This window comes from Rhodococcus sp. H29-C3, from assembly GCF_030063405.1.
Classification (GTDB): domain Bacteria; phylum Actinomycetota; class Actinomycetes; order Mycobacteriales; family Mycobacteriaceae; genus Rhodococcoides.
The window spans coordinates 322926-380596 of the sequence record NZ_JASITC010000005.1 but is presented as its reverse complement, the minus strand read 5'-3'; the positions used below and the strand labels follow the sequence as shown (position 1 = coordinate 380596).

The 57671-nt window shown below is 61.7% G+C and carries 56 protein-coding genes (1 of these 56 only partly in view); 28 read left to right on the top strand and 28 right to left on the bottom strand.

What is annotated here, in order from left to right:
- Window positions 1–174, top strand: partial view of a glutaminase A gene (gene glsA / locus QMK32_RS14815; protein WP_283475769.1) — the 3' end only. 1653 nt of this gene lie to the left of the window's left edge; only the last 174 of its 1827 coding nucleotides appear in the window; the start codon falls outside the window, past its left edge; its stop codon occupies window positions 172–174.
- Between the two features lie 107 nt (window positions 175–281).
- Here glsA and QMK32_RS14810 read toward each other — a convergent pair whose 3' ends face one another.
- Window positions 282–1040, bottom strand: coding sequence for an anti-sigma factor (locus QMK32_RS14810; protein WP_283475768.1), 759 nt, complete (start codon window positions 1038–1040; stop codon window positions 282–284).
- A complete protein-coding gene (locus tag QMK32_RS14805) occupies window positions 1037–1786 on the bottom strand; it encodes a sigma-70 family RNA polymerase sigma factor (RefSeq protein ID WP_269305491.1) in 750 nt (249 codons plus the stop codon). Before QMK32_RS14805 ends, QMK32_RS14810 begins: the two co-directional genes overlap by 4 nt.
- Before the next feature lie 126 nt (window positions 1787–1912).
- Between QMK32_RS14805 and QMK32_RS14800 the strand changes: the two genes are divergently transcribed.
- Both QMK32_RS14800 and QMK32_RS14795 read left to right on the top strand, forming a co-directional pair.
- Window positions 1913–2872, top strand: a complete 960-nt coding sequence (locus QMK32_RS14800; protein ID WP_283475767.1) for an ATP-binding cassette domain-containing protein — start codon at window positions 1913–1915, stop codon at window positions 2870–2872.
- Window positions 2869–3702, top strand: a complete 834-nt coding sequence (locus tag QMK32_RS14795; RefSeq protein WP_283475766.1) for an ABC transporter permease — start codon at window positions 2869–2871, stop codon at window positions 3700–3702. The genes QMK32_RS14800 and QMK32_RS14795 overlap by 4 nt, the downstream gene beginning before the upstream one ends.
- Before the next feature lie 13 nt (window positions 3703–3715).
- On the opposite strand, the gene QMK32_RS14790 is transcribed toward QMK32_RS14795, so the two are convergent.
- The 3 genes from QMK32_RS14790 to QMK32_RS14780 form a co-directional block, all read right to left on the bottom strand.
- Window positions 3716–4246: a CGNR zinc finger domain-containing protein gene (locus QMK32_RS14790; protein WP_283475765.1), complete on the bottom strand. Its 531-nt coding sequence runs from the start codon at window positions 4244–4246 to the stop codon at window positions 3716–3718.
- 303 nt (window positions 4247–4549) lie between these two features.
- The gene (locus QMK32_RS14785; RefSeq protein WP_283475764.1) at window positions 4550–5815 is read right to left on the bottom strand and encodes a class I SAM-dependent RNA methyltransferase; all 1266 of its coding nucleotides are present in this window, start codon (window positions 5813–5815) and stop codon (window positions 4550–4552) included.
- A 5-nt stretch (window positions 5816–5820) separates the two neighbouring features.
- Entirely contained in the window at window positions 5821–7818 is a 1998-nt protein-coding gene (locus QMK32_RS14780) for an APC family permease (protein WP_283475763.1), read from the bottom strand.
- A 230-nt stretch (window positions 7819–8048) separates the two neighbouring features.
- On the opposite strand from QMK32_RS14780, the gene QMK32_RS14775 reads away from it, so the two are divergent.
- Together QMK32_RS14775 and QMK32_RS14770 are read left to right on the top strand one after the other, a co-directional pair.
- Complete coding sequence (locus QMK32_RS14775; protein WP_269305479.1) at window positions 8049–8714, top strand: potassium channel family protein; 666 nt, start codon at window positions 8049–8051, stop codon at window positions 8712–8714.
- A 30-nt stretch (window positions 8715–8744) separates the two neighbouring features.
- Window positions 8745–9416, top strand: coding sequence for a potassium channel family protein (locus QMK32_RS14770; protein ID WP_269305477.1), 672 nt, complete (start codon window positions 8745–8747; stop codon window positions 9414–9416).
- Window positions 9417–9470: 54 nt separating this feature from the next.
- Here the strand turns inward: QMK32_RS14770 and QMK32_RS14765 are convergent, their stop codons facing one another.
- Window positions 9471–10112, bottom strand: a complete 642-nt coding sequence (locus QMK32_RS14765; protein WP_283475883.1) for a DUF3159 domain-containing protein — start codon at window positions 10110–10112, stop codon at window positions 9471–9473.
- Between the two features lie 204 nt (window positions 10113–10316).
- Entirely contained in the window at window positions 10317–10694 is a 378-nt protein-coding gene (locus QMK32_RS14760) for an OB-fold nucleic acid binding domain-containing protein (protein WP_136169148.1), read from the bottom strand.
- A gap of 167 nt (window positions 10695–10861) precedes the next feature.
- Between QMK32_RS14760 and QMK32_RS14755 the strand changes: the two genes are divergently transcribed.
- Complete coding sequence (locus tag QMK32_RS14755) at window positions 10862–11569, top strand: alpha/beta fold hydrolase (protein WP_283475762.1); 708 nt, start codon at window positions 10862–10864, stop codon at window positions 11567–11569.
- Between the two features lie 59 nt (window positions 11570–11628).
- On the opposite strand, the gene QMK32_RS14750 is transcribed toward QMK32_RS14755, so the two are convergent.
- Both QMK32_RS14750 and dut read right to left on the bottom strand, forming a co-directional pair.
- Window positions 11629–12507, bottom strand: coding sequence for a DUF3710 domain-containing protein (locus tag QMK32_RS14750; protein ID WP_283475761.1), 879 nt, complete (start codon window positions 12505–12507; stop codon window positions 11629–11631).
- Between the two features lie 51 nt (window positions 12508–12558).
- Window positions 12559–13044: a dUTP diphosphatase gene (gene dut, locus QMK32_RS14745; RefSeq protein ID WP_283475882.1), complete on the bottom strand. Its 486-nt coding sequence runs from the start codon at window positions 13042–13044 to the stop codon at window positions 12559–12561.
- Window positions 13045–13252: 208 nt separating this feature from the next.
- On the opposite strand from dut, the gene QMK32_RS14740 reads away from it, so the two are divergent.
- Window positions 13253–13705: a DUF3093 domain-containing protein gene (locus tag QMK32_RS14740; RefSeq protein WP_283475881.1), complete on the top strand. Its 453-nt coding sequence runs from the start codon at window positions 13253–13255 to the stop codon at window positions 13703–13705.
- Window positions 13706–13824: 119 nt separating this feature from the next.
- Here QMK32_RS14740 and QMK32_RS14735 read toward each other — a convergent pair whose 3' ends face one another.
- Window positions 13825–14127, bottom strand: coding sequence for a DUF4193 domain-containing protein (locus QMK32_RS14735; protein ID WP_206488309.1), 303 nt, complete (start codon window positions 14125–14127; stop codon window positions 13825–13827).
- Between the two features lie 640 nt (window positions 14128–14767).
- Between QMK32_RS14735 and cei the strand changes: the two genes are divergently transcribed.
- Window positions 14768–15448: an envelope integrity protein Cei gene (gene cei, locus QMK32_RS14730; RefSeq protein WP_283475760.1), complete on the top strand. Its 681-nt coding sequence runs from the start codon at window positions 14768–14770 to the stop codon at window positions 15446–15448.
- 24 nt (window positions 15449–15472) lie between these two features.
- Here cei and QMK32_RS14725 read toward each other — a convergent pair whose 3' ends face one another.
- A complete protein-coding gene (locus tag QMK32_RS14725) occupies window positions 15473–16321 on the bottom strand; it encodes an inositol monophosphatase family protein (RefSeq protein ID WP_283475759.1) in 849 nt (282 codons plus the stop codon).
- A 270-nt stretch (window positions 16322–16591) separates the two neighbouring features.
- On the opposite strand from QMK32_RS14725, the gene ppgK reads away from it, so the two are divergent.
- Together ppgK and QMK32_RS14715 are read left to right on the top strand one after the other, a co-directional pair.
- Window positions 16592–17395, top strand: coding sequence for a polyphosphate--glucose phosphotransferase (gene ppgK / locus QMK32_RS14720; RefSeq protein WP_283475758.1), 804 nt, complete (start codon window positions 16592–16594; stop codon window positions 17393–17395).
- A gap of 123 nt (window positions 17396–17518) precedes the next feature.
- Entirely contained in the window at window positions 17519–18895 is a 1377-nt protein-coding gene (locus QMK32_RS14715) for an RNA polymerase sigma factor (protein ID WP_283475757.1), read from the top strand.
- 108 nt (window positions 18896–19003) lie between these two features.
- Here the strand turns inward: QMK32_RS14715 and QMK32_RS14710 are convergent, their stop codons facing one another.
- Complete coding sequence (locus tag QMK32_RS14710) at window positions 19004–19363, bottom strand: DUF952 domain-containing protein (RefSeq protein WP_283475756.1); 360 nt, start codon at window positions 19361–19363, stop codon at window positions 19004–19006.
- Window positions 19364–19673: 310 nt separating this feature from the next.
- On the opposite strand from QMK32_RS14710, the gene QMK32_RS14705 reads away from it, so the two are divergent.
- Window positions 19674–19868 (top strand): DUF7455 domain-containing protein, encoded by a 195-nt coding sequence (locus QMK32_RS14705; protein ID WP_084348730.1) that lies wholly within the window; start codon window positions 19674–19676, stop codon window positions 19866–19868.
- Between the two features lie 131 nt (window positions 19869–19999).
- On the opposite strand, the gene QMK32_RS14700 is transcribed toward QMK32_RS14705, so the two are convergent.
- Window positions 20000–21742, bottom strand: a complete 1743-nt coding sequence (locus QMK32_RS14700; protein ID WP_283475755.1) for a DEAD/DEAH box helicase — start codon at window positions 21740–21742, stop codon at window positions 20000–20002.
- Window positions 21743–21955: 213 nt separating this feature from the next.
- On the opposite strand from QMK32_RS14700, the gene QMK32_RS14695 reads away from it, so the two are divergent.
- Entirely contained in the window at window positions 21956–23149 is a 1194-nt protein-coding gene (locus tag QMK32_RS14695; RefSeq protein ID WP_283475754.1) for a YihY/virulence factor BrkB family protein, read from the top strand.
- Here QMK32_RS14695 and QMK32_RS14690 read toward each other — a convergent pair.
- Window positions 23122–23358 (bottom strand): DUF3039 domain-containing protein, encoded by a 237-nt coding sequence (locus QMK32_RS14690; RefSeq protein WP_084348727.1) that lies wholly within the window; start codon window positions 23356–23358, stop codon window positions 23122–23124. The genes QMK32_RS14695 and QMK32_RS14690 overlap by 28 nt on opposite strands.
- 83 nt (window positions 23359–23441) lie before the next feature.
- On the opposite strand from QMK32_RS14690, the gene QMK32_RS14685 reads away from it, so the two are divergent.
- The 3 genes from QMK32_RS14685 to QMK32_RS14675 all read left to right on the top strand — a co-directional run bounded on the left by QMK32_RS14685 (window position 23442) and on the right by QMK32_RS14675 (window position 26472).
- On the top strand, window positions 23442–23810 hold the full coding sequence (locus tag QMK32_RS14685) for a DUF3099 domain-containing protein (protein WP_269305458.1): 369 nt from the start codon (window positions 23442–23444) through the stop codon (window positions 23808–23810).
- A 51-nt stretch (window positions 23811–23861) separates the two neighbouring features.
- Complete coding sequence (locus QMK32_RS14680) at window positions 23862–25352, top strand: DUF7782 domain-containing protein (protein ID WP_283475753.1); 1491 nt, start codon at window positions 23862–23864, stop codon at window positions 25350–25352.
- 148 nt (window positions 25353–25500) lie between these two features.
- Window positions 25501–26472 carry a sigma-70 family RNA polymerase sigma factor gene (locus QMK32_RS14675; RefSeq protein WP_084348725.1) on the top strand — a complete coding sequence of 324 codons (972 nt, stop codon included), beginning with the start codon at window positions 25501–25503 and terminating at the stop codon, window positions 26470–26472.
- Window positions 26473–26628: 156 nt separating this feature from the next.
- Here QMK32_RS14675 and QMK32_RS14670 read toward each other — a convergent pair whose 3' ends face one another.
- Window positions 26629–29274: a bifunctional acetate--CoA ligase family protein/GNAT family N-acetyltransferase gene (locus tag QMK32_RS14670; protein ID WP_283475879.1), complete on the bottom strand. Its 2646-nt coding sequence runs from the start codon at window positions 29272–29274 to the stop codon at window positions 26629–26631.
- A 43-nt stretch (window positions 29275–29317) separates the two neighbouring features.
- Window positions 29318–30607: an acetoin utilization protein AcuC gene (locus QMK32_RS14665; RefSeq protein ID WP_283475752.1), complete on the bottom strand. Its 1290-nt coding sequence runs from the start codon at window positions 30605–30607 to the stop codon at window positions 29318–29320.
- A 171-nt stretch (window positions 30608–30778) separates the two neighbouring features.
- On the opposite strand from QMK32_RS14665, the gene QMK32_RS14660 reads away from it, so the two are divergent.
- Together QMK32_RS14660 and galE are read left to right on the top strand one after the other, a co-directional pair.
- Window positions 30779–31465 carry an iron-dependent transcriptional repressor DtxR gene (locus tag QMK32_RS14660; protein ID WP_269305451.1) on the top strand — a complete coding sequence of 229 codons (687 nt, stop codon included), beginning with the start codon at window positions 30779–30781 and terminating at the stop codon, window positions 31463–31465.
- A gap of 68 nt (window positions 31466–31533) precedes the next feature.
- Window positions 31534–32529, top strand: coding sequence for a UDP-glucose 4-epimerase GalE (galE, locus tag QMK32_RS14655; protein ID WP_269305449.1), 996 nt, complete (start codon window positions 31534–31536; stop codon window positions 32527–32529).
- Here the strand turns inward: galE and QMK32_RS14650 are convergent.
- The 4 genes from QMK32_RS14650 to QMK32_RS14635 all read right to left on the bottom strand — a co-directional run bounded on the left by QMK32_RS14650 (window position 32513) and on the right by QMK32_RS14635 (window position 36361).
- Entirely contained in the window at window positions 32513–33637 is a 1125-nt protein-coding gene (locus QMK32_RS14650) for a DUF4192 domain-containing protein (RefSeq protein WP_283475751.1), read from the bottom strand. The genes galE and QMK32_RS14650 overlap by 17 nt on opposite strands.
- A 138-nt stretch (window positions 33638–33775) precedes the next feature.
- Window positions 33776–34486 carry a sensor domain-containing protein gene (locus tag QMK32_RS14645; RefSeq protein ID WP_283475877.1) on the bottom strand — a complete coding sequence of 237 codons (711 nt, stop codon included), beginning with the start codon at window positions 34484–34486 and terminating at the stop codon, window positions 33776–33778.
- A gap of 160 nt (window positions 34487–34646) precedes the next feature.
- Window positions 34647–35279: an MBL fold metallo-hydrolase gene (locus tag QMK32_RS14640; protein ID WP_283475750.1), complete on the bottom strand. Its 633-nt coding sequence runs from the start codon at window positions 35277–35279 to the stop codon at window positions 34647–34649.
- Window positions 35276–36361 carry an S-(hydroxymethyl)mycothiol dehydrogenase gene (locus QMK32_RS14635; RefSeq protein WP_283475749.1) on the bottom strand — a complete coding sequence of 362 codons (1086 nt, stop codon included), beginning with the start codon at window positions 36359–36361 and terminating at the stop codon, window positions 35276–35278. Before QMK32_RS14635 ends, QMK32_RS14640 begins: the two co-directional genes overlap by 4 nt.
- Before the next feature lie 384 nt (window positions 36362–36745).
- Here QMK32_RS14635 and QMK32_RS14630 point away from each other — a divergent pair, with 384 nt between their 5' ends.
- From QMK32_RS14630 to QMK32_RS14620, 3 genes are all read left to right on the top strand, one after another.
- Window positions 36746–37726, top strand: coding sequence for a proteasome assembly chaperone family protein (locus QMK32_RS14630; protein WP_283475748.1), 981 nt, complete (start codon window positions 36746–36748; stop codon window positions 37724–37726).
- A 244-nt stretch (window positions 37727–37970) separates the two neighbouring features.
- Window positions 37971–39008: an alpha/beta fold hydrolase gene (locus QMK32_RS14625; protein WP_283475747.1), complete on the top strand. Its 1038-nt coding sequence runs from the start codon at window positions 37971–37973 to the stop codon at window positions 39006–39008.
- Between the two features lie 58 nt (window positions 39009–39066).
- Complete coding sequence (locus QMK32_RS14620) at window positions 39067–41577, top strand: DEAD/DEAH box helicase (RefSeq protein ID WP_283475746.1); 2511 nt, start codon at window positions 39067–39069, stop codon at window positions 41575–41577.
- Window positions 41578–41609: 32 nt separating this feature from the next.
- On the opposite strand, the gene QMK32_RS14615 is transcribed toward QMK32_RS14620, so the two are convergent.
- Window positions 41610–42530: a hydrogen peroxide-inducible genes activator gene (locus QMK32_RS14615; protein ID WP_283475745.1), complete on the bottom strand. Its 921-nt coding sequence runs from the start codon at window positions 42528–42530 to the stop codon at window positions 41610–41612.
- Between the two features lie 205 nt (window positions 42531–42735).
- Here QMK32_RS14615 and QMK32_RS14610 point away from each other — a divergent pair, with 205 nt between their 5' ends.
- Window positions 42736–43323, top strand: coding sequence for a peroxiredoxin (locus QMK32_RS14610; RefSeq protein WP_084348974.1), 588 nt, complete (start codon window positions 42736–42738; stop codon window positions 43321–43323).
- A gap of 1 nt (window position 43324) precedes the next feature.
- Complete coding sequence (gene ahpD, locus QMK32_RS14605; RefSeq protein ID WP_283475744.1) at window positions 43325–43864, top strand: alkylhydroperoxidase, AhpD family; 540 nt, start codon at window positions 43325–43327, stop codon at window positions 43862–43864.
- A gap of 63 nt (window positions 43865–43927) precedes the next feature.
- On the opposite strand, the gene QMK32_RS14600 is transcribed toward ahpD, so the two are convergent.
- Window positions 43928–44587, bottom strand: a complete 660-nt coding sequence (locus tag QMK32_RS14600) for a hypothetical protein (protein WP_283475743.1) — start codon at window positions 44585–44587, stop codon at window positions 43928–43930.
- A gap of 97 nt (window positions 44588–44684) precedes the next feature.
- Between QMK32_RS14600 and QMK32_RS14595 the strand changes: the two genes are divergently transcribed.
- The 4 genes from QMK32_RS14595 (at window position 44685) to QMK32_RS14585 (ending at window position 46717) form a co-directional block, all read left to right on the top strand.
- The gene (locus QMK32_RS14595) at window positions 44685–45074 is read left to right on the top strand and encodes an ArsR/SmtB family transcription factor (RefSeq protein ID WP_283475742.1); all 390 of its coding nucleotides are present in this window, start codon (window positions 44685–44687) and stop codon (window positions 45072–45074) included.
- On the top strand, window positions 45071–46165 hold the full coding sequence (gene arsB, locus QMK32_RS14590; protein WP_283475741.1) for an ACR3 family arsenite efflux transporter: 1095 nt from the start codon (window positions 45071–45073) through the stop codon (window positions 46163–46165). Before QMK32_RS14595 ends, arsB begins: the two co-directional genes overlap by 4 nt.
- 28 nt (window positions 46166–46193) lie before the next feature.
- The gene (locus QMK32_RS25380; protein ID WP_502943627.1) at window positions 46194–46361 is read left to right on the top strand and encodes an allophanate hydrolase-related protein; all 168 of its coding nucleotides are present in this window, start codon (window positions 46194–46196) and stop codon (window positions 46359–46361) included.
- Between the two features lie 131 nt (window positions 46362–46492).
- On the top strand, window positions 46493–46717 hold the full coding sequence (locus QMK32_RS14585; protein ID WP_283475740.1) for a hypothetical protein: 225 nt from the start codon (window positions 46493–46495) through the stop codon (window positions 46715–46717).
- On the opposite strand, the gene QMK32_RS14580 is transcribed toward QMK32_RS14585, so the two are convergent.
- Complete coding sequence (locus QMK32_RS14580) at window positions 46701–47960, bottom strand: aminotransferase family protein (protein ID WP_283475739.1); 1260 nt, start codon at window positions 47958–47960, stop codon at window positions 46701–46703. The genes QMK32_RS14585 and QMK32_RS14580 overlap by 17 nt on opposite strands.
- A 14-nt stretch (window positions 47961–47974) precedes the next feature.
- A complete protein-coding gene (locus QMK32_RS14575; RefSeq protein ID WP_283475738.1) occupies window positions 47975–48637 on the bottom strand; it encodes a Pr6Pr family membrane protein in 663 nt (220 codons plus the stop codon).
- 93 nt (window positions 48638–48730) lie between these two features.
- Here QMK32_RS14575 and hrpA point away from each other — a divergent pair, with 93 nt between their 5' ends.
- A complete protein-coding gene (hrpA, locus tag QMK32_RS14570; protein ID WP_283475737.1) occupies window positions 48731–52636 on the top strand; it encodes an ATP-dependent RNA helicase HrpA in 3906 nt (1301 codons plus the stop codon).
- A 46-nt stretch (window positions 52637–52682) separates the two neighbouring features.
- On the opposite strand, the gene nrdR is transcribed toward hrpA, so the two are convergent.
- Together nrdR and QMK32_RS14560 are read right to left on the bottom strand one after the other, a co-directional pair.
- Window positions 52683–53150 carry a transcriptional regulator NrdR gene (gene nrdR / locus QMK32_RS14565; protein WP_269303786.1) on the bottom strand — a complete coding sequence of 156 codons (468 nt, stop codon included), beginning with the start codon at window positions 53148–53150 and terminating at the stop codon, window positions 52683–52685.
- A 175-nt stretch (window positions 53151–53325) separates the two neighbouring features.
- Entirely contained in the window at window positions 53326–53865 is a 540-nt protein-coding gene (locus QMK32_RS14560; protein WP_283475736.1) for a hypothetical protein, read from the bottom strand.
- 413 nt (window positions 53866–54278) lie between these two features.
- On the opposite strand from QMK32_RS14560, the gene lexA reads away from it, so the two are divergent.
- A complete protein-coding gene (gene lexA / locus QMK32_RS14555) occupies window positions 54279–54977 on the top strand; it encodes a transcriptional repressor LexA (RefSeq protein WP_283475875.1) in 699 nt (232 codons plus the stop codon).
- A gap of 83 nt (window positions 54978–55060) precedes the next feature.
- On the opposite strand, the gene QMK32_RS14550 is transcribed toward lexA, so the two are convergent.
- Window positions 55061–56203: an acyl-CoA dehydrogenase family protein gene (locus tag QMK32_RS14550; RefSeq protein ID WP_283475735.1), complete on the bottom strand. Its 1143-nt coding sequence runs from the start codon at window positions 56201–56203 to the stop codon at window positions 55061–55063.
- A 136-nt stretch (window positions 56204–56339) separates the two neighbouring features.
- On the bottom strand, window positions 56340–57605 hold the full coding sequence (locus tag QMK32_RS14545) for a uracil-xanthine permease family protein (RefSeq protein WP_283475734.1): 1266 nt from the start codon (window positions 57603–57605) through the stop codon (window positions 56340–56342).
- Window positions 57606–57671: the final 66 nt, after the last annotated feature.

Genomic DNA, 57671 nt, shown 5'->3' with positions numbered 1-57671 from the left:
TTTTGCGCGGACACGCCGTTGACCGTAGGAGTGCTCTCGGTCGCGGACTTCGATGCACTGACGAAAGACGCACCCGCCGTGAAACTGGAGCTACTGACCAACCTCGCTACGGGGGCATACCTGCAGATGAACACAGCCATAAAGTCGCTAGGCCAGTTCGAAACGCGGCGCTGAACACACAGTGCGGGCCCCGTCCGAGCAAGGACGCCGGCGGAAGAATCTCCACCGGCGTCCTCGTCGACACAGCTCCAGCTGTCACCTTGTTGCTAGGCGCTATGTTGCTAGGCGCTCAATGTCGCCATTGTCAGCACCTCGGTCGGCTGCGGTGAGCCGCCTGCGGGTTCGAGCGAGAACGCGAAGTTGGTTGCTCCACCCATACCCTCGATGACCGTCTTGCCGCCTTCCGCCAGTTGCGCCGGTGAGACCAGCCCGACCGACCGTGGAGTTCCTTCGACGAACCACATCTGATAGTCCTTGCCCGCCTCCGGTGGCGCCACACCGTCGAGTTCCACTACAGCCGAGTCGGCTTCGCGTGAATACGAGATCTTCGCCGTACCTCCACCAGGGAAGCTTGCTGTGGACTCTTGCGTGTCGCCGTACGCAATCACCTGCTCGGCCTGCGTCGGGCTTGGATCGTTTCCGATCACTTGCGTCGCGACCACACCTCCACCGACGACAACGACCACTGCCGCGGCCGCAGCCATCAACGAGGTACGCAGCCTGGTGTTCCGTCGATCACGGTGACCCTTCATGCTCGTCACGTTCGACGCGGTCGGTGTGGGCGGGGGCACTTGCGTCGTACGCGAAAGATCGTCGAGGACCCGTCTGCGAACCTCTGCCGGGGGCTCGACGGCATCGAGCACCGACGCCAGCGCCAACGTCTCCTGAATCTCCCCGACGAGAATGCCGAACTGGACGCGGGCGGTATCGTCGACCGACTCGAGATCGCGCTCGATCTCTGTTTGCTCTGCTGCACTGACCGCATGGAGGGCATATACCTCCGCGGAATCGAGCAATCGTTGCCGTATCGCTTCGTTCATGAGGGTGTCACCCCCAAACATGTCTTCAACTTGATCAGCCCATCTCGTATTCGCGATTTGATGGTCGGTACCGCTACCTCGAGCCGCTCGGCTACCTCGCGGTAGGTCCAACCGCTGTAATAAGCCATTCGCACAGATTCACGCTGGGTGTCGGTCAACGTATCGAGGCACGCGATCACAGCCTCGGATTCGAGCCGTTGCGTGACCGCTTCGAGCACCTCGTCGTGCTCGGGTGAGTGGCTGATAGCGCCGTAGGCCGCCTCACGGTCGGTACCGGATTGCTCCGACCTGACCCGATCGACAGCCCGCCGATGAGCCAGAGTCATGATCCACGCGAGTGGACTGCCCTGCTTCGGATCGTAGTTCGGAGCCGATCGCCAAATCTGGAGAAAGACTTCCTGGGTGGTTTCCTCGCTATACCCGGGGTCACGAAGTACGCGTAGCACCATGCCGTAGACGCGAGCAGACGTCGCGTCGTACAGCTCGGCGAACGCACGCTGGTCACCCTTGGCCACTGCTGCCATGAGACGACGAAGCCGCTCGGTCTCGTCCGCGCGCAAGTTACGCAACTGTGCGCTGGGGACTGCACACGCGGCTCCTTCGGAGTCCACCGATGCTGACGGGTAGTCGTCTGAATCGGAGGTCCCCTGAAACGGCGAGTCCGAACTCGGGGTGGCGCTCACCGGACCAAGGTCCCAACTGATTCGAATCTGATCGCGTTCATTGATCAAGAGAGTAGTGCTCATATGGCTCTCACACCGAAACCTCCGCGTTTTCCCGCCGCACAAGGTATTCGGTACAAGGAACGAAAGGGATGGGCGAGCGCGCAAAATGGATTGCGGGCGAGGCGAAAATCGGGCGATCATGGAGGAATGGAATCATCGGCGGCAATATCGACTCACGGCATCGTCAAACGATTCGGCGATACCGTTGCCGTCGACGGTATCGATCTGACCGTTCCATGTGGTGGGGTGTACGGCGTGCTGGGCCCGAACGGAGCAGGCAAGACGACAACCATTCGGATGCTGGCAACGCTCCTCCCCCTTGACGGCGGCATCGCCCGCATCCTCGGTCACGACCTCGCCACCGAGGCGAGAGCCATTCGGAGCAAGGTCTCGCTCACCGGCCAATTCGCGTCTCTCGACGAGGACCTGACCGGTACCGAGAATCTCGTTCTTCTTGCGCGGCTCTATGGATACTCCCGTCCTGCAGCACGTTCGCGGTCGGAACAACTTCTGACGGCGTTCGGGATCGCCGATGCCGGTGGGCGTCAGGTGAAGACGTATTCGGGCGGAATGCGGCGTCGGATCGATATCGCCGCAAGCATCATCGTCACTCCTGAGCTCATTTTTCTCGACGAACCGACCACAGGGCTCGATCCGCGGAGCCGAAACCAGGTCTGGGAGATCATCAGGGCACTCGTGGCCGGCGGAACAACAGTGCTGTTGACGACGCAGTACCTTGACGAGGCCGATCACTTGGCGGGTCGAGTCGCTGTCATCGACCGAGGGAAGGTCATCGCGGAAGGGACTACCGGAGACTTGAAGGCGTCGGTCGGGGCAGGTGCACTTCATGTGCGCGTTCTCGATCCGGCGCGGCGCAGCGCAGCCGCCGCGATACTGCGAACCATCCTTACCGACGAGGTTGCGGAGGACGCAGATCCGGTGGCCATCTCTGCGCGAGTCGATTCTGCGTCGTCGGTAGCGGCCGCACTTCCCGCTTTCGAAGCAGCGGGTATCGCGATCGCTTCCTTTGCAATCGGACAACCGAGCCTGGATGAGGTCTTTCTGGCTCTGACGGGGCATGCCTCGGAGACGGAGACCGCGTCATGACGACCACGACACTCACCGACGCTTCCGCCTCGGTGTCCGAGGTACTGCGTAGCGCCGGGCCACGACCACCGAGACCCCGTGCACTGTCCACATCGTTGAGTTTCGGCTGGCGGGCGTTGCTGAAAATCAAGCACGTGCCGGAGCAACTATTCGACGTCACAATGTTTCCGATCATGTTCACGCTGCTGTTCACCTACCTTTTCGGCGGCGCATTGGCGGGTTCGACCACCGCCTACATCCAATTTCTGCTTCCCGGAATCCTCGTGCAGACCGTGGCCATGATCACCATGTACACCGGCGTCACGTTGAACAAGGACATCGAGAAGGGCGTGTTCGACCGATTCCGCTCTTTGCCCATCTGGCGTCCGTCGCCTCTGGTTGGCGCGTTGCTCGGTGATGTCGTGCGCTACACGCTCGCATCGGTCATCGTGTTGATTCTGGGGTTGATCATCGGATTCCGCCCAGCCGGTGGGATGCTCGGTGTCGCGGCGTCGATTGTGCTGCTGCTGGTGTTTTCGTTCTGCCTGTCCTGGGTGTGGACGATGATCGCGATGATCGTTCGAACAGAATCAGCGGTCATGGCCGTATCGATGTTCATTCTTTTCCCATTGACCTTCGCCAGCAACATCTTCGTCGATCCGCAAACCATGCCTGGGTGGTTGCGAGCCTTCGTCGAGGTCAATCCGGTGAGCTTTCTCGTGACCTCGATCAGATCACTGATGTCCGGCGACACCGATGTCACTGCATTGACGGTGACCACGGTGATGTGCGCTGGGTTCCTGGGCGTCTTCGGACCGATCACGATGCGCCTCTACAACCGAAAGACCTAACTGTGTTCGAGTCCTAGCGACGGCGTGTCGCCGTTCGTGCTCGATGTCGCCGCACCGCATCACGGTTGGAACAGACAGTCCCGCAGTATCGTTGACGGCCCGTTCTGGATACGTCCGCGAACGAGGTGCTGCAATCTTCGGCCGCGCACCGACCCAACCGCGACATTCCGCGCCCAGTCAGATGAAGCGCAGTTCCGACGCTGACCAGGGCTCGAATTACTGACCCCAGGGCGATATTGGGGTCTCGATAGTGGATGTGCCACCCATCTCCTGCGTGGTTGGTCAGACGCGGGTAAGCAGACGCACGGGTGCGCAAACCGTTGAGGATTTCCGCTCGAGATTCATCCGTGGAGGCGTCGATCACCGTCGACCATTCGGCCAGAAAAGCCATCGTGTCCACCAGGTCGGAGTCACCGGGGACGGTGTCGACAACCAACCCCGCCTCGACGCAGCGCCGACCGAGTTCCGCGGCCGACTCGAGTGGAGCATTGAGCAAGCCGACCCCCAAGTGCACGGCATACGTTCCGTAAGGGTTGATATGCATAAGACCTTTACAGCACAGTGGGGTTATGCATAGCCGCAAAAACCCCTCCAATGGCTGAGCAACAGCCTCTCGTCACAACACGAGCGAAGGAGCGATCAGCTACCAGAACTGCACATGCGGAGCCCATCGGATGCTCTCCTCATGCACCTACGAGCCAGGAATTCTCGCCCTCGTCAGCGCCCGATGAGAGAACTCCATGAAGTCGCGTCTGCAACCGAGTCCTGGTGCGAGATTCCACCCCTGCGTCAGCCGCTCGAAGCCATTACTCGACCGCTGTGTAGTGCTCGAAATAAGTCCTCAGGTCTACCTGGTGAACAAGCCGATACACTCCACGTGGTGCGTGAGCGGAAAGGCGTCGAATGCACGCATCGCTTCGAATGTGTACCCAGCCTCTCGATACAGACCGACATCTCGGGCGAACGACGCTGGGTCGCAACCGATGTGAACGATGCGCCGCGGTGAACGTGATGCGACACTCGAGACGACCTCTTTGCCTGCACCCGCGCGAGGAGGATCGAGCACGACGACGTCGGGAGCGTCCAGCAGCTCGACCACTCGTTCCACTCGGCCAGGTTCGAACGCCACGTGCTTCACGTCCTGGAGCGCTGCGGCGCCGTCCGCTGCCGCGCGTCGAGAGAATTCGACACTGACCACCTGCCCGTCGGTGCCGACACTGGGCGCGAGGCTGGCGGCGAACACCCCGACACCGCCGTACAAGTCCCACGCAACCGATCCTGGATTCGGTAGCGCCCATTCTGCTACGACATCGCTGTACATCTGTGCGGCCCCGCGATGTGCCTGCCAGAAGCCGCTCGCATCCAGTTCCCACTCCCGGCCGGCAACGAATTCGTGTGCCCGACCGCTACCGACGACTGTGCGCTGCGCCCGCTGCTGCGCCGACGCAGACCGTCGGGCGGACGCACCTCGTCTGCCCGGCGAACGTCGCCCGGTTTTCGACACCGCTGCGGGTGCTATTTCGACAACGTGTCGCTCGCCTGTACCGTCGACCGCCACGGCAAGCTCCGCCCCCGGACGCCACTTCTCCTCGTTCAATCCGTCGAGAGCACCCGACATCACCTGGGGGCACTCGAGCTCGGTCACGATGGTCGAACTTCGGTAGCGGTGAAAACCCGCGCGCCCGGCAAGATCCACGGTCAGTCGAACCCGGCTTCGCCACCCGGTTCCATCTCCGGTGAACGGCAATTCCTCCACCTCGACGTCACGCTCGATGCCCGCGATACGACGCAATTGCTCGCTCACCACGGATGCCTTCATGGCTCGGCCGGCAGCCAAGGTTGCGTGTGAGTAGTCACAGCATCCGGATCCACCCGGACCGGAGATCGGGCACAGCGGCGCAATCCGATCCGGTGAGGCAACGATGATCTCCACCGCATCCGCTCGGCAGAACGACCCGCCGCGATCCTCTGTCACTGCCGCGCGGACGATCTCGCCCGGCAGTCCGTGACGCACGAACATCACTCGGCCTTCGTGGCGCGCAACACAAAAGCCTCCGTGTCCCGGCGCACCGAGTGTCACTTCGATGTTCTGGCCTACCCAGTTCTCACTCATCGCGCTCACTTCGCCGTCGGCGGTTCGTACCCGCGGCGGGACGCACCCGGAGCGTTTTGGATCGACTCTCGTTTCGCCTTCTCCGACGAGTGCAGCTGCCACGGGACGCTGGTCACCATCACCCCCGGCTGGAACAGCAGGCGGCTCTTCAGTCTGAGGGCACTCTGGTTGTGCAGAATTTGCTCCCACCAGTGTCCGACGACGTACTCGGGGATGAACACGGTCACGACGTCGCGCGGCGAATCCCGGCGCACTCTCTTGACGTAGTCGAGGACCGGCCTGGTGATTTCACGATACGGCGACTCCACGACTTTGAGCGGCACCGTGACGTCGCTCGCTTCCCAACCCCGAACGAGTGCGCGGGTGTCCTGTTCATCGACGTTCACCGTGATGGCTTCGAGTGTGTCCGGCCTGGTCGCGCGCGCGTATGCTAACGCACGCATCGTGGGCATGTGTAGTTTCGACACCAGCACGATCGAGTGTGTCCGGCTCGGCAGGACGCCATCCCACTCTTCGTTCTCGAGTTCGCGTGCCACCGTGTCGTAGTGCTTGCGGATCATCCGCATCAGAACGAATATCGCGATCATCGCCACGATGGCAATCCACGCACCCGCTGCGAACTTCGTGATCAGCACAATCACGAGCACGGTAGCCGTCATGGCCAGGCCGATGCTGTTCACGATCCGCGAGCGGAACATGTGTCGACGTTGGTCCGGGTCCTTCTCGCTGCGCAGCAAGCGGGTCCAGTGGCGGATCATTCCCGTCTGGCTCAGCGTGAAGGAGACGAATACGCCGACGATGTACAGCTGAATCAGCTTCGTCACTTCGGCACCGAACACAACGACGAACGCGATCGCGGCACCCGACAGAAACAGAATGCCGTTGCTGAAGGCAAGGCGATCACCGCGGGTGTGCAGCTGGCGCGGAAGGTAGCGGTCCTGCGCGAGAACCGATCCGAGCACCGGGAACCCGTTGAATGCCGTGTTCGCGGCGAGCACGAGGATCAGAGCAGTGACGACGGTGATGAAGAAGAAACCGATCGGAAAGCCGGAGAAGACCGTTTCGGCCAATTGGGCGATCAACGTCTTCTGCTGGTAGCCGTCAGGGGCTCCGATCAGCTGCTCACCGGGCTCCATCGCATACTTGATGCCGATCTTCTCGGCCAAGATGATGATTCCCATCATCAGAGTGATGCCGATGACGCCGAGCATGAGCAAGGTCGTCGCGGCATTCTTCGACTTCGGTTTGCGGAATGCGGGGACGCCGTTACTGATGGCTTCCACACCCGTCAGCGCTGCACAGCCGGATGAGAATGCTCGTGCGATGAGGAACGCGAATGCGATTCCGTACAGATTCGAGTCCTCGGCTTTCAACTCGAAGACTGCCGAATCTGCTTTCAGATCCTCACCGAATACGTACACCCGGATCAGCCCCCAGGCCAGCATCAACACCATGCCGACCATGAATGCATAGGTGGGAACCGCGAATGCCGCCCCCGATTCTCGGATTCCTCGCAGGTTGATCGAGGTGATGAGCACGATCGCCACGACGGCGAACAGCACCTTGTGTTCGGCCACCAGCGGCACAGCCGAGCCGATGTTCGATGCCGCGGCCGATATCGAGACCGCAACGGTCAACACGTAGTCGACCATCAGCGCGCTGCCCACCGTGAGCCCCGCCGTGGGCCCCAGATTGACCGTCGCAACCTCGTAATCGCCGCCACCGGAAGGATAGGCGTGCACGTTCTGCCGATAGCTTGCGACAACGACAGCCATCACGACGCAGACAGCGAGGCCGATCCACGGCGTCAATGCATAAGCGGAGATTCCGGCGACCGAGAGGACGAGAAATATCTCTTCCGGCGCGTAGGCCACCGAGGACATGGCGTCCGAAGCGAAAACGGGAAGCGCTATTCGTTTGGGAAGTAGGGTATGACCGAGCTTGTCGCTGCGGAACGGCCTACCGAGCACTAGCCGCTTGGCGGCGGTCGAAACCTTGGACACGGTGCAAAGCGTAGGCCTTCCGAATACGGCCGCACCACCGGCGCGTCCGAAACTCGCCGAAGTAGTTCGACGCGCATCCACCGCATTCCTGAAATGCCCGAATTTTCCCAACGCTGCACCGGCTGGGCTCGATCGTTGCCGCGCTGCCGGTTACCTTGTTGTACGAGCACCGAGAGTCACCGGCCCTTGCCGGGAGACGAATCGACGCTATCCGAACGGAGCTGGAGCCTGTGTACGTAGTAGTGATGGGGTGTGGCCGCGTCGGCGCATCGCTGGCCGGTGCACTTCACCGAATCGGCCATGAGGTGGCGATCATCGATCGAGACGAGACTGCATTCCTCCGTCTGGATCCAAGCTTCGACGGCCACCGCATCATCGGCATGGGATTCGACAGGGACGTCCTCGTCCGCTCCGGGATCGAGAAGGCCGAAGCATTCGCGGCCGTCTCCTCCGGTGACAACTCCAACATCATTGCCGCACGTGTAGCGCGCGAGACGTTCGGCGTCGACAAGGTCGTCGCCCGGATCTACGACGCGAAGCGCGCGGCGGTATACGAGCGGCTGGGGATACCCACGGTAGCAACGGTCCCCTGGGCTACCGATCGATTCCTTCATAATCTTCTGCGTGACGATCCGACCACCAAATGGCGTGACCCTTCGGGCAGCGTCGCGGTTGTTCTACTCGATATTCACGATGGGTGGATCGGCAAGAAGCTGGCACTGCTCGAAGAGTCGACTAGTTCACGAGCGGCATTCCTCATCAGATTCGGCACCGGACTACTGCCGGACAGGCGCACGATCATCCAGGCGGACGACGAGATCTATATCGCCGCGGTGTCCGGGACGGTTGCCGAGGCAATTGCGCTGGCAGCCAATCCCCCGCCCTCCGACGACTAGTTACATCCGCACCGAGACGAACGGGAACCCATGAGAGTCGCAATCGCCGGCGCCGGCGCTGTCGGCAGATCCATTGCCCGAGAACTGATTCGTAGCGAACACAAGGTCATGCTGCTCGAGCGTAAACTCGACCATGTCGAACCCGAAGCAATTCCGGAAGCGGAATGGGTTCTGGCCGACGCGTGCGAGCTCTCACTCCTCGAAGCGTCGAACCTCGAAACGTACGACGTGGTGATCGCAGCAACGGGAGACGACAAAGCGAATTTGGTGTTGAGCCTGTTGGCCAAGACAGAATTCGGTGTCAACCGAGTTGTCGCGCGCGTCAACGATCCGCGAAACGAGTGGCTCTTCGACGGATCGTGGGGCGTCGATGTCGCGGTGTCCACCCCGCGCATGCTTGCCTCGCTGGTAGAGGAGGCCGTCTCGGTCGGCGATCTAGTTCACCTCATGACCTTCCGCAAAGGACAGGCCAACCTGGTGGAGATCACGCTTCCGGAGAACACTCCGCTGGCCGGCAAGCCTGTTCGGAAACTTCGACTCCCGCGTGACGCCGCACTGGTAACCATTCTTCGTGGCGGCCGTGTCATCGTCCCGCAGCAGGACGATCCCCTGGAAGGTGGAGACGAACTGCTGTTCGTGGCGTCCGTCGAAGTCGAGGACGATCTACGCGCTGCAGTCGGGCTGAACGTCGCGTCGGGCTGATTGTCCTTTCAGACATGCCAGCATTTCGCGGCGTTCATCACCCACTGGGAAACGTCAGGACTTTCTCGCTTGATCGGCAGTTGATTCGCTCTCTTCGTCGAGCGCTCGATCGGCCCGCCGAACAGCCCAGACCGTGACCAGAAGTGCGATGCCGGTAAGTGGCCAACCCATGCCGATACGTGCGACGGCCAGCCAACCTGTCTGGTCGGCGTCGTACAGCTCGGACTGCACGATATAGCGGGCGCCGAAGACAAGGGCCCACGCGAACGTGGCGATGTCGTAGGAGTGAACCGACCGACGGTGCCCACGCCATTCGGTCCCTTTGCCATTCAGATATCCCCAAGCCACCCCGACCAGTGGCCACCGCGCGACTATGGACACCAGAAATACTGCTCCATACAGCAGGCTGGTGTAGATACCGAAAAGGAAATAGCCTTTGGCGTCGCCTGTTCGGTACGCGATGAACGCACATATTCCGACACCGAAGAATCCCGAAATCGCCGGCTGAATCGGGTTGTGCCGCCACAATCTCCACACCAACACACCCAGTGCGATTGCGAGGGCCGACCAAATCCCGGCGGCAAGCCCGAACATGCTGTTGACAGGTACGAACACCACTACAGGAAGAGTCGAGGACACCAAACCGGTCAAACCGCCGAGTTGCTCGAGGACAGTTTGCTTGCTCTCTTCGTCCAGACTCGCCGCAGCATCGACGACGTCGGAGTCAGTCTGCTCGATAGGCTGGGCTGGGTGATCCGCCGTTGAGCCCTGCCGACCCAGCGAGCTGTTCTTCGGCTCGGTTCCGTCGGCGGGAACGTCGAGCTCGGGGCGTATGTCATGGCCGCCCATCGGGCGACTGTCTCTCTCGGTCACATCATCGAGCGTGCCACATGAACGATGTCAGGAGTCGTCGCGGAGTTCGTAGTACGGGTTGTAGACGATTTTCCGACCGTTTCGCTCCCCCACCCGGCCACGGATGAGGACGGTCTTGCCTGGTTCGATTCCCGCGATCTTTCGTCGGCCGATCCAGACCAACGTCACCGGATCGGTGCCGTCGAAGAACTCGGCTTCGATGTTTGCATTTGCCGCCTTGGAACACGCCTCGACGCTGCGCAACCGCCCCAACATCGTGACCTCTTCGCCCCTGGAGCAGTCACAAGCACGGCGGGCGCCCGAGGCTTCCGCAGTTTCCGCCATCTCTTCGGCATCGAGCTGATGGATGTCCTCCGTCAACTTACGCGTGAGCCTGCGAAAATATCCTGCGGCAACGGGTGCCATGGTGCGCTCCTGGAAGCATCTGCGACGAGTTACATCGCTGTGAAGACCGGTACCAACGCCACTGTAGCCCCGCGTGAGGCCGACGGCCAACCGCCAGTTCAACTGCGTCTGCGGGACAGAATCGTCCGGTCGACGGCGCGTGTGAGTGAACGGGCACAATCACCGGAATGAACGTGACGAGCCCGACATTGCACGTGGTGGTCCTACCGGGCACTGGATCGGATGCAGAGTTCGCATTCGACGCATTTGCGGCGGCGGTAGCGGCAGCGGGAGCCACGATCGAGGCTGTAAGCCCGAACCCCAACGGCATCGTCGCGTCCTACGACGAGGCGATGTCTGCCGCGGCACACCGCCATGGCCCAATCATCGTCGGCGGCATCTCCATCGGCGCCGCGGTGGCGCTTTCCTGGGCCCGCCGTCACCCACAGTCGGTGATCGGCGTGCTGGCAGCCTTGCCGCCCTGGATTGCCGAGCCGGCCGACGCACCGGCAGCACTCAGCGCGAGATATACCAGGGAACAATTCGACGCTTCCGGACTAGACGCGGTGACCGCAGCGATGGAAGCGACGACTCCGGAATGGCTGGCGTCGACTCTCCGGCGTTCATGGGCGTCGCAATGGCCCGATCTTCCTCGCGCTCTCACGGAGGCCGCCGCGTACGTGGCGCCGAATCTCGACGAACTACGCAGCACCCTCGTGCCCACCGCCGTGATAGGCGCCGTCGACGATCCGGTTCACCCGATCGACGTTGCGCGGACGTGGCACGAAGAAATTCCGAACTCGTGCCTGTCCACTGTCACCCTTGCCGACATCGGTTCCGATCCAGGGGTGCTAGGTCGCCGCTCGATGCAGGATCTGATGGGCCTCGTCGACTGATACGTATGGCGTCGTTATGACTCCGGCCTCTCTCCCGCGCGGTCAGCGCGAACGAGATGTCAACCGCCCAGCTGTTGCATTGCAGACCCCGAGGAGCCTCGACGCGGCCCTTCGGTAGGTGTTGTCTGGTTAGCAGGCGCGGCGGAGGTCTGTGGCTGAGGCTGCGCATCCTGTGGTTCTGGTCGCGCCTGCTCTGCCTGCTCTGTCTGCTCCGCCTGTTGCTGCTGTGCCGCGGCGAGCTGTGCGGTCAGGGCGGCCGGAAGGACCACCGGGAGCGGGGTGCGCACGGGATGAGGCTCGGTACCGCGATCGACCACCGTCTGTGCAAGGACGTCGCGCGCGATCTGCACGAGAGGAGAGTCGTTGGCGACCGCGCCCGACGGGCCGGCCAGAACGCAACGAACCATCCACCGATAGCCGTCGACTCCGATGAAGCGCAGATCCGCGTTCGATGTCACTCCATGCAGTTCCCGTCCCCAAGGACCGGTCTCCATACTGACTACGGACTGATCCGAGCGAAGCGAGGTAGCCAAATCGGCTGCAACCTCGCGCCATTGGCCGGGCGACTTCGGTGCGGCGTAGGCCGCAATGGTGATTCGACCGTGCGCAGTGACGACATGTACTGCCTGCGGTGCGCCGGCCTGATTCATCTCCACCTGCAACTGGCCTCCAGCAGGCAAGGGCACCAGTACCGATCCCAAGTCGAGTCGCGTCTGGGCAAGGGTGTCGCGATCCTCGTCCAATTCGGTGAGGTCGAACGGACCGAGGTCGGGGTCCGCGTGCTCACCGACGGTTTCGTCGCGCTCGGCGGTCGCGGTGCCGAGCGCGTCGTCGCTGCCTCCGGCCGAACTCGAGTTGTCGAAGTTGTCTTCGTCCCCGAAGAACCCACCGGTCGACACTTCATCCTGTGCTGCGGTCTTCTTCCGCCGTCCGAACATGATCAGTTCTCTTTCTCTGCGAAATCAGTGCGTTCTCTGTGAGTCAGGGTTTCAAGACTGCCGATTGGGGGCGTCGCGGAGGCCCGCGTGTCCACCACTCGACCCGTAGCCGCCAGTACCTCGTACCGTGTCGTCCAGAATCTCTACCTCGACGAAGGACACCAATTCGACCTTCTGCACGAGGAGCTGAGCTATCCGGTCCCCACGGACCAGTTCGATGCTCTCGCTGGGGTCGAGGTTGATCAGACATACTTTGATCTCGCCTCGGTATCCGGCGTCGATAGTTCCCGGTGCATTCACGATCGAAAGTCCGGATTTCGCCGCCAAACCCGAGCGCGGATGAACCAAGCCCACCATTCCGAATGGAAGAGCAACTGCAATTCCGGTTCCTACCACCAGTCGTTGACCGGGCGCGAGGGACACATCGGCCGTGATGTACAGATCTACCCCAGCGTCACCTTCGTGGGCTCGCTTCGGGACCGGGAGGTCCGGGTCGAGTCGTTTCAACGCGACAGTCGGTGGATCGACTTCGCCGATGTCGGCTGAGGCACTGTTGGGATCGTCGCTCACGTGCACCGAGACTACGCTGCCACGACGCTCGGTCCTTCTCTTCCCTCGACGTGCGGCTATCAGTGTTCGACAGGGATACACGTATCCTGGACGAGTGCCACAGGAACAACATCACGATCTCGAACCCGCAGCCGTCCCGGAATCCGCGACGGGCACCGTCGTCTATACCGAAAAACTGTGGGTTCCACTGTGGTGGTGGCCGGCAGCGTTGGCTGTCGGCGCATTGCTCGCAGCCGAGGTCCACATGGGCGCGCCGGGAGTACGGGCGTGGCTTCCCTATGTGATTCTGCTTCCGTTCCCCATCTGGGCTTTGTACTGGTCGAGCAGAATGACCGTCGAGGTAGTTCGCAACAACGACGGAGCTGGAGAGCTCCGGGTAGGGCGCGCACACTTACCCCTTGATGTGATCGCCAAATGCGCAGCGATACCGGCGACAGCAAAAAGTGCGGCGCTGGGAAGGCAGCTGGATCCCCTTGCCTTCGTTCAGCACCGCACCTGGGTCAAACAAATGGTGTTGATTGTTCTCGACGATCCCGATGACCCCACCCCCTATTGGCTGGTCAGCACTCGGCGTCCGGACGACCTGTTGGCCGCCTTGGCTCAGCCCACCCCCGAAGACCACTCGTAACGGTCTTGGCTGAGCCACTCGATCGTGCTCGCGCGAGGCCAGTTGGCTCGGCGAGCTACATCGACCCGAGCTGCCGGTGCGTCAGTTATTCTGCGCGTCGATCGCGTTCTCGTGCTCGGTTACGCAGCGCAGTCTCTACACATCAGAACGCCACCCGCGTCACTAGCCAATCGGCTCCGGTGATGAACGAGGAAGCAGCTCGAACAAGTGAACTCGTCGGCCTGCTTAGGCACCACGCGAACCGATAGTTCTTCCCCGGACAAGTCTGCGCCCGGAAGTTCGAAAGATTCTGCTGTGTCTGATTCGTCCACATCGACCACAGCGGACTGCGCCTCGTTGCGGCGTGCCTTCAGCTCCTCGAGCGAATCCTCGGAAACATCGTCGGATTCTGTTCTTCTCGGTGCGTCGTAGTCGGTTGCCATTGTTCCTCTAACCCCTCGTTCTCTTGCATGTTTCCGGTGGTTGCTGCGGGCGACGTCCTAGCGTGATCGCCAGCTGTGATGAGGGCGCTTACGTTGCTCCCACCGTCCTGTTTCTTTTCGGTCCGCACTACTGAGCCGTGCTGCCGTTCGAGCTTTCTTCCTGCAACTTCACTTGTCACTGCGCGACTGCCCGCGAAGCATCTGCTTCGCGAGAGTAACTACTCCGCGAGGTGCCCGAGTCGAGGCGTCCGAAACTACATCGGTTGATGCCCGAATAGCTGTAATCGAAACCTGATCGATACCTCACCAATCGCTCTTGTGGTCCACCGAATCGGCTCCGTTCTGAAACCACCGGGGCCGCCAGACAATAGCCGAGCGGCGAGAGAATAGCCAGGCCGAATCGCCGTCCTACCCATTTTCACGTGTCCAATCCGCAAGAACAACCTGGAGAGCCAGTACATTCCGAGAGGAGCACGAACCACTACCGACGGCTACCAGAACAGCTCGAACACAGCGGCAGTGTGCACCTTCGGACCGTGGCAGTGCCCTTCGTCTTTCCCGCCAACTACAGTGAGCGTGCGCCGACACTCGCTCGACTCGGCGCAGCTTCGATTCTGCCGACGGAAAGGCTTTCCACACCGTGGTTTCTCTGATCACCGAGGGCCGATCGGCCGACGACCAAGGCCGTCCGTTTCGACGTCGGCGAGCGTTTCCCATTCTGATCGTGCTGCTCGTGCTGGCGCTCCTCGGTGTCGTCACCTGGATTCGAGTGTTCACGGCAGGTGAGGCTGCAACGACGACCGTCGCATGCAATGCACCCTCGACAGCACCTGCGAGCGATGGCACCGTGCCCGCACCGCTCGGCGAACGCGTCGACCCGTCGACTCTGTTGGAGGTGGAACCGGCGCCGGTCGCGAACACGAAGGTTCGGGTGTTCAACGCGAACGGAGAACGCGGACAGGCAGCGACGGTAGCCGCCGAGCTCAGCGACTACGGATTTGCGAGCGCACCGGACGTCCAGGTCGGTAACGATCCCGTCTACTTGGATCAGAACATGCAGTGCCAAGGTCAGATTCGGTTCGGCGCGGCTGGGACGGCCGCTGCGAGCACCATGTGGCTGGCGGCCCCTTGCGCCGAACTGATCCAGGACGGACGCCCCGATGACACCGTCGACTTGGCTCTGGGAACCTATTTCAAGGATTTGCAGCCGAACCCGGACGCAGAGTCGGTCTTGCAGTCGCTGGCAGGAGTGACGCCCGGCGCCGCGCCTGCCCCACTCGACATCGACCTGCTCTCGGCCGCGAGGAAAGCTCCCTGCTGACCGAGCACCGGCCGTAGAACTCGTTCAATCGGCCGGAATCGGATCCAGCGCACCCAGTTTCCGCAAGGTTTCGGTGAACTCAGCTGCGATACCGGGTGCGACCGCGACGGTGACCGCCCCACCCGAGCTCGTGGAGTTGGGATGGGGCACGAGCACCGTCGCACCTGCCTCCTCGGCGATGAGCGAACCCGCTGCCCAATCCCACGGGCTCAGCCCGTGTTCGAAATGGGCATCCACCGAGCCGGACGCCACCATGCACAAGTCCAACGCTGCAGATCCGATCCGCCTGATATCGCGAACCAGCGGAAGCAATTCGCCGATGATGCGGCCTTGGACGGTTCGTCGAGCCGATCCATATCCGAAGCCGGTGGCGACAAGGGCAAGAGACACCTCGACAACCGGATTGCACACCAGTTCTGTTGTGGATCCGTCTGATTCGGTCACAGTCGCGCCATGCCCGCGCACCGCGGCATACACCTGTTCCCGTGCAACATCGACCACGACTCCGACAAGACTGACACCGCCGACCTGCGCAGCTACCGAAATCGCATAGGCGGGTATGCCATACAGAAAGTTCACTGTTCCGTCGATCGGGTCGAGTACCCAACGGACTCCGTCCACCGAATCGGTGGCTCCCCCGCCCTCTTCGCCCAGGATCGGGTCACCGGGTCGACGCTCTGCCAGCAATACCCGAAGCAATTCCTCGGTTTCGGTGTCTACGACTGTGACCGGATCCGTAGGAGTGCTCTTGGTCTGCACCGATTCGTCGCCCGCCCCCACGGCCGCCGCCGGAGCACCGGGACCGAACACTTCGGGCCTCCTCGTACGCACATGGGCAGCTGCAGCAACGGCAATCTCGCGGGCAACCTCCATCAACTCCTTTGCGAGAGTTGAGCCCGGCTTCGATGACGACAAGTCCTGCGATATACGTGGGTTCGACACCCGACCATCGCATCACACCGCACAGGGCAACACCACTCTCGATGAGATTCGCGATTGCGGTCCAATTGTCGAGTCATCGACACATCGCCCACCGGATCGGACATCGAGGATCTATTCTCGGTAGTACATCAGTCTTCGAGTACGCAGATTCCAGTGCACGAATTTCATTGCACGATCCTCGACAACAGGAGTACGCGGCACATGACACAGGCAGGTTCGGTATCGATCACGACCGACAGTGCACATCGACACGGATTCGGTGTCGACGTCGGTGGCAGTGGAATCAAGGGTGGGATCGTGGACCTGGTCACCGGAGAGTTGGTCGGTGACCGGTACAAGATCGAGACTCCCCAACCCGCCACCCCGGACGCCGTTGCGGGCGTCGTAACGCAGATCGTGCAGCATTTCGGCTGGACCGGGTCGATCGGCGTGACTCTTCCCGCCGTCGTCACCGGTGGGGTTGCGCGCTCGGCAGCAAATATCGACAAGTCATGGATCGACACCGATGCAAGGGCCCTGTTCGCCAAGGCGATCGGCAACGACAACATCACGGTCCTCAACGATGCCGACGCTGCAGGTGTTGCGGAAGACCGCTTCGGTGGAGGCAAGGACAAGACCGGTGTCGTCGTGCTCCTCACCTTCGGCACCGGAATCGGGTCCGCTGTCCTTCACAACGGTGTATTGCTTCCCAATACCGAGTTCGGACATCTGGAGGTCGACGGCAAGGAAGCGGAGCATCGTGCAGCCTCGTCGGTCAAGGAGTCCAAGGATTTGTCCTACAAAGCGTGGGCCAAGGAAGTATCGAAGGTCCTCGAGACGTTCGAGGCACTGCTATGGCCCGATCTTTTCATTGCCGGCGGGGGAATAAGTCGCAAGAGCGAGAAGTGGATTCCGCACCTGACCAACAGAACACCAGTGGTGGCAGCCACTTTGTTGAACACCGCAGGCATCGTCGGTGCCGCTCTAGCAGCCGACACAGCGCCCGATACAGCCATCGACCGGTAACAAAGTTCCTGGGGGTCGTTACAATGGGGGAAGCCGGTCTGCACGCCGGCACATTCGACAAGACCTCTCCGCCGGAAACCACTCTGGCGTGACGCCGCACGACACCGTCACGAAAGGGCGTACGTGGCAGCCACCGATATTCGTCAGACCGTAGATTCAGCATCGGAGTCTGCGTCCACTGCACCTGCTGCGGAAGCACCGACCGGCACGACCCTGGAGGTCGGGGCTGCACCAGCGGCAAAGGTCGCGTCAGCACCGGCCAAGAAAGCCGCCGCCAAAAAAGCTCCCGCCAAACGCGCAGCAGCCAAGAAAGCTCCTGCGAAGAAAGCAGCTGTGAAGAAGTCCGCCGAAGACGCGACCTCCGACGCTGATGCCCCCGGCATCGATGAGATCGATATTTCCGAGGGAGACATTGCCGCGGCAGCCAACGACGTCGTCGAGGTTGTTGCCGTGGGCGCAGACACCGAAGAAGAGTCGACCACAGAGCCCACTGCAGAAGACAAAGCTTCCGGAGACTTCGTCTGGGACGAAGAGGAGTCAGAGGCGCTTCGTCAGGCCCGTAAGGATGCCGAGCTCACCGCTTCGGCCGACTCGGTCCGCGCGTACCTGAAGCAAATCGGCAAAGTTGCACTTCTGAACGCCGAAGAAGAGGTCGAGCTCGCCAAGCGAATCGAAGCAGGCCTCTTCGCGACCGAAAAGATGCGCGAGTTTGCCGAAAAAGGCGAGAAACTCCCGGTCGCCGCACGGCGCGACTACACCTGGATCTGCCGCGATGGTAACCGCGCAAAAAATCATCTTCTCGAGGCCAACCTTCGACTTGTCGTATCACTGGCCAAGCGATACACCGGCCGCGGAATGGCCTTCCTGGACCTGATCCAGGAAGGAAACCTGGGACTGATTCGTGCCGTCGAGAAGTTCGACTACACCAAGGGATACAAATTCTCCACGTACGCCACGTGGTGGATCCGTCAGGCCATCACCAGGGCCATGGCCGATCAGGCACGTACGATCCGCATCCCGGTGCACATGGTCGAGGTCATCAACAAGCTCGGCCGTATCCAGCGCGAGCTGCTTCAGGACTTGGGCCGTGAGCCCACTCCTGAAGAGCTCGCCAAGGAAATGGACATCACACCTGAAAAGGTTCTCGAGATCCAGCAGTACGCTCGAGAGCCGATTTCACTCGACCAGACGATCGGCGACGAAGGCGACAGCCAGCTCGGCGACTTCATCGAGGACTCCGAGGCTGTCGTGGCGGTGGACGCCGTGTCGTTCACGCTGCTTCAGGATCAGCTCCAGTCGGTACTCGAGACACTGTCCGAACGAGAGGCAGGTGTCGTTCGTCTCCGCTTCGGTCTGACCGATGGTCAGCCTCGCACTCTGGACGAGATCGGTCAGGTCTACGGCGTGACGCGTGAGCGTATTCGACAGATCGAGTCGAAGACGATGTCCAAGCTTCGGCACCCATCCCGTTCGCAGGTACTTCGGGACTACCTGGACTGACATTTCTTCCGTCAGCGCAGAAAGCCGTCGTCCACAGTGGGCGGCGGCTTTCGCATATCTAGCGGCGAACTGTCGGGCGTCATCGGTTCGGTAGGGACCCAGGGACGATCACAGCTTCGGCGGCAAGAATTTCCCATCCTCGTTCGGGGCATAGTCGATGACGCCGGTGATCGCGGACGTGGGAAGTGGCCCGTAGAGATGCGGAAAGTGAATCGCTTCCGGATCTCCCGGCACACCGGGCTCCCAGCGCACTGGTGATCCGAGACGGTCAGGGTCCACGAGAAGCAAGACCATATCGGTTCGTCCCGCGAACAGTCTGTTGGCAGGTAGATGGACGTGATCCGCTGTGGACAGGTGCACGAACCCGATATCGTCGAAGCCGGGCGGCAGGACTTCGCTCGAAGCGCGCACGGACAGCCATTCTTCGATACTGCACATGTGAAGCAGAACGGGCGAGGTGTCGGTCACGTCGTAATCGTACGAGACAGGTACGACGAATCGACTCGTGGACAATCGTCCACATCGCTCGTCCCCGATGTCGGGCGCGAAACGCCGATCGTCGACCAAAAGGAATCAGCTGTAAGCGAACGCAATTTTAGGCAAAGCCCAACTGCCAGGGGCTTTCCGCTCGATTTCTGTTAGTGACAACACAAAGAAACACCTACGGGAACAACGCGTGACTGCCAAACGTCTGAGAGAGTGTACGGACCGCGCCATACCGACGCGGCGGACCGGCCCCAGGCGATCGCTTGATACCGAAAGCCAGTACGGAGGAGTCATGCCCGGAACATTGACCAGCCCACAATTGACAGCGACCGACCGGTGCGACCGGTGCGGCGCTGGGGCTCGTGCACGTGTTGTGCTCTCGACCGGTGGAGAACTCCTGTTCTGTGGCCATCATGCCAAGGAGCACGAGGACCGTCTACGTGAAGTGAACGCAACAGTGATGACCGAATCGGACTCTGCAGTGTAACCGGCTCGCTCGTATCGGAAGGCGCAAGCGCCGACGAGACGAATCGACAAGTCATTCGACACCAGAACGGGTGGCCACGAGAAATCGTGGCCACCCGTTCTGCATTGCGTATGGGATCCAACGTCTCCGCGTTACATCTTCCGCAGTTGAACGATCCGCTCGCTCAGTTGATCCGCGGTGGCCATAGCAGTCGGTGGCCCGCCACAGATGCGCCGTAAGTCCCCGTGAATGATCCCGTGAGGCTTCCCGGTGCGATGGTGGTACACCGCAACCAGACTGTTGAGTTCACGACGAAGCCCGGCCAGCTGGCCGGCCGAAGACGCGCGTTCCGACACAGCTACCGGAGCTGGCACGGACAGTCCGGGTGCTGTCGGCTTGTCGATCTGTTCCTGCTGGCGTTGCCGAAGCAGATCGCGCATCTGCTTGGCGTCCAACAACCCAGGGAGGCCGAGGTAGTCGGCTTCCTCGTCGCTTCCCGAGAACGTCGCAGTCCCGAAAGATGATCCGTCGTAGATCACCTGATCGAGCTCCGCGTCTGCACCGAGCGAGGTGTACGCCTTCTCCTCCTCGCCTAGCTCGTCTTTCTGCTTGTTGGCATCGGCGAGCAACTCGTCGTCGAACCCGTCCTTTTCGCGGTGAGGCTTGCCCAAGACGTGGTCGCGCTGCGCCTCGAGCTGACTTGCCAGATCCAACAGGACCGGCACCGACGGCAGAAAAACGCTCGCGGTCTCCCCCTTGCGGCGTGATCGAACGAAGCGCCCGATGGCCTGAGCGAAATAGAGCGGCGTCGACGCGCTCGTCGCATACACGCCCACTGCCAATCGAGGAACGTCGACGCCCTCCGACACCATTCGGACCGCAACCATCCACTGTTGGGTGCTTTTCCCGAACTCGGCGATCCGCGCCGACGACGTCGGGTCGTCGGACAGAACGACCGACGGCGCTTCCCCGGTGATCACTTCGAGCAGCTTGGCATAGGCACGCGCAACGGTTTGGTCGGTCGCGATCACGAGTCCACCTGCGTCCGGCATGCCTCCAGCCCTCAGTTGCCCGAGTCTGGTGTGTGCGGCCAACAGCACAGCTGGCATCCAGTCGCCCTGCGGATCGAGCGCTGTCCGCCACGCCCGTGCGGTCTGCTCAGCACTCAGTGGCTCACCCAGACGTGCGGTGAACTCTTCCCCGGCGTTATCTCGCCACCGCGCCTCACCCGAATACGCGAGGAACACAACCGGCCGTACGACACCGTCGGCCAAAGCCTCCGAATAGCCGTATGAGTGGTCGGCGCGTGAACGCATCAACCCCTCGTCGTCCGGTTCGTAATTGATGAACGGAATCGGGCTGTCGTCGCTGCGGAAAGGTGTACCGGTCAACGCCAGTCTGCGCGTTGCGTCACCGAAGGCCTCGCGGATGCCCTCGCCCCAACTCTTGGCGTCGCCACCGTGATGGATCTCGTCGAGGATGACGAGCGTGCGTCGACCCTCGGTGCGCACCCGATGGCGGAACGGGTGTGAAGCGATCTGGGCATACGTGACGACCACGCCGTGGTAGTCACTCGAGGTCTGACCGGTCGAGTTGGAGAAGCGAGAGTCGAGCGCAATTCCCACGCGAGCAGCGGATTCCGCCCACTGGTGCTTCAAGTGTTCGGTAGGGGCGACGACGGTGATCTGATCGACGGTTCGGTGCGCCAACAACTCCGATGCGACGCGCAAGGCGAAGGTGGTCTTACCTGCTCCCGGCGTCGCGACTGCGAGAAAGTCCTTGGGTGAGGCCACCAGATATCGGGTCAGGGCGCGCCTCTGCCATGCGCGCAGCGGCGCGCCACCTGCCGAACTTTCGGTGGGTGCTCTTTGGTCTGTTGATTCGGCTTCGGTCATGTCAGCGCTCACTGGCCCGCCGGTTCCTGGCATTCGATCGAATTCCTCGCGCTCTCGGTTGCCCTGCAGTTCCCGCCGTGGAGCCTATCGCTCCGTACTGACCGATCTCGCATCGGAAGGAGCACCCGAGGGGGCTCGATCGTTCGACTCCTCCAGCGACACGACGGGTGCAGACGGGCACTCCGAGCCTCGTTCAGGAATGCTGGAGGAATCATGAGTGATTCTGCAGGCGAAACACCACCGAGCGGGCAGTTGTCCAGGAGACGGCCGCTTCGATCCATCTGGGTTGTGACGCTACGCACACTGACCAAGTCCTGGGACGACTCGATCTTCAGCAAAGCTGCGACCGCGGCGTTCTGGCAGACGCTCTCACTCCCGCCATTGTTGCTCGGAGTACTCGGCAGCCTCGGATTCGTCGCCGGCTGGTTCGGACCCGACACCATCGACATCATCGAGTCGAAGATCATCACCTTCAGCCGCACGGTGTTCAGCGACAGCGTCGTCGACGGCATCATCACTCCGACGGTGCAGGACATCCTCCAGCAAGGACGCGGCGAGGTCGTGTCCGCCGGTTTCGTCCTGTCTCTATGGGCGGGATCATCCGCGATCTCCACCTTCGTCGATTCGATAGTCGAAGCGCACGGGCAGCAGGATGCACGTCACCCGATTTGGCAACGAGTGTTCGCCCTGCTGCTCTACGTAGCGTTTCTGGTCGCAGCGGTATTCGTGTTGCCGCTGGTTGCGCTGGGCCCTACGTACGTGAAGCAGATCCTCCCGGGTCCATGGTTCGAAATCGGTAGTGAGCTGGTCGATTTCTTCTACTATCCCGCGGTCGGACTGCTTCTCATCGCCGGATTGACCACGCTCTACAAGGTGGCGCTGCACACCTCGCTACCGTGGCATCGGCTCCTGGGGGGAGCATTGCTGGCGGGCGTGTTCTTCATGATCGCCAGCGCGGTGCTTCGCCGCTATCTGACCTGGATTACCGGAACCGGTTACACCTACGGTGCGCTCGCGACTCCCATCGCGTTTCTGTTGTTCACTTTCTTCCTGGGGTTCGCGGTCGTTCTCGGCGCAGAGTTCAACGCGACCATCCAGGAGTTCTTCCCCGCGAGGGCAACCAGGATCGATCAGATGAAGGGATGGCTCGCCGCGCAGGCAGATTCCGAGGAGTCGGGGCCGGTGACGGCGGTTGCATGGAGGTTGGCCACCGGGCCCATCCGCGTCGGACAGGACAGGGGCAGATCGAACAGGCCCAAGGAGATATCGGGGAGTTCACCCTCCCCCGACACCTCGGCGGAACCCGAAGGCCCACCTCAGCCGAGCCCTACTCCGAAGGTCCCGCCCTTCGGAGATCACCGGCCGGATCCGGACCGCGGTCAGTCGCCCTTCTTCAATCCCTCGTAGACCTTCTTGCAGTCGGGACACACTGGCGAGCCGGGCTTCGCTGATTTGGTCACCGGAAAAACTTCACCGCACAGCGCGACGACGTGTGTTCCCATCACTGCGCTTTCGGTGATCTTGTTCTTCTTCACGTAATGAAAGAACTTCGGTCGGTCGTCTTCCGTGGTTTCGTCCGGCGCGATCTCGGGGCGGTCTTTCGTCTGAGTGCTCATGTCTCGATTATTCCGCATCCGTCGTTGTGAGACGAACGACGCCGACAAGTGCATTCCGGGTGAGGTAGTGCCACAGTGGAGGGATGACGAGAACCCAGGGGTTTTCCGGCTCGGCCGAGAGTGGATCGGCCCGTAACCCCACATTGATCACCGAGGCGCAGCAGTCGGTCGAAGATCAGCACAAAGCTCGCGTGCGGAAATACATGTTCATCATGTCTTTCCGTATCCCCGCGCTGGTTCTCGCCGCCGTGTCGTACAGCATGTGGGCCAATCCTTGGATAGCGATGGCGATCGTCGGGGTCTCCATCCCGCTCCCCTGGGTTGCGGTACTCATCGCCAACGACCGCCCGCCGCGCACCAAGAACGAAGTGAGCCGTTACGACGGCCGACACGTCGAGTCGACACAGATCGAGGCACGCGCTCATCGCGTCATCGACGCAAGCGAAGACTGACGGGCCCGCCGGGTGGACACCTGGGTGCGCGCTGCCTGAAAGACTGTGTCGGTGACTGCGACGCTGCTTTCTGCATGCCCATCTCTCCGACAAGCTTTCGAAACGAGTTGCTACGACGCCGACAGTCTTCTGGAAGCACTCGGCGATGACGCCCACGCCGCCCTGATGCGTAGCGAACCTGTTCCAGTGCGGCGAGAAAGCAAAGATCTTGGGCGCTTGGGTGTTCTGATTCGTCTGTTCCTGCTCGTCGACGACATCGAAGAGTTCGAGGCCTCCGAAGCCCTGTCCCCGCTCTCGATCGACGACGCTGTCGCAGCTGGAATCGTCGAGCGGGTCGAACCTGATCATGTGCGTGCATTGCTCGACATTCGACCACTCGACGCCGGATACGGCACCCGCTGGATCTTATCCGATCTCGATGGCAGCATGCGTCCGCTACCGACCGCCACCGATCACGTACTGGGAGTCGGTCAGGCATCGCTCTCGCTACTTCGTGGAACTCCGACCACCCAGGTTGGAGATGTCCTCGACGTCGGTACCGGGTGCGGGGTGCAGGCGATCCACGCGGCCCAGTACGCCGACGCCGTAACCGGGACCGACATCAGTGAGCGCGCGATGCTTCTGGCCGAGGCAACGTGTGCTCTCAACGGCATGAACATCGAGCTGTTGCGCGGATCCTGGTTCGAGCCCGTCGCGGGGAGGACCTTCGATCGGATCGTTGCCAACCCGCCGTTCGTCGTCGGACGCGGAACGATCGAACACAGCTACCGCGATTCGGGGATCGATCTCGACGGCGCGAGCAGACTGATGATCGAACAGGCACCGAACTACTTGAAGCCCGGTGGCACAGCAGTCATTCTGGCGTCCTGGATCCACGTCAGCGGTGAGGATTGGCGCGCGCGTGTTGCATCCTGGATTCCCGATCACGGCGTGGATGCGTGGATAGTGCAGCGCGACGTTGCCGACCCGGCTCTGTACGTAGGTACGTGGTTGCGAGACGGAGGGGTAGATCAACGGGATGCTGCTGGAGGGGTCCTCGCAGAGTCCTGGCTGGCGCATTTCGCCGAAGCCGAGGTCGAAGGTATCGGGTTCGGATTCGTCTACCTGCGTAAGACCGACCTGCCGAGCGATGTTCTGGCCGAGGACCTTCACCATGCATTCGAAGATCCGCTCGGCAACGAAGCGATCGCCTATTTCGACAGGGTCGCCTGGCTTCGTGAAAACGATCCCGCTGACTCCGTGTTCGTGCTCGATCCCGCGACCGCCCTCGAACGTGTCTATCTGCCGGGCGAAGACGGGTGGGCCGGGGAGGTCGTCCGTGTCTACCGAGGAAACGGCCCGAACTGGCAGCACGAGATCGACGAGTTGGGCGCACGCTTGCTCGCAGGAATGCGACCGAACGGTATGGCACTACGCGAACTGGTCGCACTGTTGGCGTCGGCGAACGATCTCGACGAGACCGATCTGTTGGACGGTGCCGTGGAGCTGATCACCGGTCTGTTCCGTCATGGACTCCTCGCGCCGGAGGGAGTAAAGGAGTGAGTTCCCGGCCTGAACCTTCTCAGCAACTTCTCAGGACGGGTACGGGATAGACGCTGGTCAAGCGGGTATCTGCGGGTGGAGCGTGGGAACTTTTCGGGGACACCCGGACGTTGATCCCTATGAGACACCACCGATCAGGAGGCAAGTCATGACCAGCCCCAGCACTACGACCCGCCCACGTCCGACCGACGCCGATCTCGACGCCCAGAGCCCGGCTGCGGATCTTGTTCGCGTCTATCTCAACGGCATAGGTCGCACCGCGCTGTTGACGGCGGAAGAGGAAGTGGATCTCGCCAAGCGCATCGAAGCTGGCTTGTATGCGAAGAATGTGCTGGAGAACACCAAGCGCTTGACGGCGGTCAAAAAGCGCAAGCTGGCGATCATCGTTCGTGACGGGAGTGCCGCTCGCAGCCATCTACTCGAGGCGAACCTACGTCTCGTGGTGTCCCTTGCGAAGCGATACACCGGACGTGGCATGCCCCTGCTCGATCTGATTCAAGAGGGGAATCTCGGTCTGATCAGGGCTATGGAGAAGTTCGACTACGCAAAGGGCTTCAAGTTCTCCACCTACGCAACCTGGTGGATCCGGCAGGCCATCACCCGAGGAATGGCAGATCAGAGCCGGACCATTCGGCTACCAGTGCATCTGGTCGAGCAGGTGAACAAGCTGGCCAGGATCAAGCGTGAACTTCATCAGCAACTCGGTCGCGAGGCCACCGACGACGAACTGTCCAGCGAATCGGGGATTCCCGCCGCAAAGATCGCCGATCTACTCGATCACAGTCGCGACCCGGTCAGCCTCGATATGCCGGTCGGAAGCGATGAGGAAGCCCCACTCGGCGATTTCATCGAGGACTCCGAAGCTACTTCCGCTGAGAACGCAGTTATCGCCGGACTTCTTCACAGCGACGTCCGCACAGTGCTCTCCACGCTGGACGAACGCGAGCAACAGGTCATTCGCCTGCGATACGGCTTGGATGACGGGCAGCCCCGCACGCTCGATCAAATCGGCAAATTGTTCGGTCTCTCACGCGAGCGCGTTCGTCAGATCGAGCGCGAGGTAATGGTCAAGCTTCGTCAGGGTGACCGAGCGGAGAAGCTGCGGTCCTACGCAAGCTGAAGACTGTCCGACCGCACTGAAAAGTGGCGCAGCGGTGTCGATTCCCGCGGCCGCCCCTCAGATGTGGGTGGCCGAGTCGACTTCCTTCCCCCCTCTGGGAATGTCGACTCGGCCCCCGCTTTCCACAGAAAGTGTTGCCACTCGCGCCCGTGACGCTCAGCGCAAGCGTCGCGGGCCGAGGTCGTTCTTACTCGGCTCGGGTCCGAGACGGACGCGTGCATCGGTGATCTGAGCGCCGTGCGCCGACGCCAGAACTGGTTCGCATGCCAGCTCTCTGATCTCGGGGATATCGTCGGCCATGGCCGACACTCGTTGAACAAGGTCCACGAGCGCGCTCTTGTCGACCGGGACTGCATTTCGGTACCCGGACAGCAATGGAGCAGCCTTCGGTGCGTCGATCAGTTGCACCGCTTCGTCCTCCGTCAACGGCAGCACTCGATATGCCCTGTCTCCCAAAAGATCCGATATCACTCCAGCCAGTCCGAAAGAGATCAGCGAACCGAACGAGGGATCGTCCTGAACCCGGACCACGCACCCGATACCTTTTGCTGCCATCTTCTGGACGTGGAGCAGAGGCTCGCCAGAATCGGCCGCGAGCGCGCGATAGGCAAGACGTGTGGCCTCGGGGCCGGTGAGATCCAGCCGCACCCCACCGAGGTCCGGTCGGTGTCTCCACTGCGCTCCTGTCGCTTTGACCGCGACGGGGTAGCCCAATTCCTCACCGGCAGCGACAGCTTCGTCCTCATCTATCACCGAACGAAACTCGGTTATCTCTATCCCGTAGCACCCCAGAAGCTCGGCGGTCTCGAAATCCGAAAGCCATCGAGTGTGTTCCTGAGCCGACCAGTCACGAACCAAGGACTGTGCACGTTCGGAATCGATACCGCTGGGCCGCAGGGGTGTCGACACAGGCCTGCTCCGCCAGGCCGCGTAACGCCAGGCCTTCGCAAGTGCCGTCACCGCACGCTCCGGGCTCGAATACGAAGGCACCGATCCGCGGACCGGCTGTCCGAATTCCCCGCGCACGGCCAATACGTCCGGTATTCCCTCTGTCGCGAGGAACGTCGTCAGGACGGGTTTGTCGGCCCCCAGAACTGCATCACCGAGAGCTTTGGCGAACGGCTCGACCGTGACCGCCACCGGTGGTACGAAGACGACGATGACCGAATCGACGTCGCCGGCGGCGAGGGCGCCCGCCACCGCGGCCGCGAATTCTTCCGGGCCTGCCTGTGGTCCTACGTCGATCGGTACGCCCGCGTGCAATCCATCGGCGCGCGCAGCGTCCACAGCAAGAACTCCGAGGGCCGTCGAGTTGCCGACGACTGCGACGCGTGGCCCGGACGGCAATGGTTGGTAGCCGAACAGAATTGCACAATCGAACAACTGCGCAATGGTGTCGACTTGGATCACACCTGCCTGCTCGAACAACGCCTTGACGATGGAATCATCGATGGCAGGGCCCGTTGCCAATGCCGGCGGCACAGCACCGCGGCCACTCTTGACCGCGATGATGGGCTTGGTACGCGCTACGCGACGCGCAATCCGGGTGAATTTGCGTGGGTTACCGAAACTTTCGAGGTACAGCAGAACGACTTCTGTTTCGGGGTCCGAATCCCAGTACTGCAGAAGATCGTTACCCGACACGTCCGCGCGGTTGCCCGCCGAGACGAATGTCGACAGACCCAGTCTGCGCTTTGCTGCCTGGTCGAGAATTGCGATGCCAAGGGCCCCGGATTGACAGAAGAAGCCGACGCGCCCAGGCATCGGAAGTCGCGGTGCGAGGGTTGCGTTGAGGGCGAAGGCCGGGTCGGTGTTGGCGACGCCCAGCGCATTGGGTCCGACGAGTCTCATACCGTGTGCCCGCGCCGCGTGAACCAACCGGCGCTCGTTCTCCTGACCCGCTTCACCGGTCTCACCGAACCCACCTGACACGACGACGAGGGCTTTGACACCTTTGTCGAGACAATCGTCGAGGACGTCGTCGATGGCATCGGCGGGAACGGCTGCGATGGCCAGATCCACTGAATCCGGAATGTCGTGCACCGACGGGTAAGCCCGAACGCCACGCACGGACTTGTGATCGGCATTGACCGGGTACACCGGTCCGGTGAAGCCGCCGGCAAGGAGGTTGGCCAACACCGCGTTTCCTACTTTGGAACTGTCGGTCGAGGCGCCGATCACTGCCACGGAGGTCGGGCTCAACACGTTTCGGACACTGCGCGCCTCGGCAGCTCGCTCGCGTGAATTGCGCACCGACAGCAGAGCCTCGCTCGGGTCGATGGCGAATTCGAGACGCAGCACGCCCCCTTCGTAGCTTCGGCTGACCTGATACCCGGCTTCGCGGAAGACACTGACCATGTTTCGGTTCTCGGCGAGCACTTCGGCGACGAACATCCGGACGCCGTTCTCCGCCGCAGCTCCGGCGAGGTGTTCGAGCAGGATAGGCCCGAGCCCGCGGCCTTGATGCGAGTCGGCGACGACGAATGCGACCTCCGCAGAGTTGCCATCCCCCTCCGGCAGCCGTTCGTAGCGGCCGACCGCGATGATGTCGTCGCCGAGTATTGCCACGAACGCGACCCTGGAGTGATGGTCGACAGTGGTGAAGTTGAGGACGTCACGCTGTGGCATGGTCGGGTACGGGCCGAAATACCGCAGATATCGAGTGCGCTCGGACAGTCCGCTGTGGAACTCGATCAGCGCCTTCCCGTCGGACGGTACGATCGGTCGCAGATGCACCACTCCCCCGTCCGAGGCGAGTACGTCGACGACCCAGTGCTTCGGAAATGAAGTTTCCGACCGCATACGGTCCTGCTCTTTCGCCGTGTCGGCGTCTTGGGTGTTCGGCTCAGTCACGAGGATCCTCCGGGTCGAGTCCGAGAAGCGGGAAGCTCGCTCTGCGAGTGGCGATGATCGCCGAATCTACCCTTTCGAGTGCACGATCGGCCGCTTCGATCGATCCCTGGACAGCACCTCCTGGGCCGTCCCACGCGGGATAGTCCACGTCGCCGCCGTCACCCATCGTCTGTGGCAGGTCGACGCTTGGCGCCAGGTGCCGAACCCGATCGCGCCACAGGTCGGGCAGAGGCATCGCAGGGTCTATCGGGCGACCGAGGGCCGCGGCGATCAGATGGGTCCACGCTCTGGGGACCACGCGAACCAGTCCGTAACCACCTCCGCCGACTGCCAGCCACCGCCCCTCTGAATGTTCGTCCGCGAGGTCACGCATCGCGAGAAATGCGGCGTTCTGGCCGTCGACAGTGAGGGCGAGGTCCGCGAGCGGATCCTCTCGGTGACTGTCGACTCCACATTGGCTCACGATGATCTGAGGGCGGAATGCCGAGATGGCGCCGGGCACGATTGCATGGAAGGCGCGTAACCATAGTCGATCACCGGTGCCAGGCAGTAGCGGAACGTTGATTGCCGTGCCTTCCGCAGCGCCGGAACCGACTTCGCTGGACCACCCGGTGTTGGGCCACAACGTTGCCGGATGTTGGTGCAAAGACACCGTCAGCACCCTCGGATCGTCGATGAAGGCATGCTGCACCCCGTCACCGTGGTGAGCATCGACATCGATGTACGCAATTCGATCGAACCCATTGTCCAGCAACCATGAAATAGCGATTGCGGCGTCGTTGTAGACGCAGAAACCAGATGCCCAGTCCGCCATGGCGTGGTGCATTCCACCGCCGATGCTGACAGCTCGTCGAGCCCGTCCGGACGCAATCTCCCGGGCTGCTGCCAGAGAACCGCCGGTCAGCATTGCGCTGGCTTCGTGCATGCGTTGGAAGATCGGATTGTCGTCCCCACCGAGCCCGTGTTCCGGTTCCTCCGTATCGCCGACCGTCGTGAGTTTCTCCGCAGCGGCAAGCTTCTCGGGGGCCCGCTTGACCGCTTCGATGTAGGCCGGAGTGTGAATCCTCAAAAGCTCCGAATCCGGCGCAGCGATCGGCTCCACGAGTTCGATGCCGTCGAGCACGCCGATCTGCCGCGCCAGCGACATCGTCAGATCAAGTCGAGTCGGGTTCATGGGGTGGTCATCGCTCCACCGATACGAGAGGTACTCCGCGCTCCACACGACGATGTCTTCGGCGACTGCCGAATCCTGGAACGGTGATCGAGCCACCTGGTCTGCCATGACGGACACGCTACGTGCCGCAACGGCACTCTGCGAGCAATGGCACTGCGCGAGCAACGCCGAACGTTGCCTCCGTTACGTCTCGGTACGGTCCGGCTCGCCAGCGGGACGGCCTGGAACACCTATACGCGCCGATCAACGGTAGAATCGGCCAGGACGAAGGGGTTGAGTGTGAAGGATCTGGTCGACACCACGGAGATGTACCTCCGCACGATTTACGATTTGGAGGAAGAGGGTGTGGTGCCTTTGCGGGCACGTATCGCCGAACGCCTCGAACAGAGTGGTCCTACCGTCAGTCAGACTGTGGCCAGGATGGAACGTGACGGGCTGCTTTCCGTTGCGGGCGACCGCCATTTGGAGCTGACCGAGAAGGGACGCGGACTCGCCGTGGCGGTGATGCGCAAGCATCGACTCGCCGAGCGACTCCTGGTCGACATCATCGGTCTTCGCTGGGAAGACGTCCACGCCGAGGCATGCCGGTGGGAGCACGTGATGAGCGAAGAGGTGGAACGTCGCCTCGTCGCTGTACTGAACAATCCGACGACCTCGCCCTACGGCAACCCGATTCCAGGTTTGGATGAGCTGGGTTTCGGCCAGCCGGCGGCGGTCCACGAAGATTTGATTCGCCTGACGGACGTTTCCCACGGCCACCCGACGGCGGTGGTCGTGCGTCGACTCGCAGAGCACGTCCAATCCGATCCAGAGGTCATCGCACAGTTACGTGATGCGGGTGTCGTCCCGGACGCCCGGGTTACAGTCGAAGCCAAGCCCGGCACGGTCACCATTACCGTTCCAGGTCATGAGGGAATAGATATTTCGGAAGAGATGGCTCACGCCGTTCAGGTGAAATTGGTCTAGTTCATCGCGTCGAGGCGCGGAGGCCGGCATTCATCGAGCGGCCTCCGGCCCTACGAGGAGATGAAGTAGTGAGACTTTTGGTTACCGGCGGTGCCGGCTACGTAGGCAGTGTCTGCGCGGCGGTACTTGTCGATCGAGGACATGACGTCGTCGTCGTCGACAATTTGTCCACCGGAAACAGCGAGGCCGTCCCGACGAACGCGACGTTCGTCGAAGCCGACATCAAGGATGTCGCGGCCTCGCTGTTGTCCGAAACGAAATTCGATGGAGTATTGCACTTCGCTGCCCAGTCGCTTGTCGGTGAATCAGTTGTCGCGCCGGCAACGTACTGGTCCGGCAACGTCGTGACCACTCTCGCGTTGCTCGATGCGATTCGCGAGTCGAACACCCCTCGACTGGTGTTCTCTTCGACTGCTGCCACGTACGGTGAGCCACAGAAGACACCGATCACCGAGGATGCACCGACAGCGCCGACCAATCCTTACGGTGCAACCAAATTGGCGATCGATCACGCGATCACGTCGTATTCAGCAGCATATGGATTGGCTGCCACCAGCCTGCGGTATTTCAACGTCGCTGGTGCGTACAAGGAGTTCGGCGAGAACCGGGTTGTCGAGACGCACCTGATTCCGCTCGTGCTGCAAACTGCTCTGGGCCAACGCGAGAAGATTTCGGTCTTCGGTTCCGACTATCCGACACCGGACGGAACTGCGGTACGCGACTACATTCATGTCGCGGATCTGGCCGAGGCTCATATCCTTGCGTTGGAGGCATCGACACCGAGCAGTCACAGGATTTACAACCTCGGCAGCGGGACCGGGTTCTCCGTCCGTGAGGTCATCGACGCGTGCACGCGGGTGACAGGCCTTCCCATCACCGTCGAGGATGCACCCCGTCGCGCAGGTGACCCTGCTGTCCTGATTGCTTCGAGCGATCGTGCCATCTCGGAGTTGGGGTGGACTCCACGTTTCACCGATCTCGACGTCATCGTCGCTGACGCATGGACGTTCCTGCAGAATCTAGGAGACCGATCCCACGCCGTACGAGTCACCGCGCGCTCGTAGGTGGCGACAAACGGACACCACACAGTTCGGCGACTGCGTAGCCACTGAGCGCGACTTCTCTGATCATCTCCGGACGGGCGCCAGCGTTCAAAGCGGAGTCGAGGAGGCGTGCGAGTGAATAGTCGGGGTCGGCGGCCAACGCTAGTTCGATCGCAACCCCTGCCATTACTCCGTCACCGCGTGCGTACGCGCTGAACCCGAGCAACGTTGCGGGGCACGCCCGCTCGGGTGCCGGCAAGGTACGCGACAGATGCGACCACAGTTGCTCGGCAGTGGCAGCACAGTCGTGAAGGGCCAGCGCGAGCATGCTGTCGCGAACCATCAAGCGCGTCAAGGCAACCCCGAGCTCGGCGATCTGCACCGCCGAAAGTTCGAGCGATCTCGGCTGGTCGAGTGGCGATTGTGCCCACCGACCGATCTCTTGGAGGATCCGTTCGATGGTGGTTCGCTCCGAGGGCGTGGCCGCTTCTCGTGCCGCGCCTATGCACGCGCGCACCTGCCTGCTCACTTCGGTGTCCAAGGGCTGCAACAGATCTGCGAGCGCTTCTCTGGACTCCAGCATTGCCCTCCCCCCGAGCACGTACGCGAGCGTCACGGCCGAAGACCGCGGATCCGATACGGTCCCCCTCTCTCGCGGCTCGGTCAGAGAGATCCATGCACATCCATGCGCGATGTTCTCGGTCAGGAACGTATCGAGCAAGCGGGTACCCCGCGCCTGGAGCCGGTCCTCGAGCCGACTCCCGAGAGCCTGGTAACGGGTATCACCGCCGAGGGCCTCCACAGAGGTCTTCGTTCTGTCATCGACGATGACAGCGATAGCCGTGAGAACCTCATCCCGCATGCAGACGGCCGCGAAGCGGTCGATCACATCGGCCATCTCCGTGCTCACCGAGCGCAGTGTCGCGGCTGGGTCCGGGAAGCTCAGATCGTGACGCATCACTGTGCCGATAGTGAGGGTTTCGCCGATCCGGCCGTCCAGGCAGATGAGCAGGAGAGATCGAGAAGGGGCGAAGCCGAGCATTGCCGGGATGGCAGCGATCAGGTCACCGGTAGCCGACACCGTGGCCAGCATCGGTGGAGTGGGTCGATTGTCAGGGAACGTCGTCATGGCGAGAACAATGACGTGTCGACATTCGACTACGGATCGGCTGACCTGGGACGAAATATAGCTGTGGACGGGGCAATTCCCTGTGGAAGAACACTGCTTACAGGTTCGAGATCCGACTCTTCTCGTCGGACGGTTGTGCTATCCGGCGTTCACCTTTTGGACCGCAGCGGTGAACAACTCGTCCAACACGGCTGCATCCGGCGCGGAGTTGTCGAACGACATGAACGTTGCTGCTATCCGAACGTCGTCGACCTGAGCCATCAACGTGAGCATCGACTGCGTCACCGAGTCTGCGCCGGTGCCAGAATTCACGGTCTGCTTCACCGCAAGGGTCTCGTCGGCATTGATCGGAGGCGCCGGGGAGATAGTCGACCGGATGACGGAGGTGGCACCGGATTTGGTTGCCTCGACCTCACCGCACTGCTGAAGTTGCTCCTCGCGTACTGACAGAGGCTCGTCGACCACCGTCAGTTCGATCGAAATCGTCGACCGGTTGGCGTTGTCGGTTCCGACGATCAACGCAGCGCCACTGGGCGCCGAACTTGGTTCCGTAGGTTTGCAGCCCGCAGGTGACACCTCGGCGCCAGCAGGAATACCGGTGAGATCCGGCGACGCCTGTGCAATCGCTTGCGGAGGAAGCACTATGGCCTCGTACGGGGCTGGGAACTGGGAGGGGTCGATCAGAAGCGCGCTGAGATCCTGTCCGTCTCCAGATATAATCGACGTCGACCCCTGGCCACCGGCTTCAGCGGTGCCGGTCACAGCGGACCCACATCCGGCGATCGACAGGACTGCTGTCGCCCCGATCGCGATCAGAAACGGGCGAGATTTCGATACGGAACGGCACAGCACGGAAGGTCCTCCAGTATTCGCAGACGAATCTGTCTCGGGCATCGCGTCGGCGCCTGCGGATAACCGGCTCCCGCCCGGTTCTACCTTCTCATTCGAGTGGTGAACAAGGCGGGAGACAGGCCGAACCTCTACCGCGATTGCCGGTGATCCGGGCGACTCACGACCCGCGCTTGATCCATTCCTCCAGGTGTGGAGACTCGTCGCCGATGCTGGTGCCGTCACCATGACCGGTCTTGACGCGTGTCTCGGCGGGGAGGGCGAACAGCGTGTCCCGGATGGAGCCGATGATTGTCGGGAAGTCCGAATACGAGCGTCCCGTCGCACCGGGTCCGCCGGAGAACAAAGTGTCTCCGCTGAACAACTCCGCGGCCTCCGGTACGTACAGACAGGTGGAGCCGGGTGAATGACCTGGTGTGTGGATCGCGACGATGTCGGTTCCAGCTATCGAGATCCGGTCACCGTCCTCGATGGTCCGATGCGCAACACCCGGATGAGTCTGCTCCCACAGCATGTCGTCCGCTGGGTGAAGCAGCACCGGGGCATCGAGCGCCTGCGAGAGCTGAGGGGCGACCGTCACGTGGTCGTTGTGGCCGTGCGTGCAGACGATGGCCTTGACGGTCCGGTTACCGACCGCATCCAGAATCGGTTGCTGCTGATGCGCTGCATCGACGATCACGACTTCGGTGTCGTCACCGATCAACCAGATGTTGTTCTCGACGTCCCAGGTACCCCCGTCGAGACTGAACGTCCCAGACGTCACCACCCTCTGGATGCGCAACTTTCCGCTCACAGGATGACCACCGAACGCAGCACCTTGCCGTCGTGCATCGCAGTGAACGCCGCTTCGACGTCGTCGATACCGATTCGTTCGGTGACGAATTTCTCCAGCGGCAATCGACCCTGCTCATAGAGATCGACGAGCATCGGGAAGTCCCGTTCCGGGAGGCAGTCGCCGTACCAAGAAGACTTGAGCGAACCCCCGCGGGAGAAGAAATCGACCAGAGGCATCTCGAGTGTCATGTCCGGCGTCGGCACACCCACCAGAACAACTGTGCCTGCCAGATCGCGAGCGTAGAACGCCTGCTTCCACGTCTCCGGTCGACCGACAGCATCGATTACGACGTCGGCGCCGAACCCACCGGTCAATTCCTGGATGGCTTCGACCGCGTCGACCGCGGACGCGTCCACCGTGTGGGTAGCGCCCAAGTCCTTCGCCCATTCGAGCTTTCCCTTGTCCCGATCGACAGCGATGATCTTCGTCGCGCCCGCCAGCTTTGCTCCGGCGATGGCCGCATCGCCGACGCCACCGCAGCCGATAACTGCAACCGAGTCACCGCGCGAGACGTTGCCGGTGTTCATCGCAGCGCCGATACCTGCCATGACGCCGCAGCCGATCAGACCGACGACCGCAGGGTCCGAACCCGGCGCAACCTTGGTGCACTGCCGCTCGTGGACGAGAGTCTTGTCTGCGAACGCGCCGATACCGAGCGCAGGCGTGAGTTCGGTGCCATCTGCGAGCGTCATCTTGTGCGAGGCATTGTGCGTATCGAAGCAGTACCAGGGTGTGCCCTTCTTGCATGCCCGACACTCGCCACACACTGCGCGCCAGTTCAGCACCACGAAGTCACCGACCTCGACGTGGGTCACCGCGTTGCCCACAGTTTCCACGGTTCCTGCGGCCTCGTGACCGAGCATGAAGGGGTACTCGTCATTGATTCCGCCGTCGCGGTAGGCCAGATCCGTATGGCAGACGCCGCACGCGTCGATCTTCACTACGACGTCGTTGGGGCCCGGATCGGGAATCGTGATCGTCTCGATCGACACCGCTTCGTCCTTGGCCTTGGCGACGACGGCACGCACCTGTTGCGGCATTAGCACTCCTTCGACGTTCAACTTTTGATCCGGCTTTCAACTTTTGATTGTTGTAGACCAGACTCCCACAACGTAAGCACGACCAGCGACTCTCATTTGTCCGTCGGCGTCGGGTGATTGCGTTTATGGCTCTCACCTACCCGCGTCTCACCCTCGTCGAGGTACTGCGTGCCGTCGCGAGCTTTTCGAGCTGAGCAGGGGTGTGTCCGGCAAACCTGGCTTGCGGGAATGAACTCGGTGTTTCTCGGCGTTCTCCCTAGGTAGTAGTCGTACTCACGGCAGTGCGACCGCCATGCCGAACCGACGGGTATTCTCCACGCGAGGTCGGTTACGGCCGTGGTGCTGGCCTCGAGTGGGCACGAAGAAACGGAAAGGGGTTCGGCCATGGACGAACGATCGAATATGTACGAGCTGGAATTTCCGGCGCCGCAAACGATGTCCGGTGACGGTGTCGGTCCGGTGTTGGTGCATGGACTCGAAGGCTTCTCCGATGCGGGTCACGCAGTAAAGCTCGCCACCAAGCACCTTCGTGACACGCTCGAGACGGAACTGGTGGCTTCGTTCGATGTCGACGAGCTGATCGACTACCGCTCACGTCGGCCCACGATGACGTTCAAGACCGATCACTTCTCGGATTACGACGCGCCAGAACTCAATCTGTATGCCGTCAAAGACAACGCCGGCACGCCGTTCCTGCTTCTTGCTGGAATGGAACCGGACCTTCGGTGGGAGAAGTTCTCCACCGCAGTTCGTCTACTGGCCGAGCAACTGGGTGTGCGTCGGACCATCGGTCTCGGGTCGATCCCGATGGCGATCCCTCACACTCGTCCATTGGGCGTTACCGCTCATTCCTCGGACAAGTCGTTGATCTCCGAGGAGCACAGCTGGTCTGGTGACATCCAGGTCCCTGGTAGCGCGTCCTCACTTCTCGAACTACGGATGGCTCAGCACGGCCACGTGTCCATGGGATTCTCGGTCCACGTTCCGCACTACCTGGCTCAAACCGACTATCCGAGTGCCGCGCAGACCTTGCTCGAACACGTCGGTGAGGCGGGAGGCCTGGAGTTGTCTCTGGTCGCGCTGGGCACCGCCGCAGCTCGAGTGCAAGAGCAGGTCGACGAGCACATCACCGGCAACGAGGAAGTGCAGTCGGTCGTGCACGCCCTCGAACGTCAATACGACACCTACGTCGCAGCACAGGAACAACAGTCGACGCTTCTCGCCAGCGACGAGAGCCTTCCGAGCGGCGACGAGCTGGGGGCTGAGTTCGAGAAGTTCCTGGCCGAGCAGGGCGGGTTCGAGGCCGAGCCGGAAGATTTGGACACATCGGGTACCGACACGGACGGCACCGATAACGGGCACTGACCGGCACCTTGTTCGACCATTGGATGGGTGATTGTGGGAACGTTCACACAATCACCCATTCTATTTTGTGCGGATTTCGTGTGTGTGGGATAACGGAACATACCTGTAACCCGAGTTGTTCTCGATGTCGCGTCGAGCGTCGTTACTCGTGCGAGAGTTTTCCAGGAGAGAGCTGTCGGGAAGTACAGCAGTGTCGAAGAAGTACCGCAGTGGCCTAAAGCTATGAGGAATCAGGAGGCGCGACATGAGCAGTTCTCGCACGCGCAAGCTCCGCACGGTTCCCGATGCCGAACCGAAATTGATCTTCCGCACCATTCATGGCTATCGGCGAGCGTTCCGGATGGTGGGCGAAGGCCCAGCTCTGCTGTTGATTCACGGAATCGGTGACAACTCCGAAACGTGGAACTCCATAATTCCGCATCTTGCGCAGAACCACACGGTCATTGCACCCGATCTGTTGGGACACGGGCAATCCGACAAACCCCGCGCCGACTACTCGGTGGCGGCGTACGCCAACGGGATGCGCGATCTGTTGTCCGTCCTGGGAGTCGACCATGTGACGGTGGTCGGCCACTCGCTCGGCGGCGGTGTCGCGATGCAGTTCTCCTACCAATTTCCGCACATGGTCGACCGACTCGTACTCGTGTCCTCCGGTGGAGTCACCAAGGATGTCCACCCACTTCTTCGGTTGGCTTCGGTGCCATTGGCAAGCGAAGCAGTCAAGCTTTTGCGCCTCCCCGGGGCCATGTCGGTCGTCAGGTTGGCCGGCAACCTCATCGGAAAGCTGAATACGACGCGGCTGCGGCCGGGTGCACTGCTTCACGACACACCTGATCTCGTGCGCGTGCTGGCGGGCCTGCCGGATCCTACTGCGCACGAGGCATACCTCCGCACCCTGCGCGCTGTCGTCGATTGGCGTGGCCAGGTGGTGACGATGCTCGACCGGTGTTATCTCACCGAGAATCTCCCGGTGTTGCTCGTATGGGGAGATCGGGACGTGGTGATACCGGTCAACCATGCGCACCTCGCACATTCCGCGATGCCTGGATCCCGACTCTCGGTGTTTCGCGGGGCCGGCCACTTCCCGTTTCGTGACGATCCGATGCGTTTTCTGCATGTGCTCGAAGAGTTCTTCGCCTCGACGCCGTGTCTGGAATTCGACGAGACTCGATGGCGGAACTTCCTCATCACCGGAGTCGGTGAAGACATGATCACCGGGAACGCCGGTACCAGGCTTGCGGTACTGGGCGCCATGGGAGCGGACGAGCGCAGCGCAACCTGACACGCCTGGCGCACGGGCCGCTGATGGCGACGCGGCCGGCGCACCATAGCCTGTTACGGTGCTCCTCTCCGAACTCGTACCTGCCCCCACAACCAGCGAGGCGCAGGATCCGGACACGTTGTTCGACATTTTCACCACGTGGACCAGCGAACGAGGGCTGAATCTGTACCCGGCCCAAGAAGATGCCTTGATCGAGTTGGTGTCGGGGTCCAACGTCATCCTCGCGACACCGACCGGCTCGGGAAAGTCGATGGTGGCTGTCGGTGCCCACTTCGCTGCGATGGCGGCCGGCAAGCGGACCTTCTACACCGCACCCATCAAAGCTCTGGTCAGCGAAAAGTTCTTCGCACTGTGCGATATTTTCGGTGCACAGAATGTCGGCATGATGACGGGCGATGCTGCGGTCAACGCGGGCGCTCCGATCATCTGCGCGACTGCGGAGATCGTAGCGAATCTAGCTCTCCGCGAGGGGGCCAACTCCAATATCGGCCAGGTGGTGATGGACGAGTTCCACTACTACTCCGAACCTGACCGAGGATGGGCCTGGCAGGTTCCCATCATCGAGTTGCCGAACGCGCAATTCCTCCTGATGTCGGCGACTCTGGGCGACGTGTCTTTCTTCCGAGACGATCTCACCCGCCGCACCGGGCGCCCCACCACCGTGGTGTCAGGCTCCGAGCGGCCTGTGCCGTTGATGTTCTCCTACGTGAGCACACCGATCGGCGAGACGATCGAGGAGTTGGTTTCGACGCATCTCGCGCCCGTGTACGTCGTGCACTTCACCCAGGCGTCTGCCCTCGAACGGGCGCAGGCGCTGACGAGCGTGAACGTGGCCTCCAAGTCCGAGAAGCAGCAGATCGCCGATGCGATCGGCCAATTCCGGTTCACGACGGGTTTCGGCAAGACACTCTCGCGACTCGTGCGGCACGGAATCGGCGTACACCATGCGGGCATGCTCCCGAAATATCGACGCCTCGTGGAGAAACTTGCCCAGGACGGTCTACTCAAGGTCATCTGCGGCACCGACACCCTCGGTGTGGGCATCAATGTTCCGATCCGAACTGTGTTGTTCACCGGACTGACCAAATACGACGGCATTCGCACCCGCAAACTACGCGCCCGAGAGTTTCACCAGATCGCCGGACGCGCCGGACGGGCCGGATACGACACGCTCGGAACCGTCGTCGTCGAGGCACCGGAACACGACATCGAGAATGCACGGCTCGTCGCGAAGGCTGGTGACGATCCGAAAAAGCTCAAGAGGGTCCAACGCAAAAAGGCGCCCGATGGCTTCGTCTCGTGGGGTGAGCCGACGTTCGACCGGATCATCACAGCGAGTCCGGAGGCGCTGGTCTCGAGGTTCTCGGTCAGCAATGCGATGTTGCTCAATGTCATTGCCCGACCGGGTAATTGCTTCACTGCAATGCGGCATCTGCTCGAGGACAACCATGAGACTCGACCAGCCCAGCGCAAGCATATTCTCCGAGCGCTCTCGCTCTATCGTGGTCTGGTCTCGGCGGGCATCGTCGAACAGCTCGCGGAACCGGATGCGGAAGGACGACACGCCCGGCTCACGGTCGACCTGCAGCCGAACTTCGCGCTGAACCAACCACTGTCACCGTTCGCACTCGCCTCGTTCGATCTGCTCGATGTCGAATCCGATACGCATGCAGTCGATGTGGTGTCGATCATCGAGTCGACACTCGACGATCCCCGCCAGATTCTGATGGCCCAGCAGCACGCGGCACGCGGAGAAGCAGTCGCACAGATGAAGTCGGATGGTATCGAGTACGAGGAGCGAATGGAACTGCTCGAGGAGGTGACGTGGCCGAAACCCCTCGTCGAGCTTCTCGTGCCTGCCTTCGAGATCTACCGCGGTGGGCATCCGTGGCTGACGGAAGTCGCGCTCTCCCCCAAGTCCGTAGTCCGCGACATGATCGAGCGGTCGATGACGTTCACGGAACTGATCAGTCACTACGGTCTCAGCCGTTCGGAAGGACTCGTTCTTCGGTACCTCGCCGACGCGTATCGCGCTCTACGCCAGACGGTGCCGCCAGAAGCCCGGACCGAGGAAGTACAGGACATCACCGAGTGGCTCGGGGAACTCGTTCGCCAGGTCGACTCGAGTCTGCTGGACGAATGGGAAAATCTCACCGACCCGGGTGAGGATGCCGAGACGAAGCCCGAACCCTATGGTGGTGACACGCCGAAGCCGATTTCCGCGAATGCGCGCGCGTTCCGTGTGCTGGTCCGCAACGCCATATTCAAACGAGTGGACTTCGCGGCGGCGGGTTGGTGGAACGCGCTCGACGCGTTGGACGACGGCCCTGACTGGGAAGCAGAACTCGAGCCGTTCTTCGAGGAGTACGGCGAAATCGGCACCGGCCCATCCGCGCGTGGGCCTGCCTTGTTCGAACTCACGGTTGGCAGTGACCGGACGACGGTCAGGCAGGTTCTGGAGGATCCCGACGGCGATCACGGGTGGTCGTTCGATGCGGTCGTCGATGTCGAGGAGTCCGATGCTCTCGGTGAGATCGTGTTCGACGAAATCACGATCACTGCCGGCTGAGTTCGCTACCTCGACGGTCGGCTACTGGGCAACTACTGGCTGACGGCCGATCCGATTCGCGAGACCAGTGCACTCAGTGCCCGATACTCTTCGGCGCGGCCGCTCGACGCACGGTGGACCAGGCCCATTCGCCGACCGGGTTTCGGGTCCGCGAACTCGGCCCGCCCCAGCGCACCCTTGCCCATCTCCACGGCAACAGCCGATCTCGGGACGAGTGTGACGCCGAGACCGCCTGCGACACACTGAACTACCGTGGCAAGCGAGGTTGCTCTCGTGTCTCCGGCTGCAGGAACCGCGTCGACCGACCGGCAAAGGTCCAGGGTTTGATCTCGCAGACAGTGGCCGTCGTCCAGCAACAATATCGGCAGGTCGACGAGTACGGACAGGGTCAGATCACGGCGTCCGTCGAGTTCATGACCTACGGGGACGACAAGCACGAAATCTTCTTCGTACAAGGGTATTTCGATGATGCCGGATTCTTCGGTCGGCAGCGCGACCACGGCCGCGTCGATCGCACCCGACCGTAGCGAGGCCAACAGTCGATCTGTCTGATCCTCCACGATGTGCGCGTTCACGTCCGGGAATTCGGCTCGCATCGCCGGGAGCAGGGCAGGCAGAACGTACGGCGCAACCGTGGGGATCAGTCCGAGTCGAAGTGGGCCCGCCAGTCGGCCTCCCATCCCGGATGCTTCGGATACGAATCCGGCGGCCGCATCGAGGGTTGCCCGTGCATGCTCGAGCAGATGTGTGCCGGCAGTGGTCATCAGAACTCGCCTGGTACTTCGTTCGACGAGCTGGACGCCCAGTCCCTGTTCCAGCGAGGCGAGGGCCTGCGAGAGTGTCGGCTGACTGATGTGCAGTCGCGCCGCGGCACTTCCGAAGTGACGTTGCTCGGCAACGGCGACGAAAGCACGCAGCTGTGAGAGCGTCGGTTGATAACTTCTATCAGTCATGCCTATCAGTCTAGTGCTACTAATCACCTTTACCTTTCGAGTATTTTTTGGCACACTCGTACATGTCGGAGATCGACCGTAGGAAGCACCGACAACACGCGGCGGTGCTCCACACACGACTCCGCCCATTCGCGACACCGTGCATGTACGAATCCGACGCGCACCACGAGCGCGACGCATGCGCACCACTACAGAGGAGGACCATATGGCCCTGTTGACAATTGGCGATCAGTTCCCCGCATACAACCTCACCGGCGTTATCGGCGGAGACCTGTCGAAGGTCAACGCCCAGCAGCCCGACGACTACTTCACCACCGTCACCAGCGATGACTATGCAGGCAAGTGGCGCATCGTCTTCTTCTGGCCGAAAGACTTCACCTTCGTGTGCCCGACCGAGATCGCCGCATTCGGAAAGCTGAACGAAGAGTTCGCCGACCGCGACGCCCAGGTACTCGGAGCGTCCGTCGACAACGAGTTCGTGCACTTCCAGTGGCGTGCACAGCACGAGGACCTGAAGACCCTTCCCTTCCCCATCCTTTCCGACCTCAAGCGTGAGCTCGCAACCGCTGCAGGTGTTCTCAACTCCGACGGCGTCGCAGACCGCGCGACGTTCATCGTCGATCCGAACAACGAGATTCAGTTCGTCTCCGTCACCGCAGGTTCCGTCGGCCGCAACGTCGACGAGGTTCTGCGTGTTCTCGACGCACTGCAGTCCGACGAGCTGTGCGCATGCAACTGGAAGAAGGGCGACCCCACCATCGACGCAGGCGAGCTGCTGACGGCGAGCGTCTGACATGAGCGTGGAGAATTTGAAGAAGGCCCTTCCCGAGTACGCCAAGGATCTCAAGCTCAACCTGAGTTCCATTGCGCGATCGACGGTTCTGAGTGAGCAGCAGCTATGGGGGACACTTCTCGCTACTGCTGCGGCCACGAAGTCTGCGACGACGCTGAAAGAGATCGCTGAGGAGGCTGCGGACACACTGTCCGCCGATGCCTACAACGCCGCTCTGGGTGCAGCATCCATCATGGGGATGAACAACGTCTTCTACCGCACCAAGGGCTACCTCGACGGCAAGTACGACGACCTCCGCGCAGGTCTGCGGATGAACATCATCGGCAATCCTGGCGTCGACAAGACCGATTTCGAACTGTTTTCGCTGGCAGTCTCGGCAGTCAACGGATGCAACCACTGCGTCGAGGCACACGAGAAGACCCTTCGCGACGAGGGCGTCGACCGTGAGGTCATCTTCGAGTCGATCCGCGCAGCTTCGATCGTCGCAGGCGTCGGCCAGGCCATCGAGGCCAGCCGCACGCTCGACGGTGCAACCGTCTGATAGACGAAATACACAGCGAAAGAGGCCCGCACACTCGTGTGCGGGCCTCTTTTTTCCTTCAGTTCACTCGGTGATGGTCGGCCGGATCTCGGGTACATCGACAGCGATCTCGTCGCCGAGGTGGACGCCCTCAGCGAGGGGTAACCGGTCACCGCTCCAGAATTTTCCGGGATCGAACCAATTCGCCTTCTTGTTGCCGTTCAGCAGACCCATCGACTCGTACGTCATTGCGACTACTTCTGCGCAATACGCTGTTTCCAGAGCGGCGGCATGGTGCTCACTCTTACGGAAGCTCGGCACGCGCCCCTTGAACCATCGACCCGCAAGTTTCGCAGTAGTCGGGAACGCCGTTCCGTCCATTCGAGCTATGGTGCGCAGCAATGCATCTTCCTGCTCTCGAGTGACGGCATTGTCGAGTTGTCTGAGCCAGCAACGCTGCCCGTACTTGTTCGACCACTGCATCACTGCCGCATGGAGATCATGCAGCTGCACGCCGCGCTGAAAGTTCCCGGTCCACATGTCCTGCAGCGATTTACCCAACTCGGCGTGCCACATGAGCGGAGGAAGGTCGTCGACCACGACTGCCATGCCGACGTGGTTGACCGGACTGTTGGTCAACGTCTGTATCGCACGATCAGTGGCAGAATGACCGCGGAAGATCCAGATGTCTCCGGTCCGAGTCGCATCAACCGCTGTGTTCAAATCGATCCGCGACGCAGTCATGTCGCTCAGCCTAGATCGTCTCGAAACCGCGAACTCCCCCACCAGGTATTCAGTGGAGTCGTTTGACGTTTGATTCGAAATTAATCAATATAGACATGTGTCGAATCAACCCCTCCTCGTCGACGACCTCAGCAGCGGCGTGTGCTGCTCGCCGCTGATTGCCGAGCCATTGTCCGCCGACTGGGCAGGGGATCTCGCGCGAATGTTCAAAGCGCTCGGCGATCCGGCCCGGCTTCGACTTCTGAGCCTGGTCGCAAGTCACGCCGGTGGTGAAGCGTGCGTGTGCGACATCTCTGATTCGTTCGACATATCTCAGCCGACGATCTCCCATCATCTCAAAGTGTTGCGTGAAGCTGGTTTGCTCGACTGCGAACGCCGTGGAACCTGGGTCTACTACTGGGTTATACCTGCTGCGCTGCAACAATTGTCGTCGGTCTTGGCCGCCGCCGACCCGACCACCGACGATGTTGCGCTGGTGACCGTATGAGTAGCCAGGCGAACACCTCCGATCACCCGGCCGTCGTCGGCAAGCTCTCCACTCTCGACCGGTTCCTGCCGGTATGGATCGGCGTCGCGATGGTCATCGGCTTGGCGTTGGGTCGGTTGATTCCGGGCCTGAACAACGCCCTGTCGACCATCTCGATCGACGGCGTCTCACTACCTATCGCTGTCGGTCTGCTGATCATGATGTATCCGGTCCTGGCGAAGGTCCGGTACGACCGACTGGAAACCGTCACCGGTGACAAGCGCCTGCTGGCCGGATCGTTGGTACTCAACTGGGTCCTCGGCCCGGCACTGATGTTTGCTCTCGCTTGGCTCTTCCTCCCCGACCTGCCCGAGTACCGCACCGGCCTGATCATCGTCGGTCTCGCCCGCTGCATCGCGATGGTCATCATTTGGAACGACCTCGCATGCGGCGACCGCGAAGCCGCCGCCGTCCTGGTTGCCATCAACTCGGTCTTCCAGGTATTCATGTTCGCCGTCCTCGGATGGTTCTATCTTTCCGTCCTACCGGGCTGGCTCGGCCTGGAGCAGACCACCATCGAGGCTTCCCCCTGGCAGATAGCGAAGTCGGTACTGATCTTCCTCGGCATACCGCTGATAGCGGGGTTTGCTTCTCGCTACTTGGGCGAACGCACCAAGGGCAGGGAATGGTACGAGTCGAACTTCATCCCGAAGATCGGGCCGTGGGCTCTCTACGGCCTGCTGTTCACCATCGTCATTCTCTTTGCGCTGCAGGGTGATCGGATCACTTCCCAACCGATGGACGTCGTTCGTATCGCCCTTCCACTGTTGGTCTACTTCGCGGTGATGTGGGGCGGCGGTTACGCCCTCGGGGCCGCGATGGGCCTGGGCTACGCACGCACCACCACGCTCGCCTTCACCGCGGCAGGCAACAACTTCGAACTCGCCATCGCCGTCGCGATCGCCACCTACGGCGCAACATCCGGGCAGGCATTGGCCGGGGTCGTCGGCCCGCTCATCGAAGTCCCAGTCCTCGTCGGGCTCGTCTACGTCTCACTCTCACTACGTAAACGCTTCATTTCGGCCTCGCCGACCGCGACCAAGGAGTTGTGATGTCCAGCATCCCCAGCGTGTTGTTCGCCTGCGGGGTCTGACGTCGATCGAGCTGTCAGACGGGCGCGATGTCACTGGCTTCTGCTACGCACACGAAGCGGGCGAAGCAGGCATAGACACCGCCGAGTTCGGTGGTTGGCGGGCGTACGTGGCTTCGGTAAACAGTGACTCTGCGGACCGCGCACCCTTTTTGTAAACCGAACGGCCACGCTCGGAGGCGAATCAAGCGTGCAGCTTTGGAAAAAGGGTGCGCGCTCTAAACGTCGAAGACCTCGTCGCCGAACTCCGCGATCGCTCCACCGTCCGCGATCACAGTACGGTGAAGTGATGAAGCTGTGGAAGATCCTCGGGATGGCAGGCGTCGTCGGTGTTGCCGCGACAGGCGCCCTCGTCGTGAAGTCGGAACGCAAGCGGCAGGCGTATGCCCCCGATGAGGTCCGCGATCAATTGCACAAGCGGTTTGCCGAGGCAGCTGAAACCCCGGTGCTCAACGCTGCACCCAAGCGAACCGGGGTGCAGCGCCTGAAGGACCGGTTCAGCCGAGCGCGCTGAGGATTCGACCGGCGAGCTCTTCTACCTCGTTGTCGGTCATCACGAACGACGGCGAGATCTGCATCGCACCCTGCCCTGCAGCGCGCCCGGAGACCCCGTGTTTGCGGAGCGTCGCGACGAAGGGGAGCGCTTCGGCCGGATCGACCAACTGCACTGCTGCTACTGCACCGAGTCCGCTGCGAACCTCCTGCACGCGAGGGTGTTCGGCGAGTGGCGCCAGATAGGTATGCAGCGACGTCTCGAGGCGAGCGGACTCCTGCAGCAGGTTTTCGCGCTCCATGATGTCCAGTGTTGCCATCGCTGCTGCCGCGGCACCGGCGTGCCCACCGTAGGTATATCCGTGGCGCCACCAGACGCCACCTGAGAAGAACGGCTCGGCGATGTGTGGAGCGACGAATACCGCCCCCATCGGGACGTAGCCCGAGGTGAGTCCCTTTGCCGTGGTCATCAGGTCGGGCTGCAGGTCGAAACGAGTCGAGGCGAACCAGGAACCGCCGATCCGCCCGAAGCCGGTCACTACCTCGTCCGCGACGAACAGTACGTCGTTGTCACGACAGATTTGCCGCACCTCCTGCAAGTACCCCTTCGGTGGCAGGTAGACCCCACCAGCACCGATGATGGGTTCGCAGAAGAACGCTGCGATCTTGTCGGCACCGACTTCCTCGATGAGGGCCAGCAAGCTCTTCGCATCGTCCCAAGCGACTGTGCGCGCATCCGGCATCAGCTCGCCGTAGTTCTCCCGATTCACGGCTATACCAGCCAGTGCAGTACCGGCGACATGCATTCCGTGGTAAGCCTTTTCACGTCCGACGATAAGCGTCTTCCCAGGCTTGCCCACCTCGTGCCAGTAACGCCTGGCCAATTTCGCCGCTGTGTCGATCGAGTCGGAACCACCCGAGGTGAAGAACACCTTGCTACCCGCGACGGGCGCGATCTTCCCGAGCCGCTCCGCAAGTGCCAGCGTCGTCTCCGGGACGAAATCACCGAAGTTGGAGTAGTGCGCCAGCGATCCGAGCTGGGCGGCGACGGCGTCGGCGATCTCGGTCCGGCCGTGACCGACGTTCGTGAACCACAGCCCGGCAGTTGCATCGAGATACTTGTTGCCGTCTCGGTCCCAGATGTGAGCTCCCTCGCCACGTGAGACGACGAAGGGGCCTGTTCTGGTCACTGCACCCATATCGGCGAAACCGTGCCATAGGGCGGAGGAGGTGGACTCAGGGGAAGTATCAGCCACAGAAGACATGGCTCCGAGCTTAGTCAACGAGCTGCGTCCGATTGAGCCCCGTACCGCCATCGGCTGCCGAGCCGGCCGACTGCGTTCACCGCAAGTGCCATCAAGACGAATGCGACGGTGAGTACGAGCAGACCGATCACCAACGCAACGTATCCCTGGCTGCGCGGATCGAGGAACGGATACGGATACCAGTCGACGATCGGACCGCGGATCAGACTGTAGATCCCGTATACGAAAGGAAAGACAAGCCAGATCAGCGACTGTGTCTCGGTAATCTTCCGACGCGGCGGCACCACGATCCAGTCGATCAGAATCACCACCGGCATGATTCGATGAACCACATTGTTGGTCCACGGATCAGCGACGCCGACGTCGATCCCGGCGAGAAGAACGGCGTAGATGATCCCGGTGATCACCATGTACACCGTCACACCCCCGCGGAACAACTGCCAGCGCTCCCCCTGCAGGTCCGCCACCCCGCCCACGGTAAGCACGAGGACAGTCAGAACATTGCTGAGCACGGTGAAGTAGCTGAAGTAGTTGGAGAGCGAGAACGAGCTACTGTCCAGGCCCTGTGCGACGATCCACGAGAGCGCGGCGAACGTGAGCGCAGCAAACAGAAGTCGCAATGCCCTCACGGGCACGGGTGTACCGAGTACAGCGGGCGCTTGCCGCGAGGTCGTCATAGTCGATCTTGGCACGGCCAAGAAGTGATTTCCCCACGTTTGCGTCGGGCAGTCCTGCTCTCGCGCCACCGGGCAGATACCCTGGTGGGCAGCATGTCCACATCAACATCCCCGTCTTCGAGTCTCAGACGCACCCTGACCACCCGACTTTCGTCGGTCTCCGTGCGCGACGCCCACCGCCTCCGCCGCAAGCTCGAACGTGCCCGCACCGACGATGCCCTGGCAGCGATCGAACCCGAGATCGCTCGCGCCGAGACTCTGACCGCCAACCGGCGGGCCGCGCTCCCGACGATCGAGTACCCCGAGGCGCTTCCGGTCAGCCGCCGCAAGGACGACATCGCCGCCGCCATCGAGCAACATCAGGTCGTGATCGTCGCCGGCGAAACCGGATCGGGAAAAACGACACAGATTCCCAAGATCTGTCTCGAACTGGGCCGTGGGATTCGAGGATCCATCGGCCACACCCAACCCCGTCGACTCGCTGCCAGAACAGTTGCCGAGCGCATCGCCGAGGAGGTAGGCGAGACTCTCGGACAATCAATCGGTTACAAGGTCAGATTCACCGACCAATCCTCGGACTCGACACTGGTCAAGCTGATGACCGATGGAATTCTCTTGGCCGAGATTCAACGGGACCGGATGCTTCGGCAGTACGACACACTCATCATCGACGAGGCTCACGAACGAAGCCTGAATATCGACTTCATCCTCGGCTATCTGGCTCAGCTACTCCCCCGCCGGCCCGATTTGAAGGTGATCATCACCTCCGCAACGATCGATCCGGAACGATTCGCCCAGCACTTCGCCCGGGACGGTGTACCGGCCCCAATCATCGAAGTGTCCGGCCGCACGTTCCCCGTGGAGATGCGCTATCGGCCCCTGACGGTCGACGCAGGCGAGACCATAGTCGACCGAGATCCCGTCGACGCGGCATGCGATGCCGTAGACGAACTCATGGCCGAAGGTGAAGGCGACATTCTCGTCTTCCTCTCCGGGGAACGCGAAATCCGCGATACGGCCGATGCGTTGCGCGATAGGCAACTACCCAACACCGAGGTCGTACCCCTTTACGCGCGCTTGTCCGCCGATGAGCAGCACCGAGTATTCTCCTCGCACACCGGCCGCCGCGTCGTTCTCTCGACCAACGTCGCCGAGACGTCACTGACGGTTCCCGGGATCAGATACGTCGTCGACCCCGGTACCGCGCGAATCTCGCGCTACTCGTTGCGCACCAAGGTCCAGCGACTCCCTATCGAGCCGATTTCGCAGGCATCGGCCCGTCAGCGGGCAGGTAGGTGTGGCCGTGTGGCCGACGGAATCTGCATCCGTCTGTACTCCGAAGACGACTTCGATGCACGGCCACCGTTCACCGAACCGGAGATCCTCCGCACCAACCTCGCTTCGGTAATCCTGCAAATGACCTCCCTTGGCCTGGGCAAGATCGATGCATTCCCCTTTGTCGAGCCGCCCGATCCGCGTAGCATTCGCGACGGAATCGGTTTGCTCGAAGAGTTGGGGGCGTTGAAGCCGTCCTCGAACACCGGCGAGTCCGAGCTCACACCGATCGGGCGCGAACTGGCTCAGCTTCCAGTCGATCCGCGCATGGCCCGCATGCTCGTGGAAGCGAACAAGACGGGCGCGCTCGCCGACGCTCTCGTCGTTGTTTCTGCGATGTCCATCCAGGACGTTCGCGAACGTCCAGCCGAACACCAGCAAGCAGCCGATGAGCAGCACGCGAGATTCACGGCTCCGAACTCGGACTTCCTGTCGTACACAGCACTATGGGAATACCTTCGCGACCAACGAAACGACCTGTCCTCGAATCAGTTTCGAAGAATGTGTCGAAACGAATTCCTGCACTATCTCCGTGTGCGCGAATGGCAGGATCTGCACGGTCAACTACGTCAGATCACCAGAGGTCTCGGCTGGACTGTGCCCGACGCGCCGAGCTCGCACGATTCGTTGCATCAGGCGCTCCTGGCCGGCCTCCTTTCGCACATCGGAGTCAAAGAAGGTGACAAACGCGAATTCCTCGGTGCCCGCGGAACCCACTTTGCGATATTCCCCGGGTCCGGGCTGTTCAAAAAGCCTCCACGCTGGGTGATGGCGGCGGAACTGGTCGAGACCGGACGTCTATGGGGCCGGATGGCGGCCCGAATCGAACCCGAATGGGCCGAACGACTCGCCCCACATCTAGTGAAACGAACGTACTCCGAGCCACATTGGTCCACGAAACGCCAATCTGCCATGGCGTACGAACGCGTTACCCTGTACGGACTTCCCCTCGTGACCGGCCGACCGGTCGGGTACCACAGCATCGATGCAGAAGCGTCACGCGAGCTGTTCATCAGACATGCACTGGTACAAGGCGAATGGACGACGCAGCATCCGTTCTTTCACAAGAACCGCGCACTGCTCGACGACGTCGGCGAACTCGAGAATCGGGCCCGCCGTCGCGACATCGTTGTCGACGACGATGCACTCTTCGAGTTCTACGACGCCAGAATCGGGGCGGAAGCCGTTTCCGCTCGCCACTTCGACACGTGGTGGAAGAAGACGCGACGCACGACGCCGGATCTACTCGACTTCACGGCATCGACCGTCGTCAATCCGGATGCTGCATCCGTACTCGGTGGGGAGTATCCCGATGCGTGGCGCCAGGGCGAGGTCCAGTTTCCGCTGACCTATCAGTTCGAGCCCGGTTCCGCCGCCGACGGAGTCAGCGCCCGCATCCCGATCGCCCTGCTCGCGCAGGTTCAACCGGTCGGATTCGACTGGCTGGTCCCGGGCATGCGAGCAGAACTTGTCAGCACACTGATCAAACTGCTGCCCAAGACTTTACGACGCAACGTGGTGCCCGCTCCCGATTTTGCCGTCGCCGCACTGAGGGCGATGAAGCCGAGATCGGAACCCGTTCTCACCGCGCTGGCTCGTGAACTCTCACGGTTGGGTTCATGCCGGATCGATCCGGCAGACTTTCAGGTTTCAGAGCTCCCCGACCATCTCCGGATGACCTTCGTCGCGGTAGATACCAACGGAGAGGTACTCGGATCGAACAAGGACCTGACCGCCCTCCGACAGACCCTGTCTCCGCGAGTGAACCGCGAAGTCGCCAGTGCGGTCGGCCAAGCCGAGCGGGCGGCCACACTGGCGTGGACGTCGTCCACTCTGGGGACTCTCGAGCAGACAGTCTCACGTTCCGTCGGCGGCCAACGAGTCACCGGATATCCCGCACTCGTTCCGGAAAACGGCGGCGTCGCGGTCCGCGTACTGAGCACGCCGGCCCAGCAACGAACCGCAATGCGTAACGGAACCAGAACTCTGTTGAGCGATCGCGCGCCGCGCGGCACCAAGGCACTCATCGCTGGAATTCCGACCAAGGAAAGAATCGCACTCGGACAGAATCCGTACGGCAACATCGAAGCACTGCTCGAGGACTGCCGCACGACAGCAATCGACGAGTCGATGAGTGCTCACGGCGGTCCCGTACGCTCGCCGGAAGAATTCGAAGCACTGGTCAAGTCGGTGAATGCCGAGGTAACCGAACGCACGTCTCGGGTACTCGCACTGATTCGACCGATTCTGACTGCAGCCATGGAGCTTCGAGCTGCACTCGAGCGAGCCAACGGCGACGCCGCCGATGACGTCCGCGAACAACTAGCCGGTCTGGTATTCGATGGCTTCGTATTCGAATTCGGCTCTGCCAGGCTCACGGAAATCCCCCGGTACCTCACCGCCGCCACTCGGCGACTCGGCTCACTACCCAGCAGCGCGAACCGGGACGAAACTGGTCTGAACGTACTCGATCGAGTCTACGAGGCATACGACCGACTGCTGAAGTCGCTTCCGGAAGCCAGACACCAGAGCAAACCAGTGCAGGAGATCTTCTGGATGATCGAGGAGTTGCGAATCCAACTTTTCGCACAAGGAATTCGTACGGCGTACCCGATATCGGAAAAAAGGATCACAAAAGCAATCCAGGCCATCAGCCAACAGTGACGGCCTCGCGTCGACCACATTCACGCCCGTCCAGCGCACGCGGTCGTCAGTCGACAGTGGCAGCTGACTGTCGTTGCTCGCGAAGGTCCTGAATTTCTTTCTCGAAGTCCTCGGCCGAGCTGAAAGACTTGTATACCGACGCGAACCGAAGGTACGCAACCTCGTCGAGATCGCGAAGCGGACCGAGAATGGCCAGTCCGACCTCGTTGCTCGGGATCTCGGCCGATCCGGATGCCCGAACTGCATCCTCGACCTGCTGAGCCAACAGATTCAGGGCGTCGTTGTCGACATCTCGGCCCTGGCAGGCGCGACGGACACCTCGCACCACTTTCTCGCGACTGAAGGGCTCGGTGACTCCGCTGCGCTTCACTACAGCCAGGACAGCGGTTTCCACTGTGGTGAAGCGGCGTCCGCACTCCGGGCATGATCGACGACGACGGATCGCCTGACCTTCGTCGGCCTCGCGAGAGTCCACCACGCGGGAGTCAGGGTGCTTGCAGAACGGGCAATGCATGTAAGAGCCTCCGTCGTAGCCGTCACACCATCTCGTAGGTAGCGCAAGAGGTGCAGGAACCGAGGATACTCGGACTGCTACCGGACCCAGTGCCGCGTACCTGGCTCGATCCCCGAGGAGTGCTTCGGGCACCGACCTTCGAGGTGGTGGGTCTGTGGAAGGAGGCACTGCTGCATCACTGGCCTGAGTCGGTGGCCGTGGTGAGGTCCTGCACGGTAGTACCGAAGAAACCACCTTGCTCCACGACCGCAACATCCCCCGCTGAGCCGCTGTCGAGATGTCCGGCGCGTAGATTGGCCAGCCCAACCAAGCCCAGAAGAACAATGACAGTGAGCAGCACCCCCGCGATCGTCGCGGTCCATGAAATCGTCTGACCTGACGTCTCGTCGTCGAAGCGTCGATCGGCGGAGCTCTGATCGACGAACCGGTTCCCGCCACTCTGTGGCGCGGCGGTGTGAAGATAGTGCCGACGCTCGAGTGACGCGCATGACGTGCGCGGCCGAGAAGTACGGACAGACGACGCCGAGCGTGCTGTGCGATCGAGGGTGTCGCGACCGTCTGCACTGCGACCGTCTGCACTACGACCGTCTGCGCTACGACCTGCTGCTGCGAGACTGGTGAGAGCTCTTGGGCGCTCTGTCGTGATGCTCATCGGAACCTCCACTGCGGTGTACAGATCGACCGTGACGATGCCCGCGGGTGCCGCGATATTCATCTTTGTTCGATCAGGCGTTCGATGAACGCTTGTTCGAAGTTCTATCACGCAACTCGGACAATGTCAGCAGAAGTTACGACACGGATCGAACAGATGTTTGATCGAACAGGGATTTCGGGCTAGATTCGTGTCAGAAACCACACGTCACATCCACACCACGCGTTCGGGCCACTCGAGCACTCGAGAAGGCCCGGCAGGGGAAGGCGATGCAGGAGGATGAACGAATGAAAGAAGAGACCTCGTCAGGGTCACCGAAGTCCACAGGCAAGGCAGGCGGGAAGGCACCCGGGAAGACGAAGGCTACGGCACCGAGCGCGAAGTCACGCGGAAGTGCGACCGGCGGAAAGACCGACGCGCCGGTCGCCAAGATTGCCGGAACTGCCAAGGCAACCGCAACTGCCAAGGCAACCTCGGTGCCGACGGCGAAGGCGTTCGAAGGTGAGGGCACCGACATCAATGCGGGTCTGACCGAACGTCAGCGCAAGGTTCTCGAGGTCATCAGGGCATCGGTGACCGAGCGTGGCTACCCGCCGAGTATCCGGGAGATCGGGGATGCGGTCGGGTTGACCTCTACGTCGTCGGTCGCTCATCAACTTCGAACGCTGGAGCGCAAAGGCTTCCTCCGACGTGATCCGAACCGCCCACGCGCAGTCGATGTACGCGGCCTCGACGAGGTACAGGCAGACCACGCTGCAGCCGTAGCCGACGGCTCGGCGCCTGCGGAAGATCATCTGCCGACCCCGACGTTCGTTCCGGTATTGGGACGAATCGCTGCCGGCGGTCCGATTCTTGCCGAGCAGGCAGTCGAAGACGTTTTCCCACTCCCCCGCGAACTGGTCGGCCAGGGTTCCCTGTTTCTGCTGAGAGTAGTCGGCGAGTCCATGATCGAAGCAGCAATCTGCGATGGCGACTGGGTGGTGGTTCGACAGCAGAGCGTCGCCGACAACGGCGACATCGTTGCGGCCATGATCGATGGCGAAGCCACGGTGAAGACGTTCAAGCGCACCAAGGGTGAGGTATGGCTGTTGCCGCACAACCCTTTGTTCGAGCCGATCCCGGGCAATGACGCAGCCATCCTCGGCAAGGTCGTCACGGTCATGCGCAAGCTCTGATCAGCGAGTTCGTACAGATGAAGGGCCGCAACCTCTCGTTTCAAGGTTGCGGCCCTTCATCTGTATCGGTTGGAAGGTGAGTGTTACAGATTCAGTCCTCGCCCGATGATTTCCTTCATGATCTCGGTCGTTCCGCCGTAGATCGTCTGCACCCGAGAGTCCATGTATGCCTTGGCGATCGGGTATTCCTTCATGTATCCGTATCCGCCGTGCAGTTGCAGGCAACGGTCGATGAGACGCACCTGATTCTCGGTGGTCCACCACTTGGCCATAGCGGCTTCCTGGACCGTCAGCTTGCCGTCGTTGAGCAGTTCGATGAATTTGTCGACCATGATCCGTGAGGCCGTCATCTCGGTTGCCAACTCCGCCAGCACGAATCGTGTGTTCTGGAATTTGCCGATGGACTTACCGAAGGCCTTGCGATCACGGCAGTACTGAATTGTCATTTCGAGCGCCGACTCCATGGCGGCTGCTGCGACGACCGCAATGGACAGTCGTTCCTGAGGCAGGTTCTGCATCAGGTAGATGAAGCCCATCCCCTCCTCACCGAGAAGGTTCGCGGCCGGCACGCGAACGTCGGTGAAGCTGAGCTCAGCCGTGTCCTGCGCCTTCATCCCGATCTTGTCGAGATTGCGTCCACGTTCGAAACCAGGCATGTCGCGCTCGACAACGAGCAAGCTGAATCCCTGCGCACCCTTGTCGGGGTCGGTGCAGGCTACGACGATGACGAGGTCGGCATTGATTCCGTTGGTGATGAACGTCTTCGACCCGTTGAGGACCCATTCGTCTCCATCACGAACGGCCTTGGTCTTGATTCCCTGCAGGTCGCTACCGGTACCGGGCTCGGTCATCGCGATCGCGGTGATCAACTCACCGGAACTGAATCCGGGGAGCCAACGCTGCTTCTGTTCTTCGTTCGTCAAATTGATGAGGTATGGCGCCACGACGTCGTTGTGCAGCGTGAATCCGATTCCGCTGTAGCCGCCGCGGGTAGTTTCCTCGGTGACGATGGCGTTGTAGCGGAAGTCCTTGACACCGCCACCGCCGTACTCCTCCGGCACGTCGGTGCCGAGGAATCCCTGCTTTCCAGCTTCTACCCACACCCAACGATCGACGAGATTCTGCTCTTCCCACTTGGCGTGGTTCGGCGCAACGTGTTGGTCGAGGAACTTGCGGTACGACTCGCGAAACATGTCGTGCTCGGAATCGAATATCGTGCGTTCCACTTCGGTCTCCTTCGAATTGCCAACCGACGGCACAATGGGTCACCGCCGGTGAACTGACGTCATTCGAGCCTACGGCCGAATTGATAACACGGTCGATGACCGAGCCGCGCGGAATCGGTGACCGAAGCCAGTGCTGCTATCGGCGCTGTGTGCGAGAAAGGGCGCGCAGCACGGGATAGCCGACCAAGATTCCGACCGATCCCCAGGCGATACCGCCGAGCTCCACCGACCCGACCGTCAGCGTCAGATCGCCGATGCCGGCAACGATGGCCGCAGCAACGACAACGAGGTTGACGGGATCGGTGAAATCGACCTTGCTATCTGACCAGATCCGCACACCCAGCAGGCCGATCAGTCCGTACAGAACCAGTGTCGCGCCACCGATGACTCCGTCCGGGACCGTGAACACCAACGCGCCGAACTTCGGCGAGAACGCGAGCACGACGGCCGTCACCGCGGCCACCCAGTAGGCCGCGGTCGAATACACGCGGGTCGCCGCCATCACGCCGATGTTCTCGGCGTAGGTCGTCGTGCCCGAGCCACCCGCAGCACCTGCCAGCGTCGTCGCCAATCCGTCTGCGATGAGTGCGTCTCCGGCGAGGTCGTCGAGTTTTTTACCCGTCATTGCCGACACTGCTTTGACGTGGCCGACGTTCTCGGCCACGAGAACGATAACAACGGGTAGTGCGATGAGTACGACGGACAATTCGAACGTCGGTCCGCGGAATTCGGGAATACCGATCCATTCTGCAGCCCTCATCGCGTCGAGTTTGACGTCCGAGATCTGCCCTGACAGTGCAGCGAAAACCCACCCGACGATGACACCGACGAGGATTCCGAGGCGGCCGAGCAGTCCCGGGCCGGCAACGGTCACCAGCAGAATCGCCGCGAGAGTCACGGCGGCCACGAGCGGCTGCGCCTCGAACGACGACGTCGCTGCGGGAGCGAGGTTGAGTCCGATGAGAACCACAACTGCACCTGTGACGACTGGAGGCATCACCGCTTCGATGAGTCGTCCGCCCGCGAACTTGACGATGACGCCGACGAGGGTCAGCACGACGCCCACGGACAAGACGGCGCCGAGCTGCGCGGCAGGGCCGCTGGCCTGTGCCGCGCTGAGCGGTGCGATGAAGGCGAACGAGGACCCGAGATAACTGGGAATCCGCCCCCGCGTGATCACAAGGAAAAGGGCGGTACCGATGCCCGAGAACAACAGTGTCGTGGTGACGGGAAATCCGGTCACTGTGGGGACGAGCAACGTGGCGCCGAACATGGCGATGACGTGCTGCATACCGATACCCACGGTTCGCGGCCAGGACAGACGCTGGTCCGGTGCTACTACCGCCCCTGGCTCGACGTTCTTGCCGTTGCCGTGCAGGGTCCATCCGAATTGTCGTCTCACGGCTTCGAATCCTAGAGCCCGTCGCTTCGTCACTCGTTCAGGATCGACGCTGCCGCCTCACGTGCC

Excerpts from the sequence above, each read along its gene's own strand:
- QMK32_RS14810 (WP_283475768.1), bottom strand. The coding sequence starts at position 1,040 with ATGAACGAAGCGATACGGCAACGATTGCTCGATTCCGCGGAGGTATAT.
- QMK32_RS14805 (WP_269305491.1), bottom strand. The coding sequence starts at position 1,786 with ATGAGCACTACTCTCTTGATCAATGAACGCGATCAGATTCGAATCAGT.
- QMK32_RS14800 (WP_283475767.1), top strand. The coding sequence starts at position 1,913 with ATGGAATCATCGGCGGCAATATCGACTCACGGCATCGTCAAACGATTC.
- QMK32_RS14795 (WP_283475766.1), top strand. The coding sequence starts at position 2,869 with ATGACGACCACGACACTCACCGACGCTTCCGCCTCGGTGTCCGAGGTA.
- QMK32_RS14790 (WP_283475765.1), bottom strand. The coding sequence starts at position 4,246 with ATGCATATCAACCCTTACGGAACGTATGCCGTGCACTTGGGGGTCGGC.
- QMK32_RS14785 (WP_283475764.1), bottom strand. The coding sequence starts at position 5,815 with ATGAGTGAGAACTGGGTAGGCCAGAACATCGAAGTGACACTCGGTGCG.
- QMK32_RS14770 (WP_269305477.1), top strand. The coding sequence starts at position 8,745 with ATGAGAGTCGCAATCGCCGGCGCCGGCGCTGTCGGCAGATCCATTGCC.
- QMK32_RS14760 (WP_136169148.1), bottom strand. The coding sequence starts at position 10,694 with ATGGCACCCGTTGCCGCAGGATATTTTCGCAGGCTCACGCGTAAGTTG.
- QMK32_RS14755 (WP_283475762.1), top strand. The coding sequence starts at position 10,862 with ATGAACGTGACGAGCCCGACATTGCACGTGGTGGTCCTACCGGGCACT.
- QMK32_RS14750 (WP_283475761.1), bottom strand. The coding sequence starts at position 12,507 with ATGTTCGGACGGCGGAAGAAGACCGCAGCACAGGATGAAGTGTCGACC.
- QMK32_RS14735 (WP_206488309.1), bottom strand. The coding sequence starts at position 14,127 with ATGGCAACCGACTACGACGCACCGAGAAGAACAGAATCCGACGATGTT.
- QMK32_RS14725 (WP_283475759.1), bottom strand. The coding sequence starts at position 16,321 with ATGGAGGTTGCCCGCGAGATTGCCGTTGCTGCAGCTGCCCATGTGCGT.
- ppgK (WP_283475758.1), top strand. The coding sequence starts at position 16,592 with ATGACACAGGCAGGTTCGGTATCGATCACGACCGACAGTGCACATCGA.
- QMK32_RS14705 (WP_084348730.1), top strand. The coding sequence starts at position 19,674 with ATGCCCGGAACATTGACCAGCCCACAATTGACAGCGACCGACCGGTGC.
- QMK32_RS14700 (WP_283475755.1), bottom strand. The coding sequence starts at position 21,742 with ATGACCGAAGCCGAATCAACAGACCAAAGAGCACCCACCGAAAGTTCG.
- QMK32_RS14695 (WP_283475754.1), top strand. The coding sequence starts at position 21,956 with ATGAGTGATTCTGCAGGCGAAACACCACCGAGCGGGCAGTTGTCCAGG.
- QMK32_RS14690 (WP_084348727.1), bottom strand. The coding sequence starts at position 23,358 with ATGAGCACTCAGACGAAAGACCGCCCCGAGATCGCGCCGGACGAAACC.
- QMK32_RS14685 (WP_269305458.1), top strand. The coding sequence starts at position 23,442 with ATGACGAGAACCCAGGGGTTTTCCGGCTCGGCCGAGAGTGGATCGGCC.
- QMK32_RS14675 (WP_084348725.1), top strand. The coding sequence starts at position 25,501 with ATGACCAGCCCCAGCACTACGACCCGCCCACGTCCGACCGACGCCGAT.
- QMK32_RS14670 (WP_283475879.1), bottom strand. The coding sequence starts at position 29,274 with ATGCGGTCGGAAACTTCATTTCCGAAGCACTGGGTCGTCGACGTACTC.
- QMK32_RS14665 (WP_283475752.1), bottom strand. The coding sequence starts at position 30,607 with ATGGCAGACCAGGTGGCTCGATCACCGTTCCAGGATTCGGCAGTCGCC.
- QMK32_RS14650 (WP_283475751.1), bottom strand. The coding sequence starts at position 33,637 with ATGACGACGTTCCCTGACAATCGACCCACTCCACCGATGCTGGCCACG.
- QMK32_RS14635 (WP_283475749.1), bottom strand. The coding sequence starts at position 36,361 with ATGCCGCAACAGGTGCGTGCCGTCGTCGCCAAGGCCAAGGACGAAGCG.
- QMK32_RS14630 (WP_283475748.1), top strand. The coding sequence starts at position 36,746 with ATGGACGAACGATCGAATATGTACGAGCTGGAATTTCCGGCGCCGCAA.
- QMK32_RS14625 (WP_283475747.1), top strand. The coding sequence starts at position 37,971 with ATGAGCAGTTCTCGCACGCGCAAGCTCCGCACGGTTCCCGATGCCGAA.
- QMK32_RS14615 (WP_283475745.1), bottom strand. The coding sequence starts at position 42,530 with ATGACTGATAGAAGTTATCAACCGACGCTCTCACAGCTGCGTGCTTTC.
- QMK32_RS14610 (WP_084348974.1), top strand. The coding sequence starts at position 42,736 with ATGGCCCTGTTGACAATTGGCGATCAGTTCCCCGCATACAACCTCACC.
- ahpD (WP_283475744.1), top strand. The coding sequence starts at position 43,325 with ATGAGCGTGGAGAATTTGAAGAAGGCCCTTCCCGAGTACGCCAAGGAT.
- QMK32_RS14600 (WP_283475743.1), bottom strand. The coding sequence starts at position 44,587 with ATGACTGCGTCGCGGATCGATTTGAACACAGCGGTTGATGCGACTCGG.
- arsB (WP_283475741.1), top strand. The coding sequence starts at position 45,071 with ATGAGTAGCCAGGCGAACACCTCCGATCACCCGGCCGTCGTCGGCAAG.
- QMK32_RS14585 (WP_283475740.1), top strand. The coding sequence starts at position 46,493 with ATGAAGCTGTGGAAGATCCTCGGGATGGCAGGCGTCGTCGGTGTTGCC.
- QMK32_RS14580 (WP_283475739.1), bottom strand. The coding sequence starts at position 47,960 with ATGTCTTCTGTGGCTGATACTTCCCCTGAGTCCACCTCCTCCGCCCTA.
- QMK32_RS14575 (WP_283475738.1), bottom strand. The coding sequence starts at position 48,637 with ATGACGACCTCGCGGCAAGCGCCCGCTGTACTCGGTACACCCGTGCCC.
- hrpA (WP_283475737.1), top strand. The coding sequence starts at position 48,731 with ATGTCCACATCAACATCCCCGTCTTCGAGTCTCAGACGCACCCTGACC.
- nrdR (WP_269303786.1), bottom strand. The coding sequence starts at position 53,150 with ATGCATTGCCCGTTCTGCAAGCACCCTGACTCCCGCGTGGTGGACTCT.
- QMK32_RS14560 (WP_283475736.1), bottom strand. The coding sequence starts at position 53,865 with ATGAATATCGCGGCACCCGCGGGCATCGTCACGGTCGATCTGTACACC.